The sequence below is a fragment of the Deltaproteobacteria bacterium genome, assembly GCA_023382265.1.
Taxonomy (GTDB): Bacteria; JAMCPX01; JAMCPX01; order JAMCPX01; family JAMCPX01; genus JAMCPX01.
Genome location: JAMCPX010000054.1, coordinates 57,672 through 103,506 on the forward strand (window position 1 = coordinate 57,672; position 45,835 = coordinate 103,506).

Here is a 45,835-nt window from a genome sequence, read left to right on the forward strand (position 1 = left end):
GTTGTTCAGCTTACAGAGGCAAGGGGGCATGGGGATCTAAGTGAAAATGCCGATTATGAAAGTGCAAAGGAAAAACTATCGTATGTAGACTCAAGGATATCGGATATACAGTACAAGCTTGCCAATGCAGATATAATTGAAATCGATAAAAATAATAACGATTTAAAGCATATTGCATTTGGTGCGTATGTATCAATAAAAGATATTAGTACAGATAAAATATCAACATATCAAATAGTTGGTGAGGAAGAGTCGGACGTAACAAATGGAAAATTATCCATAAGCTCGCCACTTGCGAGAGAGCTTATAGGCTGTATCAAGGGCGATATTATAGAATTAGATACAGCAAAAGGTAAAAAAGAGTATGAAGTTGTTAAGATATCGTATGATGGAATTGGGTGACCGGAGTTATTCTCATTATCCATTTCAAAGCTTTTAGATTAAATGCCGAAAAGCCATTTTATAGATTCTTTTACAAAGTAAAGATATCTTTGCAGCAATATTGGAAAAGTAGTATTCCATACCCCACAAGTCGTGTGAACTTTCCTGAAATGCCCATTATGTTTTTTGAGTAACCTTTTTAGTGGTGGGAAATAGGTTTTTGGCAGATAACCTAAATTCATCAATACCATAAATTTATTTTTCTCCATAACGGTTTTTGATGAATGGTATACAGAGAATGGCAGGACAAAAATATTGTAGCCCATTTCTCTGGAGCATAAAGAATAATCAACAGCGTATAAATGCCATCTGTCATTTAAGTTATTATCAAACTTGAGTATGTTAAATACCGATTTTGGAATTATAAACAGGCATTCATCAACTGTTTGAACCATTGTGGGATATTTAATTTGTATACCTCCGGCAGGTTCAGGGGGTTCACCGTGTATAATATTTGATATGATACCATTTGCGTTTTCAGCCATTCCTGCAACACCTGCAACACCGATATTAGGTAATTTGTCCAATTCTTCTTCTGATTTTTCCAACCATGCATTTGACATCAGATCAACATCCTGATGAACAAACATTATGTACTTGCCGTTTGCCCTGTTCCCTCCGCTGTTAAGTGCCTCCGATGCGGATTTAAATTGATTTTTTGTATTATTTATAAGAATAAGTTCATACTTTACAGTCTGGGTTTTCAGACTTTTCAATAAATACTTATCTAAAGTTTCTTTGTCATTATATGTACAGACTACAGAAATCATATATTTTTATCCAGGCTGCTTTAATGTGGATTCAAAATGCGAAATCAAATTATCCGCTGCCTTCTGCCATGTCCATTTTTCTTTTACAGATTCAATGGCATTATTGCCCATTTTATCCCTTTTATCTTTATTGTGTAAGAGATATTCAATAGCCCCTGCAAACTCATTTACATCTCTTTCTACAAGCAAACCTGTTATACCGTTTTCTATAGCCTCTCTTACCCCGCCTTCCTTGACACCAATAACAGGGGTGCCGCATGCCATTGACTCCAATGTTACCAAACCGAACGGCTCTAAATAAGGTGCATAAACAACTAAGAGGGCTTTATTATAGTATTTTACAAGTTCTGTATCTGTTATCCCGATTTTTATTTCAATATCAATGTCGTTTTCACTTGCAAGAGATGTTAAGATGTTCTGTTCGCTGTAAGAATTATCATCACCTATTATAATAAGCTTCGGTTTATTTATTTTATTCGCTACTTTTGCCATTGCTTTTATTATGAATCTGAATCCTTTTTGCTGGATAAGCCGTCCGACTGAGAGTATGATATTTTCCCTGGGGGTATTATGATTGTGTTTGAATATTTCAGTATTCACGCCGAGATAAGATACATAAGAATTCAACCCATAAGCCTTCATAATGGATTCATGAGAATAATAAGAGTTAACAAGCAAGACCGTTGAGTATGCAATATTTGATTCATCGAGAGGCTTTAATAAATATTTTACCAATGCACGTTCATATAACATCTTTAATGCGGATCTTTTAATCACTTTATCGATATCTTTTACTGGATGTTCGTACGCCCACCTGATTGGCTCCTGGATATAATAAACAGAAGGTATTTTAAGATACTTCAGTATAAACGGACTTTGTGTTGGGACAGAATGATTGGCAAAAACGAGGTCGTAGCCACCATTATTTATATCGTTTGCAATCAACCTCTGACATCTTGCCTGGGCTATGATAGACTGCTCAAGAAAATATAATGTTCTGAAGCCCTTCAGATTTATACGGGGCATGAATGTTTTTACAGAGTATATCTGTTTTTTATTAACGGCATCATCAAGCGGCAGAAATTGTTCATTGGCTGTTTGTGGTAAAAAAGCGTCTATTGTATGTCCTCTTTTTTTCAGCTCTTTTAAAAATTCATAGAGAGCCCTCTTTGCCCCTCCCGAAGGTAAATTGTGGAAAACAGCAATCTTCATTTTATTTCGTACATTTTATCAATAGCGCTCCACCTTTATGGCCCGGCATCACTTCGGCTTTGTAATAGTGATTTAAATAAAAATACCAAATTATTCTTAAAATAAACGAAGGGGTCAAAGACAATGCCCTCATTTTATAGGATCTCAGCATCGTGAAGAGTTCTCTCGTATAGAATTCTTCTATCCTGTCCCATTTGGATAGAGTTTCTTCCGGCAGATAATAATTTATTTCTATATCTTTAAATCCGGTTGATTTTAACAATTCTTTCCACTTCTCCGGCGGCATATAGTAATAATGTTGGTGCCTATCATCGGTGTGTTTTATATATTCCCGGGCTTTGTCTTCACGATTCATTTGCATATAGAGTTTATAATGATAAAGGAATTTATGATAGTTCTCGCTTGGAACGGTAAGAATAAACCTGCCTTCCGGCTGTAAAATTCTATAAACTTCTTTTAGTGCATCGGTGTAACATGGGATATGTTCAAATACACAATTGCTGAAAACCGTTTTGAAACTGTTATCTTTTAATGTCATACTGCATGCGTTTATTAATTCTACCTTTTCATATATCGGAACCGTCTTTGCCATCTCTAACATATCAATATCAATGTCGATACCGAGATCTATTTGTTTTATATGTTTAAAAAATAAAAGGCCAAAAGAACCGTCACCACATCCGGCATCAAGTATTGGATTTTTAAATTCATTTATTAGAGGCTGTAAAATCCTTAATTCGACAGCTCTCCACAAAGCAAAAGAAGGTATTTGTGGATATTTTTTAAGTGTTTCCCATAGATTATTCATAGACATTCCTTTTTTTTATTTTTTTGCGCATGTGCATGTAAATCCTTAATGTAAAGGCTTTAATGGTCCCTAATAAATAATTATACTTTATGCTATAGGCGAACAAAAGAAATGTTTCATGGACGTTTACCTGGTATTGTTGTGTCTCAACCATGGCTATAAAATATGCCTTTTTTCTTTGATATCTTGTAAAGTCTTTGGTTTCTATAACAGGCTCGCGTATATTTAAAGTGTGTGTATCATAAGATGAATAGTCTTCTGTATTGTAAATTTGAGCGGCGTTCATGGAGAACCAATCCATGATTTCTGTTTTCTTCATCGGGTGTGCCATGTTCCAGAAGATAAAATCCGGCTTGAGTTCTTTGGTCAAAATAATTGAATCCTTTACTCTCTTAAGATTGTCATGCGGTAGTCCTATAACAAAGCATGTTCCCAAACGTAATCCGCCTTTCTTTATAAGATTTGCAGCCCTTTTTATGTCATCCAATGTCTCACTCTTATTTATTGCTTTGAATACCACTTCATTACCGCTTTCTACGCCTATACAGATGTTATCACTACCGGCATCTTTAACGAGTTTTACCAATTCTTCATCTATTCCATCAGCCCGTATGTTGTCTATGATCATTTTCAATCTTATTTTTCGAGATATATATTCGTTCAGAAAATTTTTAAAATGAACAATATTAACGGTAGGTGCATCGTCTACTATCTTAACATATTCTAATCCCGGATATAAACTCTTTGCCTTTGCAACCTCATCAACGCAGAGCTTGTAATCCCTGCTTCTCCATTTTCTTGAAGCTATAAATTTTACAGCACAAAAACTGCAGTTGAATGGACACCCGCGGCTTGTTTGTAATGGATATTGGTTGATATACTCCTTGTTCATAAATACCGTGAAGTCGGGGAAGGGAACCTTATCCATATCAGCCACTGTTCCATCTATAATCTCCGGCTTCTCCAGGTAGCGTATATTCTTTATGAGTTCTATTATTATAGCTTCAGCCTCGCCTCTTACTATATAGCTGATCCCTTTAACAGATATTAATTCTTCACCGTATAGCGAGGGATGTGGGCCGCCAACAATGATTGGTATCTTATAATGAAATATCCTGCCGATCATCTCTAACGAAGCTTTTGATGTTGCCGTATATATTGAAAAGCCTATTGCATCCGGTTTTATACTATCGATAACATTTTCCAGTATAGGGGAATTATTGTCGGACGGATATAGCAAATAATCCAGTACTATTACATCATGACCGGCATTCCTTAGTATTGAGGCAAGAATCCCAAGTCCAAGATGAGGGACCGGATTAGTGTCCGATTTCTTCTTTAATCTTACAAATAAAATTTTCATAGTCTTTTATTTTGTGTCCATTCATTTAATCGTTGTGGAAGTAGTTTAGCATGCTTATATTATAACTCATAATACTACATTATAAATCTATTTATTAAGTGTATATTAAAACTTTTTACAAGTTCCCAATCGTTTTTATCAAACGTTTTTAAGCTTAAGAGTATTACAATATAAAGAAATCCTCCCGCTATGATCCCGGATGCAGTATAAATGATATTATGACTAAACGTATAAATTATATAATAGATTATGAAAAGTAATATTCCTGCAATAGATGGCTTGAGCAGTTCTTTTCTAAAGAGTTGTGATACCTTGATGCCTATTATTTTATTGTTTACATAGTACAAGAACAGGGGCAGTTGTCCGAAGATATTTATAGCGAATGCAATGGCTGCACCATTTATACCATAACGGGGGATTAAAAATATTGCTGCTACGAGATTTATGACCGCACTGATAATGCTGAAAAGTGTTGTGATATAAGGCTTTCCAAAGGCATCGGCGGACAGAGCCGGTACAGTACTTAAAACGGTAAAAAGATATGAAATTGATAATATCTTAAGGGTTGTGCCGCTTTTTGCGGCAAAATCGCCGTGCATCCACAGCTTGAGTATCGTATTAGAGAATACAAAAAGGATGAGAGCCAATGGCAAGACAAGTATAAATATATATTTTGTTAACTTGGTGTAGAGGAGTATAAGTTTTTCTCTTTCATTTTTCGCTATCAATTCGCATGCGAGAGGGAAATACACGGTTGTAATATTGCCCTGCCATGACATCAGTTTTTGAGACAGATTTACTGGTACAACATAGTATGTTACCCACGCTATGGGCATAAATATTCCTATTAAGATTCTATCGAGTTGGAACACAGCCTGTGATGCGATTTGATTTAAGAATTTCATTATGCCGAAATTACCAAGAGTTTTGAATGTATTTATGTGAAAGGATGGTTTAAGGGATAATTCCGGTAAGAGTTTTTTTGAATCATGCCAGAATATCAATATATTTATTATCTCTATAAATATGTTCAGCAGCACAAGCTGGATCAGCCCAAATCCAAGATATAATAATATTACCTCTCCTGCTATAAAAGATGTTAAGAGCAGCATATTTCTTTTAACGAGTATGTCAAAACGTTGCAAAGCCATTAAGATGGAGCGTAAGAAGATCAAAGGCATATGTATAATAAGACCTATTCCGGCAATATAGAATACTGTTTGGGCGGTACTAATGAGCGGCTCTGATATGTGAAATACGTGTATGATGAAATACCTTGTTAATGGTATTATTGTTATAGTACCCAGGAATCCGATAATGAGATATAATGTAAAAGAGGTTTTTAATAATTCTTTTAGAGCGGTCCTATCATTTTTTGACAGATAATCAGAGATATATTTGATAGATGCAGCACCTATGCCAAGATCCATTATTGAGAAATAACCTATTATGACATTTAATATTGCAAATATTCCATAAGTCTCAAGTCCGAGTTTATGCACAATGTATGGTGTTACTGCAAGATTTAATACAATGAACCAGATTTGAGATAAGAAATTATAAGATGTATTGGATATAAACCTTTTTGTTCTATTCATATAATATGAGAAAACTATAGGTTTAGTATTGGTTTTGTCAATTAAAAAATGGACGATTTGTTTAAAAACTATACCCATAACCGTATCAAAAGTCGATAGGATTATGGGTATGCTTGGCTTTAAGATTAGGCTAAGACTTACTCAATATCTACACTAACCTGTTTTGGTTTTGCAGACTCTACTTTCGGCATGGAGATTTCCAGGATCCCTTCTCTGTATTTTGCCTTTATCTTGTCCCTGTCTACTGCAGCAGGAAGTGTAAATGACCTATGAAATGTTCCGTACGAACGCTCAATTCTGTAATAATTTTCTTCTTTTGTCTCGCGTTCAAACTTCCGCTCACCTTTCAGCATAAGCATATTATCTTTCACCTCAATAGAAAAATCTTTTTTCTCCATTCCTGGTAGTTCTGCTTTCAATACAACCTCATCTTTTGTCTCATAGATATCCACACTCGGATACCACGTACCTGTTGCAAGTTCTTCATCAGTGAATCTAAGCCTGCCGATATTTTCATCGAAAAGCCTGTTGAACCTTTCCATAGTACTTTCCAGTTCTCTTAAGGGGCTCCATTTTGTTATTGCCATTGAATGTTCACCTCCTCTTGAAATTATTATTTTTTCTCCTCAAATTCTGCATCTATAGCATCCTCTTTTCCGGATGATTCACTTGATGCTCCGGTTCCCTGTTCCGGGTTTGCAGAGGTACCCTGTGAAGCCGAAGTCTTTTTGTAGAGCAACTCGGCAAGTTTATGAGATGCCTCTGTAACCTGCTGTAAAGACTTTTTCATGGATTCTACATCCCTTTCCTCAAAAACCTTCTTTGCTTTATCAATACCCTCCTGAACATCTTTTATGTCCGTTTCTGAAAACTTATCCTTGTTCTCTCTGATCAACTTTTCCGTCGAATAGATAAGATTATCAAGATTATTCGCAACCTCTGCCTTTTCTTTAGCTTTTTTATCTTCTTCTGCGTGAGATTCTGCCTCTCTTACCATTTTTTCAATGTCATCTTTTGCCAGACCGCTTGATGCGGTAATAACAATTTTTTGCTCTTTACCTGTAGCAATGTCTTTTGCAGAAACATTTAATATCCCGTTTGCATCTATATCAAAAGTAACCTCTATCTGTGGAACCCCCCTTGGGGCTGAAGGTATACCAACGAGTTGAAACCTTCCGAGTGAACGATTGGCTGAAGCTATTTCTCTTTCTCCCTGAAGTATATTTATTTCTACACTTGTCTGATTATCCGCAGCGGTTGTGAAAATCTCGCTCTTTTTTGTAGGAATAGTTGTATTTCTTGGTATTAGCTTTGTCATTACGCTGCCAAGCGTTTCTATCCCGAGAGATAGGGGAGTAACATCAAGCAATAACACATCTTTAACCTCCCCTGAAAGAACAGCACCCTGAATAGCTGCACCGACTGCAACAACCTCATCAGGATTAACACCTTTGTGAGGCTCCTTACCAAAAAACTCTTTTACAAGTTCTACAAGCTTGGGCATCCTCGTTTGACCGCCAACAAGAACAACTTCATTGATATCACCTGGTTTTAAGCCTGCATCCTTAAGTGCCTGTTTGACAGGTTCAAAGCTGTTTTCTATAAGATCCATGCACAACTGTTCAAGTTTTGATCTCGTTAGCTTGAGAACGAGATGTTTTGGTCCGGATGCGTCCGCAGTTATGAAAGGCAGATTAATATCCGACTCCATTATGGAAGATAACTCGATTTTAGCCTTTTCCGCTGCCTCTTTCAGTCTTTGAAGAGCCATCACATCTTTACTAAGATCAATGCCCTGATCCTTTTTAAATTCACCTATGATCCAGTCTATGATACGTTGATCTATGTTATCGCCTCCAAGATGGGTATTACCGTTTGTTGATTTTACCTCTACGATATTTTCGCCGACTTCAAGTACGGATATATCAAATGTACCGCCCCCAAAGTCGTAAACCGCAATAATCTCCTCTTTCTTTTTATCAAGACCATAAGCAAGTGCTGCTGCGGTAGGTTCATTTATGATCCTTTTTACCTCAAGTCCTGCTATCTTGCCTGCATCCTTTGTAGCCTGCCGCTGACTATCATTAAAATACGCTGGAACAGTGATAACGGCTTCTGTTACCTTTTCCCCGAGATACGCTTCTGCTGCTTTTTTTAGCTTTTGTAGTATCATTGCCGATATCTCAGGCGGAGAGTAAAGCTTATTCCTTATGGAAACCCTTACATCCTGGTTATCAGCAGCAACTACCTTATATGGAACCATCTTCATCTCTTCTGTAACTTCATTATATCGCCTGCCCATGAATCTCTTTATAGAATAGACTGTATTCTCAGGGTTTGTTATTGCCTGTCTTTTTGCAACCTGCCCTACAAGTATATCTCCCTCCTTAGTAAATCCTACCACAGAGGGCGTTAACCTGTTTCCTTCTTCATTTGGGATAACAATAATTTCCCCTTTTTGAACGTATGAAACAACGGAATTAGTAGTCCCTAAATCTATACCGATTACTTTACCCATATCTTTTCACTCCTTTTACTTAAAAAATAATCACTTATCCCGCATCGTCAATATTTGTAAGGCATATTTTAATAGTTGTTACCTTTGCAAATTGTATATATTTGTGCTTTATAAGCAAGGTATACATCTAACATAGTTCTTTCATATTTTGGGAATTAGATATAATGATTTTAGGCGAATATCTTCATTTAGCGGATGTTCTAAACATATTATGAAAATTAAAATAGATATGAAAGTCTAACCATTATGGGCGTGAAAAGTACAACACCTCAAATAAACATACTTTTTGAGATAGAAAAGGCGATAAAGTTATTTTCCTTTTATCCAGAAGGGCATGTGTCTCTTAAGGATATAATAAACAGGGTATACAACAACATCAAACAACAACTGGATAGCTCACATAGCGTTACATACAGCATAGATAGGACGACCATATACATAAATAACAGTCCTATTGAGGATTTTGAGAAACTCTCAAGATTGTTATTTTTTAAAAGGATAAAAACGCTTATCATATCGCATACGTTTAGCTTTGAGGAACTTTTATTTTTCATACAGGTTGTTTCTAAGGGTGATCTGATCCTTGAAAAGGAGCAAAGTATAAAAAAATTGTTACTTGCCAATAATGTAAGTGGAATTTCTATAGAGGAGATGGATTACGAAACCATACACGAAGAGATAGACAGGGAAATGGAGCATAAATATGAATCACAGGAAGATGAACTCCAGCTTGAAAACGTTGCTCAGGATTTAACCGACGATGAAAAGGAAGCTATAAAGCTTATAAATCTTCTTGAGCAAGAGGTTAATCCGAAACTGTATGGAGAGCTGTCAGATGCAATCGTTATTATACTCGGCAGGCTAATAGATATAGATAGATATGAAGTACCGCTAATAGCCATAAACACATATATAAAACATGCTTATCAGAGAAACAAGAATATCAATATAACAGGCATGGCAAAAAAACAGATTAAGATTATTGCCGGGGAGAGGGATATGATCGGTCATATACTAATCCCGATATATACCGGTAATCCGTACTACTATGAGAACTCCATAAAGGCGATACTTATCATAGGAGAACAGGCTTTAGAAAAGCTTAGAGACAAGATGCTAACATCTGATGATGTGCAATCTCTAAAATTCATTTCAAAGGCGTTCACTTTTTTTCACAAGAAGTCATATCCTTTCCTTGAAAAGGTTATAACCGGCACGAATTACAGAGCATCACAGATCGCTATTGATACCGTTATAGCCATAAGGACAGACGCTGAGCAAATAATAGTAAGAGGTCTGGATAATAGGGACATCAGGGTACAAAGAAAAGCTATACAATCGTTATTTGAATTAAACACAGATGCCTCAGATCTTATAATCTCTAAACTGATCAATCCGAAAACCGATCATCGCACACTTAATTTATTGATCCCTTTTATTGGGAAGCATCAGAAGTATAGATTCATCGCATTGTTAAAGGATATTTTAAATGAATCATCAATATCGTATACGTTAAAAACAGATATATTACTTGTACTTGGGGAACTTGGTAATAGAGAAGCAGTGGAAGCTATTATTAAATCTGTATTTGATGTTACATCCGAACTTGCACAACAGTACCCGGAGATAAAATTGGTTGGAATAAAGGCCCTTGGAACAACAATGAACGAAGTTGCAATTGCAACACTTGTAAAATTATTAGAGAATAAGAATCACTCAGTAAGGAATGTTACATGGAATATGTTTTATGAAATAGGTAAGAGAATAAATGCCTGAGAATGAACAGTTAAATACGCTTATAACCTTATTTACCGGCAGCGTAAGGAATCTATCCCTTTATCCAAAAACCCATCCAACGATTCAGGACTCTATTAAAAAGATAAATGAAATATTGCACGGGCTCCTTAACAAGAGAAGGGAGGTCTTAATCGCGGTTATAAAGAACACACTACTGGTGGAGAAAACTCCTTTTTATAATACAACAAAAAGTATAGAAGAATTTATAGAAAGACTGTCAAACATGGGAGTCAATGGTATTGTTTTTAACAGGGCGGTAAACGATAAGGAAATAATTTTCCTCCTTGAGAGTTTGCTTATACCTTCAGATATACTTAAAGATAAAAACGGTATAATGGAAAAATTCAAAAAAGCAGGGATAAGAGGCATTGAAATCAAACATATAGAAGAAGATGTTAAAACGGAGGCATCCAGAACCTATACGGCAGCAAGAGATGAGATTCTAGATATTATGCATGATCTAAGACTCGGACGCATCCCTGCCAAAACAAATATAAAAAATATAATTAGTGACTTAAACGATGTTATGCTCAAAGACAAAAGCACCCTTATGTGCCTTACCATGCTTCAAGATTATGATGAGTATACCTTTAATCATTCTGTGAATGTCGGTATATTTTCCCTCACACTCGCACAGGAACTCGGTTATAAAGGGGAAGACCTTTTCAATGTTGGCCTTGCTGGAATACTACATGATATAGGCAAAACAAAGGTACCGAGAGAGATCATATTAAAACCGTCACAGCTTACAAATGAGGAATGGAATGAAATGAAAAAACACCCGTCACATGGAGAGAGCATAATCAACGAGATTGGTAATATAAGCGAAATTTCTGCCACGTTTGTATTGTATCATCACATCAGATATAATTTAAGCGGCTATCCTTTATCGAAAATACATGCACAGCCTGAAGGTTCAAGGGTTGTGGCAATAGCTGACACTTACGATTCTATGACCACACTCAGGCCATATCAAAGACGATTCGATCCAAAAGAATCTATCAATCTTATTAAGAGTAAGGCTGGAGAAGATTTTGATCCAGTTTATGTAAAGGCATTTATAAAGGCATTTGGTATAAATCCTGTTGGGTCGGTTGTAAGATTTGATACAAATGAGGTTGGAGTGGTGACGAGACTTAACGATAAAAATCCTGAGAGACCGTTTATTAAGCTTATTATGGATACGTCGGGTAATAATGTAAATCCAAATGATGAGTTATCCCTTGAAGAGAAAAACATCATAACCCATGATTATAAAAGGAGTATCGCCGGTTCTATTGGAAGTGCACTTCAAGGTTTGATAGATTTGAACAAATATCTGAAATAGACAATTAATCCGAAAAATGCAATAAGAGAGGGTAGGGGGGGTTACAACCCGCAACTACCACTTAGCAAAGCGAAACATCAACCCCAAAAATGTATTTGAAAAAATAACGAACAAACAGAATCTCCTAAGGCATTATTTAAGTTAACCATGTTAATCTTCTGCGCTTTTATTCCTCATCTCGTACATCCTCAGTTCCACATCCAGATTGAGTCTTATCTGGGTTATATCCGCAGATTGGATCTCCGTTAGTTCATCGATGGCATTCAGGATTATATCTACGGCCTCCTGCGGCTGGATTGTATCCTGCTTCGCATGCAGCTTGTTCAAGAGCTCCAATACCTTTTCTTTGTCCTCTTTATCGGAGTGGCTGACTTTTAGGTTCTCCACATCCGATATGATCTGTTTCAACAGTGCCCTTGGTTCTATGGTCACTGTTACAGTGAACGGATATGAGCCATATTGGGTGAGCTGCGGGCCGTTGTTATACCAGACACCTGTGGTGAAGGTATAAGAACTCGCTGTCTGCGGCATGGTCACGGTGTAGGAGAACGCTGCAGATGCTGATACCGGCAACGCGTAGTGCCACAGGATGGTGCTGTCTGTTATGGTTCCGTTGTTGAACACCTGCCCTATTCCTACATTGGCAGGCACAGATTCGGTTATGTTCAGGCCAACGGCCACACCGAGGTTTGTGACGCTGATCTGTATGCCCTGTGTGCTTGATGGATACAGCCTGTATGGCATGTACTGATAGTTGGGACCCACAAAGCTCAAGGTATTGAGTATAAGCCCCTGTGCCTGTGTCGTCTCGCTGATATACGACGGGTCAAAGCCCATGCTCACTGCCTCACCCATGCCGTATACGTTCATTGCCATGGCAACGTTCGTTCTGGAGGCCTTATCGTGGTCATCATCGCAGGTGCAATTGTCTTTGTCATGATCGTCGTGTTTATAGTCACATTTCTGTGCCGCCTGTGAATAATAACCTGCCATGCCGGCTGTAGTTAATGTCATATTTACTGCGGTGTGCTGACCGGTGAGTGTCAGTGTCCCGCCGGATGGTGACAGGGCTGTCCGGAGCTCCACAATGACATTCCTCAATGTCCTTTGTTCATCATCCATTTGACCCAGCCACTGGACACCGGTAACATCCTTGAGCCACTGCAGATCGTTGGGGTTGGACTTTATAACAACCAACCCGTCTCCCATGTTGACAGCTTCTCTGAGCTCTTTCTGGATAAGGTCATGATCTTCACCACGATCCTCGAAGCCGGAATCAAGTTTTCCGGTAGAGCCCTCGTTCTTCTTTACATAGGCATCATCGTTGGACAAGGATATAAGGACATATCGGTTATACATACCTGTATCAAATGCAGTCTCAAACCCATCCCACGTATCGGTAACCGTATAATAGTAACCGGCATTGGTCAGGAGTGTAGTCAGCGCACTGATCAACTGTCCTGAATAATTACCCGTATCATGCCTGTCTTTATCACACCCTCCTCCTTCCTTTTGGTCCATATCGAATATCAATACCCCCGGCGGTGTAATCATGCCCTTTGTCACATCCAGCTTTACACTCATAACTGTGAAGCTTACAGACTCTGCCGATTGGTTACCCGCACAGTCTGAGGCTGATACTGAAAGTATATGTTTGCCTTGTTCTGTAATAGGGGTACCAGAGATATAAGGTATACCATCAAGTGTTATCGTTGAGTTTATCAGGTTTGCATCGCTTATGCTTATAACAGGGGTTACAGATGATGTATATGCGACTCCATCTGTTATACCTGTAATTGTTATCAATGGCGCTATGGTATCAACCTTGAAATGTACCGACTTGGTCGTTGCATTGCCGCCAAGGTCACTGCCTGTTGCTGTAAGTACATCATTGCCGTCAGTACTTATTGGCGTACCGCTTACATACGGATTTCCATTTAACAAAATGCTCTGCGATGACAGATGGCAGTCCGTGATGCTTATACCCGGGCTTGGGGTATTATAGCAGCCGTTATCAACGACCCCTGTGATAGATACAACAGGCGGGGTCAGATCAACCACCCTGAACCAGGTTTGTGCCACTGTCTTGGCATTCGAGGCTTTCAAAGCTGCGATATAATCGCCGAACATCTGGCAGGTCACAGGATAGCTGAACGTATTGCCGTAAGTAGCCTGAGTTGCTATGGATGCACTGGTTGTGCTTATGGTCAACGGTTGTTGGCTTTGCGGGCTTACCAGCATGACCGACGGTGTTATGCTCACACCTGAATTGCCGTTATTGGTTATCGAGTAGCTCACGGATATATTATTCCCGGACTCAAGGCTCTGAGGTGCAATACTTATGACGCCGGTAAGACCTGTGAGGTTATCCGATGTCGAGTTTATACCGAAGCTTGTCGTTGCCTGTGTTAGGAGCGTACCTGAGCTGTCCAGTACCTTTAGTACTGCTTGATAGGTACCCGCAGAGCTTATGCCTGTGTTCCAATTGTACTTTGCCGTGAAGTATCCCTGAGGCACAAGCAAGGGTATCAATGCAGAATATCCTCCGACAATCGCACCTGATGGATTCAATACTGAGATCTCCATCTCATCACCGGAAAGCATGGTGTTTGCGCTTAGGTTGTTCACAGTCCCGTTTATAACGGCAATTTCGTTAGGGTTGTAAGAAATCTTATCAGTATTTATATCGCAGCTTATCACCGCTGTGCCTGTAATCGCACCCGAAGAAAGGATCGTAAAGCTGGTAAATTGTTCTGCTTCCTTGCCTGCAGTATCTGTCAAAATAGCATGTACCATGTACGGTCCTGAAAGTACGGTGCCGGTATTCCAGAATGTTGTCTGCGTTACGGACTGCCCGGATGAAATCGCCGGTAAGTTCACATCACCAAACGTTGCCACGGTTACGCCATTGGCATCCTCTATGTCCATTGATAATACAAGGCTGTCGGTAAACGCTGAACCATTATATATACTGGTACTTATATTTACATCTGTATTGGCAGAATAAACTGGTTTGTCTGTAGCAAGATTCATCTGTATAAAGCTTGTACCTGTAACCTCAGGGATCGGTATGTTCATATTTACTGTTTGCCCATTATATGTGTTTTGAAATGACAGATATGCCGAATCTGCAACCGGCTTGCTTTCTCCAAGTCCTAAATCCTTTAATGTGAGATTTAATAGAATATCTGTGCCATTGGCATCTACTGAAGTAACACTCCAGTTATACCCGGTCTCTCCAGTTGGAAGACTTGTTATACTTGTCGGGGTTGGGATTGAGCTATTCAATATAATATTAGATGGCAATACAAGATTCGTGGATGTATTCACACCAAGTACCTTTTCTGCTGCAACAGGTAATGCAATAATCACCCATGTTGTAGCCGCAAGCCTCGTGTTCATTATTCCATCCTGACTATACCATGATCCATCAGGCTGTTGTGCGTTAATTAAAAAATTAATTGCTTTATTTATAACAGCAGACCAAGGATCTACTGATGTTTGCAACAAAGCATACAGTATCTGTGCCGTAACCAATGAATCACTTTGCCATCCTATATATCTACCCCAGCCTCCATCTGAATTTTGATTGGTTTCTAACTGTAATATGTTACTATTAATCAGGTTATCCGCTTGTGCATTCAAAACAGTATCGCTTACAACTTTACCGGCAGATTCAAGTCCAATGATCTGATGAGCCATAATCATCATATCCGGTGCTGTGATGAAGCTTCCCGGATTTATGACAAACCTTTCTGCCTGTTCTATCGTATTCAAATAGTCCGGATTATTCGTTATTGTATATGCCTCTGTAAACCCAACTAATCCAATAGATGTCATAGACACGGGATTGCTCCACCAGTCCAGGTCCCAAGGTACATAATTAGTTAACCAATAAACCTCGTTTGTTCCATAACGGTTGGTTTTTAATAACAGATAATTCGCAGCACTGATTATGTTGTTCTGCACATCACTGACATTATGCCAAGAACTAAAAGCCCATAATGCCAGCATTGTTGAATCTATAGAGCCATACCCATAGTAGTTCGATACATCCCCAGTTCCATATAGCCCTTGTATACTTCTTAGAAAATTCATTAGATTCCATGCAAGAGATGTATCTACTGTTACCTTATTGCTTGCAAGTTCAAGCCCTACCAACGTTTGACTCTGAACATGACAACCATAACAAGGACCGCTCACACCCTGCGTATTACTATTCTGGTCCTCCCACTGGACGACCTCTGTTTGCTCGTAGTTTACACCCTTTTGTATGGCATCCAGCATCAACGTCTTCATCGGATTGTTTGTTGTGCCTGTTAATAAACCCCCTGCAGTCAAATGTATGTCGCCGTTTATGTTTATATTTCCCGGCGGTGCTATTTGAGGACTTACTGTAAAACTTGCCACTGCATACGGACCTACATAATAGGTTGTTGTTATATCAGATGCTATGGACGGATCTGTTGCATTCAGAATTACCGAATAATTCCCTCCTTCCTGCGGTATAAAGCCGCCGAGATCGAGCATTCGAATGTGATTAATAGCGAGATTTGATATTGTTGTATCTGTCGTGTACATGGTATTGTTATTCAGAGATACCGTAAGCTGCATTGGCGTGCTGATTGGAATATTTCCGTTATTGCGTATCCCGGCAGATATTTCTATAAATGTGGGTGTGTTCGCAGAGGTCACAGGCGGATTAAGGGATATCGAGCCAATCAACTGGGCTGATGATTCTATGTTTATCTCCGTTGACTTTTGCGCATATACGGTCCCGGTAAAGCCACGGTATTGAGACAATGGTGAACCGGTGACATTTAAGATGATTTTATAAGTTCCAGCCGGGAATTGCCCCGTGTTCCATTGCATATTTGCCTGATTTATACTGGATGGGACAAACGTTGCTTTAGGATTCTGCGGACCAACAACAGCAATTACTTGCCCGTACATGTCCTGAATCTCTGCCGTCACAATCCCGGTAATGGGTGTCGCACCGGTATTCTCTATGCTCGCAATGATGCTTACATTCGCATTCGCCGAATAGGATACGTTGTCCGTTGTCAGCGAGATAATGCTTATGTTGTTGGATTGGCTTTCGTTCATCTGGAAGTTTATGGTGATTGTGCCAAAACCGTTTGTCGTTACTTCAAAGATCGTGCTGTCATACCCGGGCGCAGAACCGATCACCGTGAATGCCAAAGCGCTTATTCCGCTTATCGTGTACATCCCGCTTGCATCCGTCTTTGCGGAAAGATTTGTCCCAGCTATCATGACACTCGCACCGGTAACCGGCGCGCCGGTCATCGCGTCGAGTACCCTACCTGTGATTGTTGTCGATGTCGGTATCGGCATAAGGTAAATTGTTTGCAGGTCTGCCGTTGCACCTGCTGATACCATTACCTGATAGTTCTGGCTTGTGTATCCTGAGGAAAAAATACTTACCTGATATGTTCCCGCAGTAATGCCCTGAACAAGGAACACTCCCTGTGCGTCGGTTGTTGCAGATGGTCTCCCTGATATGGAGATTGTAGCACCCGTAATCGGCTGGCTTGTTGATGCATCCAAAACCTTGCCGGTAATACTCCCTGTTGTCGCTGTAGGCGGCTGGGTGCTTAATTGTGGGTTAAAGAAAAGTATCCCTCCTGCTACAACCGTTCCTGTGCCTGAAACAGGATAATATCCAGCTTTGGATGCTGTTATAGTTACACTACCAAGAGTAACATTAGTAAATATGAAACTGCCATCTACCCCTGTTGCGATACTGCGGTTATAAGCACCGGTTACTGTTATTGCTACACCACCAAGTGGTTGACCACTGGATGCCTCGGTAACAGTGCCCTTTATGATACCGGTTGTCTGGATCACTGAAAGACCAATATTGCCAAGATTTACAACAGAACCTCCAGATACATTCGCTGTAACTGTAGATGAAGCATATCCAGCTAATAAAAAACTTACCTGCTGAGAACCCTGTGGTACGTTAGCAAGACTAAAATTGCCGGAGCTATCAGTGGTTGCAGATATTGATGGATTGCTTACAAGAATAACAGACACACCATTTAATGACTGATTCGTTAAAGCATCAACCACCTTACCTGTAATAGTGCCAGTCGTTACTTGAGGCGGTGGAGAAGGCTTGTTTTCTGATAAATATAATGCCCTTAGTGCCAATGCTGTCGAATACGCATCCTCATTCCAGCTTCCGTCGTTTGCCTGTGTCGAACTGAGGTAATTTGCTGCATTGCCTAAAATGGTATTGTCCGTTGTTAGTCCTACAAGAGCTATGTACGCGAGAGCAGTCTCATATACTGTGGACGGACTTGAACCGAATCCACCATCAGAGTTCTGGTGGGCTGTAAGATAGTTCATGGCGTTGTTAAGGACTGTTGCAATTGAGCTTGTTCTTGCAAACTGCTCAAGCGTGTACGAAACCATCGCTGTCATATACACATTGCTATCATCCCCGGCATAAAACCCCCATCCACCGTCTGTGTTCTGGTTGGTAACAAGATATAAAACCGCATTGCTGATCGAGGTCTGGTTGGAGTAATTGACGGATTTTAAGGCAGAGAGGGCAAGGGCAGTGTCGAGATTGTTAATCCCATAGCCTTCATACCCTCCCCATACTCCACTTGCCGGGTCTATATACGATACAAGCAGACCTTCATCACTGCCGCCTGATAAATGCGTAGACATACGCTCGGAAAGATAATCCGTTGTACTGATAGATTGGCTCTGCAGCCAAGAAATAGCATTACTATAGAGAGTTGTATTCGTCTGACTCAATGCCTGCAATGTGTCTATCACTGCTACTGTCGTGCGGGTAATATCGGTTGTGGAGGTTATATTACCGATTGAACCATCGGAGTTCTGATTATTACTCAACCATGAAAGACCATTGGTTATCACAGTAGATTGGGCATGGGCAGTAGAAATACTGAACATAGCAAAAAAAATTATTAAGACTAACTTGATTAAACTTTTTATTAAAAAGTTATTCCTTTTCATACTTTCATCCTTTGATTCATACTTCAACCTATTTACCGAACCAATTTGGTCCACTGAACCATGTTGCTTTATTGTCTTTTACTACCTTTATAAGCCATACCATTAACATTCCTCCAGCGGACAGAAACCACCACCCATATAGGTTGAAATGAATTAATATCATCCCGATTAGCCACAAAATTAGAACAATAACTGTTATTTTTTTATGAGTGTTCATTATGTAAAAAGGCATCTTTAAAAATGCCGTAACCTTTTTCTCAATTATTAGTGGAATTGAAATTATTATTACAGCTATAATTAAGTATATAATTCCCTCTATGACTCTTTCTTTTAGTGACGTATATGTAGTGGTTAATATTAATATCCCTAAAGCAGCAAAACCCATTAGTACACCAACTGCACCTTTAAGATTTTTTTCGATTTCTTTTGATGTCAATATTAAATAAATAATATTTACAAACAAGATTACAGTTTGAACTATAATAAGAATTGTCTGGTTGTTCATATTATGATCCTACTTTTTTTATGGACTTACACCAAAACACTTATTTCCAATTTCTGGCAGGTCACGACCTAATCCAAGTAATGAGATAATTTGTTCTATACCTTCAGTAGGAATATATGCTGCAAGCCAAGCTTCAATTATAGGGTCGACTATCCAAAATTCAAATAAGAAGAAAACGACAGGCATAATTAACGCAAGAACACAAGCCCTCGCAGCTGGACTTGCTTCGAGTATTAACCAACCAATAAGCGAAAGGTAAGCTGGCAACAATAATGCAGCAATAGCAAAGACAATGGGGCCTGCTGCTATTGATAAAGCTAAAAGTGCAAATCCAAGAGCAAGCATGAGGATCATCGCGCCGCCCAATCCTCCGCTGATCATATATGCGCCGGCTCCTGTTGATGGGTCTATTATGATATACCCAACACCAGTCCAGCCATTGTAGGTTATCTGTGTTTGTGAAACAGTAACAACTTTGCCCGCATTCACCGCATTCTGAATATCTGAAATTACATCTGAGGGAAGCTGAAGCTGTGGTAATATAGCGGAGATGTTTGATTGATTTACAGTGTATATAGGAATGCCTTCATTGTTGGCTATTTGTATCGCTTTTACTGCTGATATGCCTTTTACAGGATTGGTTGGCGTAGAAAGCAATTGTTCTGGTACTCCGTTTTCCAATGCTGAAGAATTCATTCCACTTGCAAGCATATACTGGATAATATTATTGTTGTCTCCATCCGCAGCCTGTGAAAGTTCTAAGTTCCTTTGTACATCCATCTTCAATCCAGCCGGGCTTATACTCGTTGCTACTCCAAACATGTAACTTACATTCAGTGAAACAGAAAAGATCGCGTCTGAGGGAACTCTCGCTATTACTACATTCATTGCTTTTGCTTGCATCTGATCCATCATGTCGTATTCGGCATAATATGACATGGCTGTGGTATAAAGTAGACTCCCCAAAACATCATCCTTTGTCATTCCAGTAAAGTCTTGAGCCTGCAATTTTGATTGAATAGTGCTTAGTTCGTTTTTCAGATTGAGTACCGTTTGAGATGATACACCGCCTGCATCTATTCCTATGCCGTAATATTCACCCGCTGTCAGGTTTGTTGTAGAGGTATCAGCATATTGGTTTGCATTAGTGAAGGTCATGGTCAGAGTCTCAGAGCCACCTAATCCTATAGAGCTACCTGTAGCCACTACCTGCCCAGCAATCATTAATTGCGGCACCATGTTAATCAGATATGCCGGCAATGATGTCGGGAGGGAACTGATGGTTATTGAACTGCCTGTTGGTATATAAGATTCTATTACAGCCTCATCCGCACTGGTTGCAGGTGCATAGCTTAATGTGAGTCTTTTCCCTGCTATCTGTGCCAAACTTACTGTATAGTTTATATCCGTCTGTAAGGTTTGCGGATTGGTAACCTGAAATGTGATCTTGTATCTTAGGTTATCAGGAACTTCTGAAGCCTCCCAGCCTTTTGCTAATACCCTATATGGCATTGTGCCAAGCAGATATGGAAAGTTTTGCTGAATAATTTGCTTTTTGCCGATTACATCTCCTACAGTTGCATTCGGATTGGTCTGAGATATGTAGTTTGCTACCCGTGTCTGATAATTTGCTATGGTCTGGGATATATAGTTTGCATTAATGTTGGTTACATACCCTTGCTGGGTATTGATCGTAGCTGTGGAAGTAATCTGGTTTATAAAGCTTTGGGTATCAAACGGCACTGCTTGCGTGATATTCATTCCTTGTGTGTAGATATACTGCTTATAGCTCCCATCAAGGGGTATCCATTCATTGCCGGGACCATTGCGTGCTCCCCTTGACGGAAAGTAATTTACATACGCTTCTACCCATACATGCTCAATCTTTGCCGCTACTATCTTACCGCCAGCTACTTCCCCTGTTATAGGTATGCCGCCTTGAGCCATCAGCTCTAATGCTGACTTTGCATCTGTGAACCCACCCACCCAGTTCATTACCTGATTTATTGGTAACTGGATTGTGCCGTAGACGTAGCGGGCAGGAATGTTGGAGGCGCGGAGTAATGCGATAAGCAGGCTTGCAGTATCCATGTCATTGCACTGCATGGTCTGGAGGCACATGTCTGCACCCTGAATTGAGCCGTAAGTTGGGACATATTCTATGTTGTTATAGACCCAGTTATAAATCTGTACCGGGTTGTGATTTAGCTCTGCTGCCTTTGCAAGGATTGCAGGGGTGAACTGGACTTCTACTGTGGATGTAAAGTCTGCGGCCGTTGGGGGAGGGATGGTCTGGACAAGTGCGGACGATAAGAGATTGTCGGTTGTGAGGCTGGCGAGTTGAATAGGGGACTGGATTCCTGTCTCGGCATCTGCTGCGGTTTCGTTATCGTTCCCCTCACTACCCACTGAGCTACGCTGTCTGCCATAATTCATCCTTGGCTCCCGCCATACTGGTCCTGCCCCGTTAGAAGATGCGGTTGATTGTGCTATTGCTTGATCCGGAGATTCCAATTTCGTAAAGGTCAATCTTCTAACGGGGTGAACTATCCTATGCGGTAGTTTGTTCGGGTTGAATTTAATATGCCGTGAAGGTGGTTTTATCTTATCAAGAAATACCTTGAGCTTCCTTGTCCTTGCCGTGAACTGAGTATTTGTCTTCGCAGTATTTATTGAATCAAGATTTGCTTTGAGCACTGCAAAGTTCTTTTCGTACCTTCTTTCAAATGCTTTTTGTCTTTGCTGGATTACAGCCGGCAGACCCTTTATTCGCTGCTCGGTTTGTTTGAATTGTTGTCGTATTCTTACATCAGCTTGCTCAAGCTCGGCGCGTTCTTGTTTTAATTCCGTCTGGATTCCCGATTTCTCGGGAATGACAGAGGGGGAAGGCTGTATTCCTGCCGAAGTTGATCTCGCTGAAAGCGGGGAGGGAATGGTCGTGGAAGGCTTGCTGATTGTTTCGCGTATCCTTTCTAATGCCTTTTCTAATTCCTTATCAGGAAAACTGGATTCCCGATTTCTCGGAAATGACGGAGAAGGTTTACTCTCGCTGCTTGCTGCTTGATGCTCACTATTGCTTGTCGTTGCCGCATATACAACCTGATAAATCCCGAGATTTGTCCATGCAAATACGAATACCAGAAAAACAGCAGTTGACTTTAACAAAGAAGGTTTGAAAATATCCTTATGAAAACCGATCTTCATTAACCCTCCTAATACTGTTTCTATAAATGAACAATACGTTTGATGTCAATAAAATTCTTTTATAGGTCGTTGAGTATGCATCCTCATTCCAGCTTCCGTCTGCTGACTGTGTCGAACTGAGGTAATTTGCTGCATTGCCTAAAATGGTATTGTCCGTTGTTAGTCCTACAAGAGCTATGTACGCGAGAGCAGTCTCATATACTGTGGACGGACTTGAACCAAATCCGCCATCAGAGTTCTGGTGGGCTGTAAGATAGTTCATGGCGTTGTTCAAAGCTGTTGCAAGGGTACTTGTTCTTGCAAACTGCTCAAGCGTGTACGAAACCATCGCGGTCATATACACATTACTGTCGTCCCCGGCATAAAATCCCCAACCGCCGTCAGTGTTCTGATTGGTAACAAGATAAAGAATCGCATTGCTGATCGTGGTCTGGTTGGAGTAATTAACCGCCTTCAACGCATCGAGGGCAAGGGTGGTATCAAGGGTATCGGTTGAGAAGAATTGCCCTATTCCCCATCCATTGTCGAGGTTCTGATATGACAATAAATTACTTAAATTGCCTGTAGAGCTTAATAAGGCAATACTTCTGGAAATACGATCAACATTATATAAGGGCTGTGACGTAATCCAATTGATGCTGTTGGTGTAATCAGTATATTTTTGTCCAAGGTCATTCAGGGTTGTTAATACTTCGTCTGTAGCATAATATTCAGCTACTATACTGCTTGACCAGCTTCCCTCTGTTAACTGAGAAGCTTGGAGATAATTAAGACCGTTGTTTATAGCCCCTTGCTGGGCATTTGCTGATACAGGTAACAAAAAGAACAAAGCAAATAATGACAAACAGCTTTTTGCTCTAATCATGCCTGTCCTTCCTTTGGTGCTAAGTAAAAGAAATTTCCTTTCTTATCCCATCTCACATCCCAATTATCCCAGCTCCCTACAGTATATTTCTTTCTGAGTTCATTGTTCATTGCTTGGAATATCTCGAAGCCTTTGATGATTTTTTGTCTGAATCTCTCGCCTTCCCATGAGCCACCAATAATGGTCATTCTTAAACAATCTTTATTAAAGATTAACCGTGCATAAAAATACTTGACATCGCTTAGCAAAGTTCTGATGGCTTTATCTATCTCTGGGCAATCGGTTGTTGGAACATCCCTTTCATCATCCTCTATCTTTATTTTGACATCAACATTAAATGGCCCCTTGATTAAAGAAAAAAGCTCTATTCGGCTTTCTTCATCCATGTATTTGCCAGTATAATCTATTCTTCTGGAATCTTTTACTTTTGATTTATTGTTAGATTGATCTGCCCTATCTACTACGATTTGATGGGAAGGAGAATAAGCTAAATGTGGCATATCTATTCTTGCAACAATATAAATTCCATCAATAAATCCTTCGCTATATCTATGAGCATCATTCCAACTCCAAAATGAGCGATAAAACGGTCTCTTAATATTTTTAAAATTAAAGGATTTTATAAATTCAACAAAATCCTTTTTTGTAAATGTAGCTTTTCTCCAAATGGTTAGAGCTATAACAAACAACAAAAATATTTCTATAAAAAGTATAGTATTATCATTCCAGATTGGATGTTTTTTTATTAAGATTTCCACTGGCATGATAATAAACATACCTATTACTAGAATACTAAGGATGAAAAGCTCATACCATAAAAGAATAAGATATATCCTTCTTAAACTATACTTTTTAGGATACATAAACATACCTTGGATGGAATTTATTCACACAATATTTTTTAATTAGCTCCAATAAAGCAAGACCAGCCTCTTTAAGAATGAAATTTTCAAGTAATACTGTGAGTGTTGCAATTACTATAGTTACAACAATAGTTATCAAAAACCCTCCTCCTAAAAATGCAACAATCGAGCCAATAACCAGACTTGATAGTATACTAAACAAAAGATCGACTATGCCAGCTTCAAACCCCTTTAAAGGGCTACCAGTTTTATAGTATACATTTAACAACATAAAAAGCGCAGATAAACCTATCAAAAGTCCATTAGTCCACTTATATAAATTGGTCACAGTCTTACTGGATATCTTTAAAGCCTGAATAAATGCGTCTAACACCCCCATTGCCGAACCATCAAATGTACCTTTAAGTAAATCAACCAAAGGATCACTCTTCTGTGTATTCCCGCTTCCACTTAATCCACCTGATATTTCAAAGGCACTGGCTCCTGTTGATGGGTCTATTATGATATACCCAACACCAGTCCAGCCATTGTAGGTTATCTGAGTCTTTGAAACTGTTACCGTATAAAAACCGATACGAGAGACGAGATTCATTAACCCTCCGTATTTTTGCATTAATTAACGAACGGCATGTGTAAAGTCAAGAAAACCGTTTTAAGGGCTGTTGAGTACGCATCCTCATTCCATGAGCCGTCCTAGCTCCAGTTGTTAATAAGATACAAAATCGCATTGCTGATCGTAGTCTGGTTGGAGTAATTGACGGATTTTAAGGCAGAGAGGGCAAGGGCAGTGTCGAGATTGTTAATCCCATAGCCTTCATACCCTCCCCATACTCCACTTGCCGGGTCTATATACGATACAAGCAGACCTTCATCACTGCCGCCTGATAAATGCGTAGACATACGCTCGGAAAGATAATCCGTTGTACTGATAGATTGGCTCTGCAGCCAAGAAATAGCATTACTATAGAGAGTTGTATTCGTCTGACTCAATGCCTGCAATGTGTCTATCACTGCTACTGTCGTGCGGGTAATATCGGTTGTGGAGGTAATATTGCCGAGAGAGCCATCAAGGTTCCGGGCAGAATTTAGATAATTAAGCCCCTGGGTAATATTATCACTCCAAGCAAAAGCCGATAGAGAGAATGATAGTGAAAATACACATGCAAAAAATATTATACGCTTATACATAAAATCCTCATTTCTATTCTTTTACGTCTTTGTAAGGGTTGAGAATATTCGTCGCACACCCAAAACAATTGCTCCTATACCAAGTACCAATAAAAACAATATCATCGAAAATGCTATGAGAGCATTATCGGCCTTTGCGTGTAAACATACGTACAGTAATAGCAGAAACAACCCTGTCATTATGAGAAACAACCCCAATATTATATCTATTATCTTATTGATTACTTTCATTGTGAATATCACCTCTATGTTTGTATTGGGCTTTAATTTCTATTAGCAACAATACCACCCATATACCAAGTATTATCCAATATGCTGTAAACACTCTATAGACTGCGAGTATAGTCAAAAACACCCACAATCCCATATAATTTAATATTTTTTTGCTTAAAACTTTATTTTCAGAAATACTTTTTAAAATGTAATTAGCTTGTTGCCAATTCTGAATCATTCTCACTATCAAAACAGCTAAAAATATTGCGGCAATTACTAATCTCAGTTCATCTCTCGCTCCAAGTACTGCTATGTCGAGGAGCGCAACATTTAAATAAACAACAAGCAATAATATGCTTACGAAAATTCTCGTTAAGATTTTATCTATCTGTATACCTTTTAGTTTGCCTTTTAAATTGTTAGCCAATATTTTCATAGAAGACAGGTACACTATAAATGTTACTTGGGGTAATAGAGTTTTATAATACGTTTCTAATGATATGAATGGTTGAGACATTGTTAATTGTATTCCCTATCCAATACACTATTTCTTTCGTAGACATTCATCTGTAACCTCTTTACCTGAATGAATAGCGGATAGTATAGTAATGAAAAAAGATGATAGATCATCAGACAGAGGATTTGTTTTATTTACCTTTGAAATAATCATGACCTTTTCTATATCGTATACATTATCAAGTGAAGCATTTGTATTGCCAAAATATTTATATATTTTTTTTATCCACATACCGATTCTCCGGAAATTTCTTAAATTTCCTCTTAAAATATTTGTTTTTAACAATATACCGTTCATGTTTAACTTTTAGGTTTGTCATTGGGGGGATGATTTTGTTCTTGTTCAGTTATATCTAACTTGCTGGATGGGTTCTTTTTCGTTTGTTCTCTTACAACATTTATAATAACCCATGTAAGAACTATGAATACCAATATCCACCACACCAAATATAATTGGAGGTAAGCAAGTGAAACACCTATACCCCACAAACCCATGATAATTGTGATGCGTTTAATAATAACCCTATCTTTTTGAGAAAATACTTTTAGGGGTATTTTATTCTTAAATATTGTTTGAATTATAACAATCACAATATAAAAAAGTGATGTTAGAAAACCTATTAAAGCAAGCAGCAGAGTGTTACGGACTAAAAATATTACAATCCACACCATACCAATAGTGACTGTAACTATACTCCATAAGATGTTTTTTAATCTCTTGTTTTCATATTTTTTGAGAGTATCAGCGCATGCCCATATGGCAAACAAAATCGTGAATATTATTAAATCTTTCCAATCCATAAATACCCTTTAAAAACACTCTTTAATTACTTCATTTATGTCGTTATAAATCTCGAATATTATCATCTCAGTTATATTGGGCGGTAAAGTTTCATACTCGAATACTAAGTCTGCTATTGCAAGCCCAGCTTGCATAATCTTTACAGTACATTTTCTTTGTGCCTCCGTTGATTCCCCAGCTAACCAATATATGAAGTATCCATATAGTGGCGAAAGGTATAATACAATCAGAGGGATTAAAACGAATTCTCCTCCCAGTGCAGTGAGCGCAAGAAAAGCAAGTAACCCAATAAGAACAAATGCAAGGATCGCTCCACCCAACTCGCCGCTTATCATATAAGCCCCTGCACCGGTTGTTGGATCAATAATGATGTACCCTACTCCAGTCCAGCCATTGTAGGTTATCTGAGTCTTTGAAACTGTTACCGCCTCGCCCGCATTCACCGCATTCTGAATATCTGAAATTACATCTGAGGGAAGCTGAAGCTGTGGTAATACAGCGGAGATGTTTGATTGATTTACAGTGTATATCGGTATGCCTTCATTGTTGGCTATTTGTATCGCTTTTACTGCTGATATGCCTTCTACAGGATTAGTAGGCGTAGAAAATAGTTGTTCAGGCACACCGTTTTCCAGTGCTGAAGAATTCATTCCACTTGTAAGCATGTATTGAATTACCTTATTGTTATCTCCATCCGAAGCTTGCGTAAGTTCCAAGTTCCTTTGTACATCCATCTTGAGACCAGATGGGCTTATATTCGTAGCTACACCAAACATATAGCTTACGTTCATTGAAACTGAAAAGATCGCATCTGATGGAACTCTCGCTATTACTACATTCATTGCTTTTGCTTGCATCTGATCCATCATGTCGTATTCGGCATAATATGACATGGCTGTGGTATAAAGTAGACTCCCAAAAATATCATCCTTTGTCATGCCGGTAAAGTCTTGTGATTGTAATCTCGTTTGAATGGTACTTAGTGCGTTTTTCAGATTGAGTACCGTTTGAGCGATTGACTTTAACAAAGAAGGTTTGAAAACATCTTTATGAAAACCGATCTTCATTAACCCTCCTAATACTGTTTCTATAAATGAACAATACGTTTGATGTCAATAAAATTCTTTTATAGGTCGTTGAATACGCATCCTCATTCCATGAGCCGTCCGAGTTCTGGTTGATAACAAGATAGGAAAGGGCGTTGCTGATCGTGGAGAAGTTGGAGTAGTTCACGGACTTCAGGGCCTGAAGGGCAAGGGTGGTGTCGAGATTGTTTATACCGTAACCTTCATAGCCTCCCCATACCCCGCTTGCATTGTCTATATACGATACAAGCAACCCTTCATCGCTACCGCCTGACAAAAGTGTAAACATGCGTTCGGAAAGATAATCCGTGGTGCTGATAGATTGACCCTGTAGCCATGAAACGGCATTGGAATAAAACGTCGTGTTCGTCTGCCCCAATGCTTGTAATGTATCTATCACTGCTACTGTCGTGCGGGTAATATCGGTTGTGGAGGTAATATTGCCGAGAGAGCCATCGGGGTTCGACTGAGTATCCAGCCATGAGAGGCCGTTGGTTATTGTGGTGGATTGAGCGTGTGCAGAAAAGGCAGATAAGAAAGAAATAACTATTGCTAATAATAAGCCTTTTCTCATAATTCCTTCTTATAAAGCAACGATGGGTATGGAATCATTGAGCACCATCATCTTTTGCTGGGGAAAGATCGGAGTTTGCTTTCTCAAGTGCTGAGGAAAAACGGTTAAACTGTATATTCAAGTCTATTGTTAATCTGACAGCAGGATAAAGAAATGCAGACCAGAAAATTGTTACAACATTAAATATCTCTATATACTTAAATAAATAAAGGATAATACCACAAAGTACTATTACCCCAGATATAATCCAAGCCGCTACATTCTTTTTACTAAACCCTACCACGTCAATCTTTAAAGAATTTATATCTCCACTATGGGGTAAACTGGTGGTATGTGCATCAACTATCCCTTTAAAATATTTTTGTAAATAAACAGATTTCAAATACCATATAAAATATATCCAAAAAGTTACTACAGCGGCAGTCCAAGTTTTGAATGATAAATCTTTAGTGGAAAGAAACATAAATGCAAACAATATATATACCCCAATAAGAATATAAGAATACATAACTTTTTTCTTATACTTACTGTCATAATAACTCCAAGATAATGTATCAAATTGTTTTATATTATTATTCTTGATGAACCAATCTTTGGTTGTCGATAGTAGATTGTTAGTAAAGTAAAGCAACAATTCTTGTCTTCCTGAGACGGCTGTTAATATTAATAACCAGATACTTGAAAATACTATGTAAATAGATCGATTTTTAAAAGAAGGGAAAAAGAGATTATAATTTATAGAGGCAATATCAAATATAATTAAAAGAAATGATAGCAATATTATTTTTTCCCAATACTTCAAATTATTCCATTTTAGAGGAGGGTAACTTTTTTTGTTATTCATTGTTTATAAACCTAATAAATATAATAGGGTGATTACGACTGCCATACATTCTAAGGTGTTCGCATTGGGCAAACCCGTTACTGGTGTTCGTAGATAACACGCAGCAAATGATGGAACAATTTTATTTGTGAAAAAGTTCGATGTGAGAAAATTTATAATTGTAGTTGCACCAGTTAAATATATTGAATTAATAAGAGCAGTAAATTCAACCCAATTTGCAGCCATTAAAGCAAGGAACGCCTCTACGCTACCAGATGATAAAAGAACTGCTAATAGTGCTATTGCTACTATGCAGATAATCTCGGCTGCCAACCAGATTATCCACGTCCAGCTACCACCAACTCCTCCGCTTATCATATATGCGCCTGCACCAGTGGTTGGATCTATAATGATATACCCAACTCCAGTCCAACCATTGAAGTTAATTTCTGTTTGAGAAACAGTAACAATCTCACCTGCGTTTACAGCGTTCTGTATGTCTGAGATGACATCGGATGGAAGCTGAAGCCGCGATAAGACAGCATTGATGTTGCTCTGGTTTATTGAGTATATTGGTATATCTTGATCGTTTGCAATCTGGATTGCTTTTACCGCCGATATGCCTTGTGCAGGATGGAGAGGTGTAGACCATAATTGTTCTGGAACGCTGGCTTCAAGAGCCGAGGAATTCATACCTGATTGAATATTATATTGAATTACTTTGCTGATGTTCCCGTCTAGCGCTTCTGTAAGTTCCAAATTCCTTTGCACATCCATCTTGAGACCAGATGGGCTTATATTCGTAGCTACACCAAACATATAGCTTACGTTCATTGAAACTGAAAAGATCGCATCTGAAGGGATCCTCACTATTACTACCCCCATCATCTTTGCTTGCATCTGATCCATCATGTCATACTCAGCATAGTAAGCTGCTGCCGTGGTATAAAGAAGACTCCCTAAAATATCGTCTTTTGTCATACCTGTGAAATTCTGTGCAGAAAGGTTAGCTTGCGTTGTTGTAAGTTTCGCCTTTAATGCAAGGAGCTGTCGCTGAGATACACCACCAGCGTCTATGCCTATGCCATAATATTCTCCTGCAATGAGATTCTTTGTGATCGTATCGTCATATTGATTTGCATCAGTAAAGGTCATGGTAAGTGTCTCCCCATTTCCAAGTCCTATAGATCTGCCTGTTGCGACTACCTGCCCGTCGATCAGCAACTAATGTATCCATCACTGCTACTGTCGTGCGGGTAATATCTGTTGTGGAGGTTATATTACCGAGAGAGCCGTCGAGATTTGACTGAGTCTCTAACCATGAGAGACCATTGGTTATTGCACTGGATTGAGCATAGGCAGTATTAACATTCAAGGAAGACAAAAAGATTAAGAATACTAAAATCGACAAACATTTTGTTATTAATATATGTTTTTTCATACCCTCACACTCATTCATATTCCAGCCTATTTAGTCGAACCATTTTGGTCCACCAATAAACCATGTTGCTTTATTGTCTTTTACTACCTTTACAATCCATACAAACAACATTCCAGCTGCAGGGATAAACCATTCTGCATATAGGTTGAAATAAATAAATATTATTCCGATGACCCACAAAATTAAAACAATAAATGATATTTCCTTATGAGTTTTTATTACGTAAAAAGGCATTTTCAAAAATGCCGCGACCTTTTTTTCAATTATCAGTGGAATTGAAATTATTATTACAGCTATAATTAAGTATATAATTCCCTCTATGACTCTTTCTTTTAGTGACGTATATGTAGTGGTTAATACTGATATTCCTAATATAGAAAAAAGAATCAATACAGAAACCGCAGCCTTAAGTTTTATTTCGATTTCTTTTGATGTCAATATTAAATAAATAATGTTTATAAACAAGATTATAGTTTGAATTATGATAAGAATTGTCTGGTTGTTCATATTAAGACCTTGCTTTCCTCATGGACTTGTACCAAAACACTTATTTCCTATTTCGGGTAATTCACGAGCTAATTCAAGTATTGAGATAATCTGTTCTATACCAGCAGTAGGAATAATCGCTGCAAGCAACACTTCAATTATCGGATCAACCATCCAAAGTTCAAACAAGAAAAAAACTGCAACCATAGTTAACGCAAGAACACAAGCCCTCGCAGTTGGACTTGCTTCGAGTATTAACCAACCGATAAGCGAAAGGTAAGCTGGCAACAGTAATGCAGCAATAGCAAAAATAATGGGGCCCGCGGCTATTGCTAAAGCTAAAAGTGCAAATCCAAGAGCAAGCATGAGGATCATCGCACCGCCTAATCCACCGCTGATCATATACGCCCCTGCACCTGTCGTAGGATCTATGATTATATAGCCAACACCGGTCCAGCCGTTGTAGGTTATTTGCATTTGGGGAACGGTAACAACTTCACCTGCATTTACTGCATTCTGAATATCTGAAATTACATCTGATGGAAGCTGAAGTTGTGGTAATACAGTAGAGATGTTTGATTGATTTACTGTGTATATCGGGATACCTTCATCATTAGCTATTTGTATTGCCTTTATTGCTGATATACCTTGCACAGGATTGTTTGACATGAAAAATAATTGTTCTGGTACATTGTTCTCGAGTGCTGATGAGTTCATGCCACTTGCAAACATGTATTGAATTACCTTATTGTTATCTCCATCCGAAGCTTGCGTAAGTTCCAAGTTCCTTTGTACATCCATCTTGAGACCAGATGGGCTTATATTCGTAGCTACACCAAACATATAGCTTACGTTCATCGTAACGGAGAATACCGCTTCTGATGGAATCCTTGCTATTACCACCCCCATCTCTCTCGCTTGTGTCCAATCCATCATATCATATTCGGCGTAATATGAAACAGCTGTTGTATAAAGTAGACTCCCAAAAATATCATCCTTTGTCATGCCGGTAAAGTCTTGTGATTGTAATCTCGTTTGAATGGTACTTAGTGCGTTTTTCAGATTGAGTACCGTTTGTGATGATACACCACCAGCGTCTATTCCTATCCCGTAATACTCACCCGCTGTTAGGTTCGTTGTGGCTGTATCAGCATATTGATTTGCATCTGTAAAGGTCATCGTAAGAGTTTCAGAGCCACCTAATCCTATAGAGCTACCTGTAGCCACTACCTGCCCATCGACCATCAATTGTGGTACCATTTTGATTAAATATGCTGGTAACGATGTCGGGAGGGAACTGATGGTTATTGAACTGCCTGTTGGCATATAAGATTCTATTACAGCTTCATCCGCACTGGTTGCAGGCACATAGCTCAATGTGAGTCTTTTCCCTGCTATCTGTGCCAAACTTACTGTATAGTTTATATCCGTCTGTAAGGTTTGTGGATTGGTAATCTGGAATGATATCTTGTACCTCAAATTATCAGGTACTTCTGAAGCCTCCCAGCCTTTTGCTAATACCTGATATGGTATTGTACCAAGTAAGTACGGAAAGTTTTGCTGAATGATAGTCTTCTTGCCGATTACATCCCCTACCGTTGCATTGGGGTTTGTCTGAGAAATGTAGTTTGCTACCTGTGCCTGATAATTTGCTATGGTCTGGGATATGTATGCCGCATTAATGTTTGTTACATACCCTTGTTGTGTATTTATTGTAGCTGTGGAGGTAATCTGGTTTATAAAGCTTTGGGCGTCAAACGGCACTGCCTGTGTGATATTCATTCCTTGTGTATAGGTATACTGCTTATAGCTTGCATCCAGGGGTATCCATTCATTGCCGGGACCATTGCGTGCTCCTCTTGATGGAAAGTAATTCACATAAGCTTCGACCCATGCATGCTCAATCTTTGCCGCTACTATCTTACCGCCAGCCACTTCACCTGTTATTGGGATGCCGCCTTGAGCCATCAGCTCTAATGCGGATTTTGCATCTGTGAACCCGCCTACCCAGTTCATGATTTTATTAATAGGTAACTGGATTGTGCCATAAACGTAGCGGGCAGGAATGTTGGAGGCGCGGAGTAATGCGATAAGCAGGCTTGCTGTGTCCATATCATTACACTGCATGGTCTGGAGGCACATGTCTGCACCCTGAATAGAGCCGTAGGTCGGGACGTATTCTATGTTGTTATAGACCCAGTTGTAGATCTGTACCGGGTTGTGATTTAGCTCTGCTGCCTTTGCAAGGATTGCAGGGGTAAACTGGACTTCTACTGTGGATGTTAGGTCTGCGGCCGTCGGGGGAGGGATGGTCTGGACGATTGCGGATGAAAGTATGCCGTTGAGCGAGCCAATGGAGGCAAGCTGGATGGGATTCTGGATTCCCGTTTTCATGGGAATGACAGACTGGGGAATATCTCCGATGTTATTATTGCTGTCATTCCGTACTTGATACGGAATCCAGTCTTTTGTTTCTCTGGATTCCTGCTTTCGCAGGAATGACGAGGCACTATATAGCTTTCCCGGACTTCTCCACACGGGTTTTACCCCGTTAGAAGATGCGGTTGATTTTGCTATTGCTTGATCCGGAGATTCCAATTTCGTAAAGGTCAATTTTCTAACGGGGTGAACCATCCTATGCGGTAGTTTGTTCGGATTGAATTTGATGTGCCGGGAGGGTGGTTTTATCTTATCAAGAAATACCTTGAGCTTCCTTGTCCTTGCCGTGAACTGAGTATTTGTTTTCGCAGTATTTATTGAATCAAGCTCTGATTTAAGCTGCGCAAGGTTCTTTTCATACTTTCTTTCAAATGCTTTTTGTCTTTGCTGGATTACAGCCGGAAGGCCCTTTATTCGCTGCTCGGTTTGTTTGAACTGAGCTCTGATGTTTATATCTGCTTGCTCAAGCTCGGATTTCTCTTTTTGGAATCCTGCTTGCTCAGATTTAATACCTACTTGCTGGATCTTGCTCTCTGCTTTCTCGGACCGCTCCCGGATGCGTGTGACGAGGGTTTCTAACCCCCTTGCATCCCCCTTATCAGGGGGAAATCCAGAAAATTCTCTGTTGTTATTTCTCTCGCTACTCGCTACTTGATGCTCGCCACTATTGGCGGTTGCTGCATATACAACCTGATAGATCCCGAGATTCGTCCATGCAAATACGAATATCAGGAAAACAGCGATTGACTTTAACAAAGAAGGTTTGAAAATATCCTTATGAAAACCGATCTTCATTAACCCTCCTAATACTGTTTCTATAAATGAACAATACGTTTGATGTAAATAAAATTCTTTTATAGGTCGTTGAATACGCATCCTCATTCCATGAGCCGTCCGAGTTCTGCTTGATAACAAGATAGGAAAGGGCGTTGCTGATCGTGGAGAAGTTGGAGTAGTTCACGGACTTCAGGGCCTGAAGGGCGAGGAGGGTGTCGAGATTGTTTATACCGTAACCTTCATAGCCTCCCCATACCCCGCTTGCATTGTCTATATACGATACAAGCAACCCTTCATCGCTACCGCCTGACAAAAGTGTAAACATGCGTTCGGAAAGATAATCCGTGGTGCTGATAGATTGACCCTGTAGCCATGAAACGGCATTGGAATAAAACGTCGTGTTCGTCTGCCCCAATGCTTGTAATGTATCTATCACTGCTACTGTCGTGCGGGTAATATCGGTTGTGGAGGTAATATTGCCGAGAGAGCCATCGGGATTTGCCTGGGTTCCCAGCCATGAAAGACCGCCGTTGATTAGAGTAGACTGTGCATGAGCAGAAAAGGCAGACGACAAAGAAATAATTATTGCCAACAATAATCCCTTTCTCACAATTCCTCCTCATAGAACAACAATAAGCATGGTATCATTTAAGTACCTTCATTTTATTCCTCATTTCACAATCAGTCCAATGCAGTAGTTTAACAAATAAACCATTCCTACAACGAAAGGGCCGATAATGAAGCCATTTACTATTGCAAGCAAAGCTTCACGATTGACTAACATACCTTTCGCATCGTTTATTATAATTTTGTCTTTGTGTTTTTCTTTAATATAATTTAGTATTTCATCATTGTGAGAATAGGCTGTATTGATTCGGATTACTTTATTCTCGTTCGTTCTGATTTTTATATTAACCCAAACAACTTTGGCAGGTTTTTCCTCGAAAACTGACCGAACGTTTTCACGTATATCTTGAGTGAGATATTTTGGGTATATATGGATTTCCTTAACTCCGCTCCACAAAGTTTCTTTTGCATAAAGCCAATTCAACGCCATTATCTTGTCTTCAAAAATAATGACTGTGTCTCCAACATATTTTGTTTGGAGTACTACTTGGAACACTAAGAAACAACAGAAATAAAGAACTCCGAATAAAAGCATTGTTCTTATGGAATGAGAATTGCCAATGATGACTTCTAACACTATAAACCATATAATAGTTTCAATTATGGCAATAAATCCAGTATATTTTGATTTATTACCATATAAAGTTAAAATGCTTGCCTTGTCTATCTTTGAAATTATTAATGCTTTATCAATTTTATTTACACTATCGACTGGAGCATTTGTGTTCCCAATGAATTTAAACAAATTCTTTGTCCATATAATCAAATTCAAAGAAATCTCCTCATTATCTATTATCAATTATTTTCATTGTGAACATCCGGCATCGCTTTTGTGCTTAGATTGAGCTTTAAATTCTATTAGCAATAATATCATCCATAAACCAAGTATTATGCAATATCCTGTAAGCGCCCGATAGATTCCGAGTATGACCAGTACAATCCATAATCCTGAATAGTTTAATATTTTTTTAGTTAATACTTTGTTCTCAAAAATGATTTTAAGAACGGACATTACTTGTTGCCAATCCTGAGCCACTTTCACTATTATAAAAACCAGGTATATGGCTGCTATAAGAAACCATAACACGTCTGTTGCAAGCTTAGTCGTAATATTGATGCTATATGCAAGATCTATATAAAGGATAATCAAAATTATACTTTTAAAATGATTTGCAAATCTTTTTTTCAATAGTTTGTCCGTTACTTTATCTTTTAGGGGGTTAACAAATAGTCTTATAGAAACTAAGTACATTATAAATGCTAACTGAAATAATAAATACTTATAAAATGATTCTGATGATATTAATGGTTGTGTCATTGTGAATGGTATTTTTGTCTATTCATTAACTTTTCTGAATACATGCTTCTGTAAAATCTTTACCTGCACTTACAGCTTCCATTATACGAAGGAGAAATTCGACCTGTGTAGGAATTATCTCGGTCATACCAATATTAATACTGATAGCAACTTCTGCTATAATTTTTATTATATTTAACACGCATATTTTTTCCGCTGTAGTTGCAGAGATCATTAACCATCTGATAAAGACATAATAAAGTGGTAGCAGAGATATTAAAAGGGCGCCAATAACCGGAATCAGAATTCCACCAGAAAGACCAATGGCTACAAGTAAGCCTATAAATACAAGTGATGTTATTATTATCGCACCACCTAGCCCTCCGCTAATCATATATGCGCCGGCTCCTGTTGATGGGTCTATTATGATATACCCTACTCCAGTCCAGCCATTGTAGGTTATCTGAGTCTTTGAAACTGTTACCGTCTTGCCTGCATTTACCGCATTCTGAATATCTGCTATTACATCTGAGGGAAGCTGAAGTTGCGGTAATACAGTAGAGATGTTTGACTGATTTACAGTGTATATCGGTATACCTTGATCGTTTGCTGTTTGTATTGCTTTTATTGCCGATATGCCTTTTACAGGGTTGCTTGGCGTGGAAAGCAATTGTTCTGGTACACTACTTTCTAATAGTGAAGAGTTTTGTCCACTTGTAAGCATATATTGAACAACATTATTGCTATTCCCATCTACAGCCTCTGTAAGCTCCAAGTTTCTTTGCACATCCATCTTTAGTCCAGCCGGACTTATACTCGTTGCTACACCAAACATATAGCTTACGTTCATCGTAACTGAGAATACCGCTTCTGACGGTACCCTTGCTATTACCACACTCATTATCTTCGCTTGCATTTGATCCATGATATCATATTCGGCGTAATATGAAACAGCTGTTGTATAAAGTAGGTTTCCAAGAATATCATCTCTCGTCATACCAGTAAAATCCTGCGCTTGTAATTTTGATTGAATAGCACTTAGTGCGTTTTTCAGATTGAGTACCGTTTGTGATGATACACCACCAGCGTCTATTCCTATCCCGTAATACTCACCCGCTGTCAGGTTTGTTGTAGAGGTATCAGCATATTGGTTTGCATAAGTAAAGGTCATGGTCAGAGTTTCAGAACCTCCTAATCCTATAGAGCTACCTGTTGCTACTACCTGCCCATCGACTATTAATTGTGGCACCATGTTGATTAAATATGCGGGTAATGAAGTTGGTAGGGAACTGATAGTTATGGAACTGCCTGTGGGTATATATGACTCGATTACTGTTTCATCCGCACTGATTGCAGGCACATAGCTTAATGTGAGTCTTTTCCCTGCTATCTGTGCCAAACTTACTGTATAGTTTATATCGGTCTGTAATGTCTGCGGGTTGATTATCTGGAATGAGATTTTGTATCTTAAAGTATCAGGTACTTCTGAAGCCTCCCAGCCTTTTGCCAATACCTGATATTGCAGCGTACCGAGCAGGTATGGGAAGTTTTGCTGAATGATTTGCTTTTTGCCGATTACATCTCCTACCGTTGCATTGGGGTTTGTCTGAGAAATGTAGTTTGCTACCTGTGCCTGATAATTTGCTATGGTCTGGGATATGTATGCCACATTAATGTTTGTTACATACCCTTGTTGTGTATTTATTGTAGCTGTGGAGGTAATCTGGTTTAAGAAACTTTGAGAATCAAACGGCACTGCTTGTGTGATATTCATTCCTTGTGTATAGGTATACTGCTTATAGCTTGCATCCAGGGGTATCCATTCATTGCCGGGACCATTGCGTGCTCCTCTTGATGGAAAGTAATTCACATAAGCTTCGACCCATGCATGCTCAATCTTTGCCGCTACTATCTTACCGCCAGCCACTTCACCAGTTATAGGTATGCCGCCTTGAGCCATCAGCTCTAATGCTGACTTTGCATCTGTGAATCCGCCTACCCAGTTCATGATCTGATTTATGGGTAACTGTATTGTGCCATAAACGTAGCGGGCAGGAATGTTGGAGGCGCGGAGTAATGCTATGAGTAAAGACGCTGTGTCCATGTCATTACACTGCATGGTCTGGAGGCATAAGTCCGCGCCTTGAATTGAGCCGTAGGTTGGGACATACTCTACGTTGTTGTAGACCCAGTTATAGATGTTTACTGCGTTGTATCTAAGCTCTTTTGCCTTTGCAAGGATTGCCGGGGTAAACTGGACTTCTACTGTGGATGTTAGGTCTGCGGCCGTCGGGGGCGGGATGGTCTGGACAAGTGCGGATGATAAGAGATTATCTGTTGTGAGACTGGCGAGTTGGATGGGGAGTTGACCTACCTCCTCACTTTCCCCAATTTCAGTATCATCTTTTTGTTCGACCGCTGCCCGATGCTGGTTATTATAATTCATCCTCGGTTCCCGCCATGCTGGTCCTGCCCCGTTAGAAAATGCGGTTGATTGTGCTATTGCTTGATCCGGAGATTCCAATTTCGTAAAGGTCAATCTTCTAACGGGGTGAACCATCCTGTGAGGGAGCTTGTTCGGGTTGAATTTAATATGCCTTTGTGGCGGCTTGATCTTATCGAGGAATGCCTTGAGCTTTCTCGTCCGTGTCGTGAACTGAGTATTTGTCTTCGCAGTATTTATTGAATCAAGCTCTGATTTGAGCTGCGCATAGTTCTTTTCATATTTGCGTTCGAATGCTTTCTGCCGCTGCTGGATTACAGCCGGCAGACCCTTTATTCGCTGCTCGGTTTGTTTGAACTGTTGTCGTATGCTTACATCAGCTTTATCAAGCTCGGTGCGTTCTTGTTTTAATTCCGTCTGGATTCCCGATGTCTCGGGAATGACAGAGGGGGAAGGCTGTATTCCTGCCGAAGTTGATCCCGCTGAAAGCGGGGAGGGAATGGACGTGGAAGGCTTGCTGATTGTTTCGCGTATCCTTTCTAATGCCTTTTCTAATTCCTTATCAGGAAAACTGGATTCCCGATTTCTCGGGAATGACGAAGAAGAAGGTTTACTCTCGCTATTCGCTACTTGATGCTCGCCACTGTTGGTGGTTGCCGCATACACGACCTGATAAATCCCGAGATTTGTCCATGCAAATATGAATACCAGAAAAACAGCAGTTGACTTTAACAAAGAAGGTTTGAAAATATCCTTATTAGAACCGATCTTCATTAACCCTCCGTATTTTTGAATTAATTAACGAACGGCATGTGTAAAGTCAAGAAATCGTTTTAAGGGCTGTTGAATACGCATCCTCATTCCATGAGCCGTCCGAGTTCTTCTTGATAACAAGATAGGAAAGGGCGTTGCTGATCGTGGAGAAGTTGGAGTAGTTCACGGACTTCAGGGCCTGAAGGGCGAGGAGGGTGTCGAGAGTATCACTTGAAAACAATTCCCCTATTCCCCATCCATTATCGGAATTCATATAGACGGTTAAGGTATTTACAGGCGTAGTAACACTTAATCCATCATTACTTAAAAAAATCGTTTCTCTTGCTATGTCATCTGTTGATGTTGCAGTATAAGACGATACCCAGTTTACTCCCTCTGTATAACTTGTTCCAGTATACTCAAGATATCTCAAAGTATCCATTACCTCTGTTGTATTGATCAAAGTTAAATTGCTTTGCAATCCCCAGCTACCATCAGGGTTCTGATTATTACTCAACCATAAAAGACCATTGGTTATTGCACTAGATTGAGCATAGGCAGTATTAACATTCAAGGAAGACAAAAAGATTAAGAATACAAAAATCGACAAACCTTTTGTTATTAATATATGTTTTTTCATACCCTCACACTCATTCATATACCAGCCTATTTAGTCGAACCATTTTGGTCCACCAATAAACCATGTTGCTTTATTATCTTTCACTACCTTTACAATCCATACAAACAACATTCCTCCAACAGACAGAAACCACCATTCATAAAGATTGAAATGAATTAATATTATTCCGATTACCCAAAGGAATAAGACAACAGTTAATATTATCTTATTGGTCTTCATCATTAAAAAAAGCATATTTAAAAATGATAAAACCTTTTTTTCAACGATTAGGGTAATTAACGTTATGATGATACCTATAACACAGGATATAATTCCTGTTATGACACTTCCTTTAAAAGAAATTCCCTTAGGTCTCATCACCACAAAATTTAATCCTAAGACAGCAAAAGCCATTAATACTCCAAACGCACCTTTAAGTTTTTTCTCGATTTCTTTTGATTCTAAAATTAGATAAATAATAATAAGAAACAATATTACGGTTTGGACTAGAATAAGAATCGATTGATGGTTCATATTAACACCTTTTTTTTCATTGACTTGTACCAAAACACTTATACCCTATTTCTGGGAGATCGAAACCTAACATAATTATTGAGATCATCATGGGTATATATTCGGCAGGAACGATTGCCTCTAACAACGATACGACACTAGGGCCAAGACCCCAAATTTCAAGTAATAACGCAACAACAGCTAAAGTTATTGCAAGTACGCATTCTCTCGCAGCAGGACTTGCCTCAAGTGCTAACCAACCAATAAACGCAAGGTAGACTGGTAACAATAATGCTACAATAGCAAAAACAATAGGTCCTATTGCTATTGACAAAAATAAGAGTGAAAGACCGAGCACAAGCATAAGAGCACCACCCAACCCTCCGCTGATCATATACGCCCCTGCACCGGTTGTAGGATTTATTATGATATACCCTACACCAGTCCAGCCATTGTAGGTTATCTGAGTCTTTGAAACTGTTACCGCCTCGCCCGCATTCACCGCATTCTGAATATCTGAAATTACATCTGAGGGAAGCTGGAGTTGTGGTAATACAGTAGAGATGTTTGATTGATTTACTGTGTATATCGGTATGCCTTGATCGTTGGCTATTTGTATTGCCTTTATTGCCGATATGCCTTTTACAGGATTGGTTGGTGTAGAAAATATGCGTTCCGGTACACTATTTTCCAAAGCCGAGGAATTCATACCGCTTGTCAGCATGTATTGGAGTATACTCTTATTGTTTCCTTCTGTAGCTTCTGTAAGCTCTAAGTTCCTCTGCACATCCATCTTAAGCCCGGCTATACTTATATTTGTTGCTACACCAAACATATAGTTTACGTTCATTGAAACTGAAAAGATCGCATCCGAAGGGATCCTCGCTATTACTACCCCCATCATCTTTGCTTGCATCTGATCCATCATATCATATTCGGCGTAATATGAAACAGCTGTTGTATAAAGTAGACTCCCAAAAACATCATCCTTTGTCATGCCGGTAAAGTCTTGTGATTGTAATCTCGTTTGAATGGTACTTAGTGCGTTTTTCAGATTGAGTACCGTTTGAGCGGTTGACTTTAACAAAGAAGGTTTAAAAATATCCTTATGAGAACCGATCTTCATTAACCCTCCGTATTTATCTTTTCTAACGAATCAAATTTATAAAAGCAAGAAATTTTATCTCTCAAACTACAGATTCAGTATCTTCTTTAAGATATAATCTACCTTTCGTATCACTTCCTCGTCTACACTTCCCCACCTTTTTAGAAATCGGTAAACAGAAATAGATTTTATTTGATCACATCGTATAATCGAATCATGTTTTATGCCGCCCTCTGGTGGTGATATAAGAACGTGCAATCTGAATATCTTGTCTTTTCTGATAGTTGTAATCGGACATACAACAATCAGTCCCCACGGACTCTCGTTCAGTTCATCTACGGAAACTACAAGTGCCGGATGCTGGTCTTTTATCTCAGAACCTATTGAAGGATTAAAATTGACCAACCATATCTCACCCCTTCGGGGAATTTCTTTATTTTGAAAAACCATCTTTTATGGTCTTTTCAAAGATCGTTCTTAATTTTAATTCTTTTTTATTGAGCAAAACTTTAGCTTCACTGTCAAAGCCTTCCCAAAAAGATTTCTCATATTCCTTGACCAGCTTGTCGAGTAAATTCGTTATACTCACTTTCTCTATTCCAGAGATCTTTTTGAGCTTTTCCCGTGTTTGCTCATAAACCCTCACTGTTGTTGTTTGCATAGCGCCTCCTTATATCTATTTATCTACAAATATACTAATATTCGTTAATTTTGTCAAACAGCATCCTCATTCCATGAGCCGTCTGCAGATTGGGTAGCTGTTATATAGTTCATTGCGTTCTGTAGGGGCAGGGCAGTGCCTTGCCCTGATCCCATTAATGAAAGAAACGATAAGGCAGTCTCATATACTGTGGACGGACTTGAACCGAATCCACCATCAGAGTTCTGATGGGCTACAAGATAATTCATGGCGTTGTTAAGGACTGTTGCAATTGAGCTTGTTCTTGCAAACTGCTCAAGCGTGTACGAAACCATCGCTGTCATATACACATTGCTGTCGTCCCCTGCATAAAACCCCCATCCACCGTCTGTGTTCTGGTTGGTAACAAGATATAAAACCGCATTGCTGATTGAGGTCTGGTTTGAGTAGTTGACCGCCTTCAACGCAGAGAGGGCAAGGGCGGTGTCGAGGGTATCGGTTGAGAAGAATTGCCCTATTCCCCATCCATTGTCGAGGTTCTGATATGACAATAAATTACTTAATTGCCTGTAGAGCTTAATAAGGCAATACTTCGGGAAATACGATCAACATTATATAAGGGCTGTGATGTAATCCAATTGATGCCGTTGGTGTAATCAGTATATTTTTGTCCAAAATAATTGAAAGTGGTCAATACTTCGTCTGTAGCATAATATTCAGCTACTATACTGCTTGACCAGCTTCCCTCTGTTAACTGAGAAGCTTGGAGATAATTAAGACCGTTGTTTATAGCCCCTTGCTGGGCATTTGCTGATACAGGTAACAAAAAGAACAAAGCAAATAATGACAAACAGCTTTTTGCTCTAATCATGCCTGTCCTTCCTTTGGTGCTAAGTAAAAGAAATTTCCTTTCTTATCCCATTTAACATCCCAATTATCCCAGCTCCCTACAGTATATCTCTTCTTTAATTCGTTGTTCATCGCCTGAAATATCTCGAAGCCTTTGATGATTTTTTGTCTGAATCTCTCGCCTTCCCATGGATGTCCTTTAATGCTCATCCATAAATATTTTTTATTGAATCTTATCGCAGCGCGAAAATACTGCACTCCGCTAATGAATTCCTTCAGTGTTTTGTTTATTTCAAAACACTCCGTTTCGGGAATTTCTCTTTTTCCGATTTCTATGTTTAACCCAATATCAATATCGTATGGTCCGCTTACTAAGGAAAAGATTTCTACGCGGCTTAATTCTGTATTCTCATACATCGATGCAAGCTTACTGAAATCAAAACTCGGGGGTACATATTGCCCGGATTGTTGCTGTAACCACATATTATCCGAACCAGAAGAACGAAACTCAAAAAGAGGTATACTCAATGGAGCAACTATTCTTGCTGCGATAAATATATCCTCCCAATAACTGTATAAAAAACTATATCGCCCTATACTTTTCCATAAGCCTAATTTATTCTTTTCGTCAAACTCCATCTTTTTATATGTTGCAAGGTTAATAAAATCCTTCCTTGAAAATGTAGCTTTTCGCCATAGTGCCCCTACAAGCAGAAGCAGTATTAGCAATACAATCATGAAGATTAAAAAATTAATTTGTAATGGCTTTTTCAGGTAGAGAATATCCTTAGTAAGGATAAACAGAAAAACCATATTCATAGGAACTAAGAAAAGTATCCCTAATTGCAAAAATTGAAGGTAGCCAGACTTTATAAATAATTTATGTTGCATAGATATGCGCTAATTCCTTTTCTTCATTTTGCGTATAATATCTGCGCTCATATTGTAACGAATCTGTTTTAATATAATACATCAAGACAGTTTCGAAGATTTGGATAATTGTAGATGTAATATGAATGCCCTTAACAAGTCTCTCATTTTTTATTCCCCGTTTTCAATTAAGCTATACTGCATCAGCTACTACTTGTTACCTTTTAATTCTTTTATTATTTCTGGATTTGGCTTTTGACATGCCAAGTCTTTCACGAATACTTCGCCATTTATAAGTCCATATTTTAGTGCTTTACTCTCTATTTCTTTAATAGCTTGTTTGTCTTTTTCGAATTTTATTAGATCTTCTTTCATATGTTTAAGCCATTCTTCTTTATTTTTATATATACCTTGCTTTACCCATAATTCTTCAAAATCCTTCTTTTGTAACTCGCTGTTCTCTAAATGTTCACGATCGTACTTCATATATTCATCAATTCTTTTTAAAATATATGGTATCGACACTACATTACTATCATCGCCGCTAATTTCTCCTTCTCCTGGTTCTACTTTACTGCTTATTTTCCATACCCCAGAATCTTTAAATAAATTTAATGTAGCGGTTTTCACATTATGTTGTTCGCAAAATGGATCGTACCAGTTCCATTCTCCTATAATAAAATATGTGACATCGCATGAGGCTTTATTTTTCTCTTCTTTGCAATTACTAATTTTCAGGGGTAATGATGGATATAGTGATGCATCTAAACTAAAATTGGTATTAAATTTCTTTGTATGTAACATCAACATAAGAGGGTTGCCACGACAAGCTACATCTGGTTTACGTGCGTTGCAGCACCAGCATGAATTCATAATTAATTCATAATATCTCTCTATTACCTGCTTGGGACTAAGTTTATCAGCTTTAGAAATATTGGGCAGTAACAGAATAAATAGTAAAGAAACAAGTGTAAAATATTTATTCATAATTTATTTCACCTGACACTGATTTGAATTATCTAATAGATTGTCTATACCAATAAATGTAACTGATTTTCCACTTGCGCTTATTACATCATTGATAGTTCTTATAGTTACCATTTTAGTTGGATGGTCAATTAAGAAACCACTGGAGCCCATTACAATTGCCATATAATCCTCTCCCCTATAAGGATATGAGATTCTGGAGTTCCTTTCCCTCGGACACCCGGCAAAGCTGGGTCTAGAAGGGCAGGATGAGGTCTGCCATAATGCATTCCCGGCTCTTTCCACACGGGCTTTGCCCTGTTAGAAGATGTGGTTAATTTAACTATTTGCTTCATATGAAAATCCTGTTTTGTATCCGGTTGGTTACAAGATATAAAACCGCATTGCTGATCGTGGTCTGGTTGGAGTAATTAACCGCCTTCAACGCATCGAGGGCAAGGGTGGTATCAAGGGTATCGGTTGAGAAGAATTGCCCTATTCCCCATCCATTGTCGAGGTTCTGATAT

At 39.0% G+C, this 45,835-nt stretch carries 42 protein-coding genes (1 of these 42 running past the window's edge); 3 read left to right on the forward strand and 39 right to left on the reverse strand.

Going from position 1 to position 45,835, the window contains the following annotated elements; all coding sequences use genetic code 11:
• Window positions 1–402, forward strand: partial view of a transcription elongation factor GreA gene (gene greA, locus M1381_09710; GenBank protein ID MCL4479356.1) — the 3' portion only. The gene continues 87 nt to the left of window position 1, outside the view; only the last 402 of its 489 coding nucleotides appear in the window; its start codon lies off the left edge, out of view; the stop codon is at window positions 400–402.
• Between the two features lie 38 nt (window positions 403–440).
• On the opposite strand, the gene M1381_09715 is transcribed toward greA, so the two are convergent.
• From M1381_09715 to dnaK, 7 genes are all read right to left on the reverse strand, one after another.
• Window positions 441–1,157 (reverse strand): glycosyltransferase family protein, encoded by a 717-nt coding sequence (locus M1381_09715; protein MCL4479357.1) that lies wholly within the window; start codon window positions 1,155–1,157, stop codon window positions 441–443.
• 60 nt (window positions 1,158–1,217) lie between these two features.
• Window positions 1,218–2,423 (reverse strand): glycosyltransferase family 4 protein, encoded by a 1,206-nt coding sequence (locus M1381_09720; GenBank protein ID MCL4479358.1) that lies wholly within the window; start codon window positions 2,421–2,423, stop codon window positions 1,218–1,220.
• A gap of 1 nt (window position 2,424) precedes the next feature.
• The gene (locus M1381_09725) at window positions 2,425–3,231 is read right to left on the reverse strand and encodes a class I SAM-dependent methyltransferase (protein ID MCL4479359.1); all 807 of its coding nucleotides are present in this window, start codon (window positions 3,229–3,231) and stop codon (window positions 2,425–2,427) included.
• Window positions 3,224–4,594, reverse strand: a complete 1,371-nt coding sequence (locus M1381_09730) for a B12-binding domain-containing radical SAM protein (protein ID MCL4479360.1) — start codon at window positions 4,592–4,594, stop codon at window positions 3,224–3,226. Before M1381_09730 ends, M1381_09725 begins: the two co-directional genes overlap by 8 nt.
• Before the next feature lie 74 nt (window positions 4,595–4,668).
• Window positions 4,669–6,192, reverse strand: a complete 1,524-nt coding sequence (locus tag M1381_09735) for a flippase (GenBank protein MCL4479361.1) — start codon at window positions 6,190–6,192, stop codon at window positions 4,669–4,671.
• 137 nt (window positions 6,193–6,329) lie between these two features.
• Window positions 6,330–6,779 carry an Hsp20/alpha crystallin family protein gene (locus M1381_09740; protein ID MCL4479362.1) on the reverse strand — a complete coding sequence of 150 codons (450 nt, stop codon included), beginning with the start codon at window positions 6,777–6,779 and terminating at the stop codon, window positions 6,330–6,332.
• Between the two features lie 26 nt (window positions 6,780–6,805).
• Complete coding sequence (gene dnaK / locus M1381_09745; protein ID MCL4479363.1) at window positions 6,806–8,710, reverse strand: molecular chaperone DnaK; 1,905 nt, start codon at window positions 8,708–8,710, stop codon at window positions 6,806–6,808.
• 246 nt (window positions 8,711–8,956) lie between these two features.
• On the opposite strand from dnaK, the gene M1381_09750 reads away from it, so the two are divergent.
• Entirely contained in the window at window positions 8,957–10,486 is a 1,530-nt protein-coding gene (locus tag M1381_09750; protein ID MCL4479364.1) for a hypothetical protein, read from the forward strand.
• On the forward strand, window positions 10,479–11,834 hold the full coding sequence (locus M1381_09755) for an HD-GYP domain-containing protein (protein ID MCL4479365.1): 1,356 nt from the start codon (window positions 10,479–10,481) through the stop codon (window positions 11,832–11,834). Before M1381_09750 ends, M1381_09755 begins: the two co-directional genes overlap by 8 nt.
• Window positions 11,835–11,984: 150 nt before the next feature.
• Here the strand turns inward: M1381_09755 and M1381_09760 are convergent, their stop codons facing one another.
• The 32 genes from M1381_09760 to M1381_09915 form a co-directional block, all read right to left on the reverse strand.
• Window positions 11,985–18,845, reverse strand: coding sequence for a carboxypeptidase regulatory-like domain-containing protein (locus tag M1381_09760; protein MCL4479366.1), 6,861 nt, complete (start codon window positions 18,843–18,845; stop codon window positions 11,985–11,987).
• A gap of 28 nt (window positions 18,846–18,873) precedes the next feature.
• Window positions 18,874–19,350 carry a hypothetical protein gene (locus M1381_09765; protein ID MCL4479367.1) on the reverse strand — a complete coding sequence of 159 codons (477 nt, stop codon included), beginning with the start codon at window positions 19,348–19,350 and terminating at the stop codon, window positions 18,874–18,876.
• An 18-nt stretch (window positions 19,351–19,368) separates the two neighbouring features.
• Window positions 19,369–22,554 (reverse strand): transglutaminase-like domain-containing protein, encoded by a 3,186-nt coding sequence (locus tag M1381_09770; protein MCL4479368.1) that lies wholly within the window; start codon window positions 22,552–22,554, stop codon window positions 19,369–19,371.
• Window positions 22,535–23,419: a hypothetical protein gene (locus M1381_09775; protein MCL4479369.1), complete on the reverse strand. Its 885-nt coding sequence runs from the start codon at window positions 23,417–23,419 to the stop codon at window positions 22,535–22,537. Before M1381_09775 ends, M1381_09770 begins: the two co-directional genes overlap by 20 nt.
• Window positions 23,416–24,282, reverse strand: a complete 867-nt coding sequence (locus tag M1381_09780; protein MCL4479370.1) for a hypothetical protein — start codon at window positions 24,280–24,282, stop codon at window positions 23,416–23,418. The genes M1381_09775 and M1381_09780 overlap by 4 nt, the downstream gene beginning before the upstream one ends.
• Window positions 24,272–24,874 (reverse strand): hypothetical protein, encoded by a 603-nt coding sequence (locus tag M1381_09785; GenBank protein MCL4479371.1) that lies wholly within the window; start codon window positions 24,872–24,874, stop codon window positions 24,272–24,274. Before M1381_09785 ends, M1381_09780 begins: the two co-directional genes overlap by 11 nt.
• Before the next feature lie 101 nt (window positions 24,875–24,975).
• Window positions 24,976–25,470: a hypothetical protein gene (locus tag M1381_09790; GenBank protein ID MCL4479372.1), complete on the reverse strand. Its 495-nt coding sequence runs from the start codon at window positions 25,468–25,470 to the stop codon at window positions 24,976–24,978.
• Between the two features lie 21 nt (window positions 25,471–25,491).
• Window positions 25,492–25,701, reverse strand: coding sequence for a hypothetical protein (locus M1381_09795; protein MCL4479373.1), 210 nt, complete (start codon window positions 25,699–25,701; stop codon window positions 25,492–25,494).
• On the reverse strand, window positions 25,685–26,119 hold the full coding sequence (locus M1381_09800; GenBank protein ID MCL4479374.1) for a hypothetical protein: 435 nt from the start codon (window positions 26,117–26,119) through the stop codon (window positions 25,685–25,687). Before M1381_09800 ends, M1381_09795 begins: the two co-directional genes overlap by 17 nt.
• A 108-nt stretch (window positions 26,120–26,227) precedes the next feature.
• On the reverse strand, window positions 26,228–26,431 hold the full coding sequence (locus M1381_09805) for a hypothetical protein (GenBank protein ID MCL4479375.1): 204 nt from the start codon (window positions 26,429–26,431) through the stop codon (window positions 26,228–26,230).
• 68 nt (window positions 26,432–26,499) lie between these two features.
• On the reverse strand, window positions 26,500–27,000 hold the full coding sequence (locus tag M1381_09810; protein ID MCL4479376.1) for a hypothetical protein: 501 nt from the start codon (window positions 26,998–27,000) through the stop codon (window positions 26,500–26,502).
• A gap of 9 nt (window positions 27,001–27,009) precedes the next feature.
• Window positions 27,010–28,068 (reverse strand): hypothetical protein, encoded by a 1,059-nt coding sequence (locus tag M1381_09815; protein ID MCL4479377.1) that lies wholly within the window; start codon window positions 28,066–28,068, stop codon window positions 27,010–27,012.
• Window positions 28,049–28,660 (reverse strand): hypothetical protein, encoded by a 612-nt coding sequence (locus M1381_09820; GenBank protein MCL4479378.1) that lies wholly within the window; start codon window positions 28,658–28,660, stop codon window positions 28,049–28,051. Before M1381_09820 ends, M1381_09815 begins: the two co-directional genes overlap by 20 nt.
• Window positions 28,661–28,694: 34 nt before the next feature.
• Window positions 28,695–29,504, reverse strand: a complete 810-nt coding sequence (locus M1381_09825) for a hypothetical protein (protein MCL4479379.1) — start codon at window positions 29,502–29,504, stop codon at window positions 28,695–28,697.
• 3 nt (window positions 29,505–29,507) lie between these two features.
• A complete protein-coding gene (locus tag M1381_09830) occupies window positions 29,508–30,638 on the reverse strand; it encodes a hypothetical protein (protein ID MCL4479380.1) in 1,131 nt (376 codons plus the stop codon).
• Entirely contained in the window at window positions 30,625–30,924 is a 300-nt protein-coding gene (locus M1381_09835) for a hypothetical protein (protein ID MCL4479381.1), read from the reverse strand. Before M1381_09835 ends, M1381_09830 begins: the two co-directional genes overlap by 14 nt.
• Before the next feature lie 30 nt (window positions 30,925–30,954).
• Window positions 30,955–31,431, reverse strand: a complete 477-nt coding sequence (locus M1381_09840; GenBank protein ID MCL4479382.1) for a hypothetical protein — start codon at window positions 31,429–31,431, stop codon at window positions 30,955–30,957.
• A gap of 18 nt (window positions 31,432–31,449) precedes the next feature.
• On the reverse strand, window positions 31,450–34,644 hold the full coding sequence (locus M1381_09845) for a transglutaminase (GenBank protein ID MCL4479383.1): 3,195 nt from the start codon (window positions 34,642–34,644) through the stop codon (window positions 31,450–31,452).
• Complete coding sequence (locus M1381_09850; GenBank protein ID MCL4479384.1) at window positions 34,625–35,236, reverse strand: hypothetical protein; 612 nt, start codon at window positions 35,234–35,236, stop codon at window positions 34,625–34,627. Before M1381_09850 ends, M1381_09845 begins: the two co-directional genes overlap by 20 nt.
• Window positions 35,237–35,296: 60 nt before the next feature.
• The gene (locus tag M1381_09855; protein MCL4479385.1) at window positions 35,297–36,025 is read right to left on the reverse strand and encodes a hypothetical protein; all 729 of its coding nucleotides are present in this window, start codon (window positions 36,023–36,025) and stop codon (window positions 35,297–35,299) included.
• Window positions 36,026–36,058: 33 nt separating this feature from the next.
• Window positions 36,059–36,403, reverse strand: a complete 345-nt coding sequence (locus M1381_09860) for a hypothetical protein (GenBank protein ID MCL4479386.1) — start codon at window positions 36,401–36,403, stop codon at window positions 36,059–36,061.
• Between the two features lie 193 nt (window positions 36,404–36,596).
• Window positions 36,597–39,767 (reverse strand): transglutaminase-like domain-containing protein, encoded by a 3,171-nt coding sequence (locus M1381_09865; protein ID MCL4479387.1) that lies wholly within the window; start codon window positions 39,765–39,767, stop codon window positions 36,597–36,599.
• Window positions 39,768–39,813: 46 nt separating this feature from the next.
• Complete coding sequence (locus tag M1381_09870) at window positions 39,814–40,386, reverse strand: hypothetical protein (protein MCL4479388.1); 573 nt, start codon at window positions 40,384–40,386, stop codon at window positions 39,814–39,816.
• Between the two features lie 30 nt (window positions 40,387–40,416).
• On the reverse strand, window positions 40,417–40,899 hold the full coding sequence (locus M1381_09875) for a hypothetical protein (protein MCL4479389.1): 483 nt from the start codon (window positions 40,897–40,899) through the stop codon (window positions 40,417–40,419).
• A gap of 16 nt (window positions 40,900–40,915) precedes the next feature.
• On the reverse strand, window positions 40,916–42,004 hold the full coding sequence (locus tag M1381_09880; GenBank protein MCL4479390.1) for a hypothetical protein: 1,089 nt from the start codon (window positions 42,002–42,004) through the stop codon (window positions 40,916–40,918).
• Between the two features lie 66 nt (window positions 42,005–42,070).
• Window positions 42,071–42,433 (reverse strand): type II toxin-antitoxin system PemK/MazF family toxin, encoded by a 363-nt coding sequence (locus M1381_09885; protein MCL4479391.1) that lies wholly within the window; start codon window positions 42,431–42,433, stop codon window positions 42,071–42,073.
• Window positions 42,417–42,644, reverse strand: coding sequence for a hypothetical protein (locus tag M1381_09890; GenBank protein MCL4479392.1), 228 nt, complete (start codon window positions 42,642–42,644; stop codon window positions 42,417–42,419). Before M1381_09890 ends, M1381_09885 begins: the two co-directional genes overlap by 17 nt.
• A gap of 53 nt (window positions 42,645–42,697) precedes the next feature.
• Entirely contained in the window at window positions 42,698–43,174 is a 477-nt protein-coding gene (locus tag M1381_09895) for a hypothetical protein (GenBank protein ID MCL4479393.1), read from the reverse strand.
• Window positions 43,175–43,182: 8 nt separating this feature from the next.
• Complete coding sequence (locus tag M1381_09900; GenBank protein ID MCL4479394.1) at window positions 43,183–43,494, reverse strand: hypothetical protein; 312 nt, start codon at window positions 43,492–43,494, stop codon at window positions 43,183–43,185.
• Window positions 43,491–44,210 carry a hypothetical protein gene (locus M1381_09905; protein ID MCL4479395.1) on the reverse strand — a complete coding sequence of 240 codons (720 nt, stop codon included), beginning with the start codon at window positions 44,208–44,210 and terminating at the stop codon, window positions 43,491–43,493. The genes M1381_09900 and M1381_09905 overlap by 4 nt, the downstream gene beginning before the upstream one ends.
• Window positions 44,211–44,552: 342 nt before the next feature.
• Window positions 44,553–45,329: a hypothetical protein gene (locus M1381_09910; protein ID MCL4479396.1), complete on the reverse strand. Its 777-nt coding sequence runs from the start codon at window positions 45,327–45,329 to the stop codon at window positions 44,553–44,555.
• A gap of 3 nt (window positions 45,330–45,332) precedes the next feature.
• The gene (locus M1381_09915; GenBank protein MCL4479397.1) at window positions 45,333–45,494 is read right to left on the reverse strand and encodes a hypothetical protein; all 162 of its coding nucleotides are present in this window, start codon (window positions 45,492–45,494) and stop codon (window positions 45,333–45,335) included.
• Window positions 45,495–45,835: the final 341 nt, after the last annotated feature.

Bases quoted from the DNA above. Each gene is read 5' to 3' on its own strand.
- M1381_09910 (MCL4479396.1), bottom strand. From the start codon at position 45,329: ATGAATAAATATTTTACACTTGTTTCTTTACTATTTATTCTGTTACTG.
- M1381_09900 (MCL4479394.1), bottom strand. From the start codon at position 43,494: ATGATTAGAGCAAAAAGCTGTTTGTCATTATTTGCTTTGTTCTTTTTG.
- M1381_09780 (MCL4479370.1), bottom strand. From the start codon at position 24,282: ATGTATCCTAAAAAGTATAGTTTAAGAAGGATATATCTTATTCTTTTA.
- M1381_09805 (MCL4479375.1), bottom strand. From the start codon at position 26,431: ATGTGGATAAAAAAAATATATAAATATTTTGGCAATACAAATGCTTCA.
- M1381_09775 (MCL4479369.1), bottom strand. From the start codon at position 23,419: ATGATTAGAGCAAAAAGCTGTTTGTCATTATTTGCTTTGTTCTTTTTG.
- M1381_09755 (MCL4479365.1), top strand. From the start codon at position 10,479: ATGCCTGAGAATGAACAGTTAAATACGCTTATAACCTTATTTACCGGC.
- dnaK (MCL4479363.1), bottom strand. From the start codon at position 8,710: ATGGGTAAAGTAATCGGTATAGATTTAGGGACTACTAATTCCGTTGTT.
- M1381_09785 (MCL4479371.1), bottom strand. From the start codon at position 24,874: ATGAATCTCGTCTCTCGTATCGGTTTTTATACGGTAACAGTTTCAAAG.
- M1381_09845 (MCL4479383.1), bottom strand. From the start codon at position 34,644: ATGAAGATCGGTTTTCATAAGGATATTTTCAAACCTTCTTTGTTAAAG.
- M1381_09800 (MCL4479374.1), bottom strand. From the start codon at position 26,119: ATGAAAATATTGGCTAACAATTTAAAAGGCAAACTAAAAGGTATACAG.
- M1381_09720 (MCL4479358.1), bottom strand. From the start codon at position 2,423: ATGAAGATTGCTGTTTTCCACAATTTACCTTCGGGAGGGGCAAAGAGG.
- M1381_09865 (MCL4479387.1), bottom strand. From the start codon at position 39,767: ATGAAGATCGGTTCTAATAAGGATATTTTCAAACCTTCTTTGTTAAAG.
- M1381_09735 (MCL4479361.1), bottom strand. From the start codon at position 6,192: ATGAATAGAACAAAAAGGTTTATATCCAATACATCTTATAATTTCTTA.
- M1381_09890 (MCL4479392.1), bottom strand. From the start codon at position 42,644: ATGCAAACAACAACAGTGAGGGTTTATGAGCAAACACGGGAAAAGCTC.
- M1381_09825 (MCL4479379.1), bottom strand. From the start codon at position 29,504: ATGAATAACAAAAAAAGTTACCCTCCTCTAAAATGGAATAATTTGAAG.
- M1381_09815 (MCL4479377.1), bottom strand. From the start codon at position 28,068: ATGAAGATCGGTTTTCATAAAGATGTTTTCAAACCTTCTTTGTTAAAG.
- M1381_09840 (MCL4479382.1), bottom strand. From the start codon at position 31,431: ATGAACAACCAGACAATTCTTATCATAATTCAAACTATAATCTTGTTT.
- M1381_09765 (MCL4479367.1), bottom strand. From the start codon at position 19,350: ATGAACAACCAGACAATTCTTATTATAGTTCAAACTGTAATCTTGTTT.
- M1381_09795 (MCL4479373.1), bottom strand. From the start codon at position 25,701: ATGAAAGTAATCAATAAGATAATAGATATAATATTGGGGTTGTTTCTC.
- M1381_09810 (MCL4479376.1), bottom strand. From the start codon at position 27,000: ATGGATTGGAAAGATTTAATAATATTCACGATTTTGTTTGCCATATGG.
- M1381_09760 (MCL4479366.1), bottom strand. From the start codon at position 18,845: ATGAAAAGGAATAACTTTTTAATAAAAAGTTTAATCAAGTTAGTCTTA.
- M1381_09740 (MCL4479362.1), bottom strand. From the start codon at position 6,779: ATGGCAATAACAAAATGGAGCCCCTTAAGAGAACTGGAAAGTACTATG.
- M1381_09905 (MCL4479395.1), bottom strand. From the start codon at position 44,210: ATGATTGTATTGCTAATACTGCTTCTGCTTGTAGGGGCACTATGGCGA.
- M1381_09880 (MCL4479390.1), bottom strand. From the start codon at position 42,004: ATGAAGATCGGTTCTCATAAGGATATTTTTAAACCTTCTTTGTTAAAG.
- M1381_09770 (MCL4479368.1), bottom strand. From the start codon at position 22,554: ATGAAGATCGGTTTTCATAAGGATATTTTCAAACCTTCTTTGTTAAAG.
- M1381_09730 (MCL4479360.1), bottom strand. From the start codon at position 4,594: ATGAAAATTTTATTTGTAAGATTAAAGAAGAAATCGGACACTAATCCG.
- M1381_09725 (MCL4479359.1), bottom strand. From the start codon at position 3,231: ATGAATAATCTATGGGAAACACTTAAAAAATATCCACAAATACCTTCT.
- M1381_09885 (MCL4479391.1), bottom strand. From the start codon at position 42,433: ATGGTTTTTCAAAATAAAGAAATTCCCCGAAGGGGTGAGATATGGTTG.
- M1381_09870 (MCL4479388.1), bottom strand. From the start codon at position 40,386: ATGAAAAAACATATATTAATAACAAAAGGTTTGTCGATTTTTGTATTC.
- M1381_09790 (MCL4479372.1), bottom strand. From the start codon at position 25,470: ATGTATAAGCGTATAATATTTTTTGCATGTGTATTTTCACTATCATTC.
- M1381_09915 (MCL4479397.1), bottom strand. From the start codon at position 45,494: ATGGCAATTGTAATGGGCTCCAGTGGTTTCTTAATTGACCATCCAACT.
- M1381_09750 (MCL4479364.1), top strand. From the start codon at position 8,957: ATGGGCGTGAAAAGTACAACACCTCAAATAAACATACTTTTTGAGATA.
- M1381_09835 (MCL4479381.1), bottom strand. From the start codon at position 30,924: ATGAAAAAACATATATTAATAACAAAATGTTTGTCGATTTTAGTATTC.
- M1381_09830 (MCL4479380.1), bottom strand. From the start codon at position 30,638: ATGACCTTTACTGATGCAAATCAATATGACGATACGATCACAAAGAAT.
- M1381_09820 (MCL4479378.1), bottom strand. From the start codon at position 28,660: ATGAGAAAAGGCTTATTATTAGCAATAGTTATTTCTTTCTTATCTGCC.
- M1381_09875 (MCL4479389.1), bottom strand. From the start codon at position 40,899: ATGAACCATCAATCGATTCTTATTCTAGTCCAAACCGTAATATTGTTT.